Origin of the sequence: Streptomyces sp. NPDC006450 (genome assembly GCF_040612195.1) — a bacterium.
Lineage (GTDB): Bacteria > Actinomycetota > Actinomycetes > Streptomycetales > Streptomycetaceae > Streptomyces.
Genome location: NZ_JBEXPT010000009.1, coordinates 1 through 57671, shown reverse-complemented (window position 1 = coordinate 57671; position 57671 = coordinate 1). Strand labels below are relative to the sequence as shown.

The following is a 57671-nucleotide window of genomic DNA, read 5'->3' as shown; positions in this document are numbered from 1 at the left end:
CAGCCGAGTGCCGTGGCCGCCACGCGGAGCATCGCGATGAAGCAGCTCGACGAATGGGGCTTGTCGGAACTCGGCTTCGCCACCGAACTGATCCTCAGCGAACTGGTCACCAACGCCCTGCGGCACGGCAGCGCGCCGGTCCGGGTACGGCTGCTGCACTCCCGCACGCTGACCTGCGAGGTGTGGGACGGCAGCAGCACCGCCCCGCACCTGCGGTACGCCGCCACCACGGACGAGGGAGGGCGCGGCCTGTTCCTGGTGGCGCAGCTCAGCGAGCACTGGGGCACCCGCTACACGCCCGACGGCAAAGTCATCTGGGCGGAACAGGCCCTCCCCGACACCCCCGGCGTCGGCGAACCGTCCCTCGCGCCCTTCCTCGACCTGGAAGCCCTCTGATGTCAGACGGTGCGCCACCGGGCCATCGCCCAGGAGAACAGTCCGAAGAGCAGCAGCCCCACGGCGACCGCCACCAGCAGCCACGGACCCGCCGGGGTGGTGGTGAACGACCGCAGCGTGTCGTCCACCCCCTTCGCCTGTGCGGGGTCGTAGCGCAGCGCCGCGAACACGAGGAAGCCGCCGGCCGCGATGCCCACCGTTCCCCGGGCCAGGCCGCCGGTCACCCCGAGGAAGTCGACGGTCTTGCGCCACCGGGCGGAGACACCCCCCATCGACAGGTGCTTGCGGAAGGAACAGCGTGCGGCCTGCACCGCGATGACCACGCCCGCGATGGCGATCCCGATCCCGGCGGCGCTCACCAGCCATTGGCCGGCGGGCAGCTCCAGGGCCTTCGCCGTCGCATCGCGCGACTGTTCGTCCCCGGAGCGGCTGCTGCCCGCCGAGAAGGTCAGCACCGAGAAGGCGACCACGCTGTAGAACACGCACCGGCCTGCCGAGGCCAGCCGTTTCAACGGCTTGTCGCCGTCCGGTCCGGCTGCCCCGAACAGAGCCTCCGCCAGACGCCACAGCGCCATGCCCACGAGTCCGAGGCCCACGGCCCAGACCAGGACACCGCCGAAGGGCTTGCCCGAGAGCTCCTGAAGGGCTCCCTGCCGGTCGGCCTCCTCGCCTCCGCCGCCCAGGGCAATGCGTACGGCCAGCATCCCGACCAGCACGTACAGCACCCCGCGTGCCAGCAGCCCGCAGCGTGCCGTGACCTCTCGGCCCCGGCCGCCCCGCGAGGCGGTACGGGCCCCTCGGGAGGCGGCGCGAGCGCCCCCGTCCGCCGCCAGAATTCCCATCGCGGTCAGATCTCCCCGCGCCAGGAACCGGTCGCGACCCCGCGCGACTCGATGAACAGCTTGAACCGCTTGAGATCACCCGCGACCTGACGCTTGACGAAGCCGAGCTTGTCGGCGGCGGTCTCGGCCAGACCGTCGGGTGCCCAGTTCATGTGCAGGACGACCTTGGTGGTGCTCGCGTCGATCGGCTGGAAGGTGACGAGCCCGGCCTGGCGGGCCTCCCCGTCGACCGTCATCCACGCGACCCGCCGGTCCGGGAGCTGCTCGGTGATCTGCGCGTCGAACTCCCGCTGTACACCGTTCACGTTCGTCACCCAGTGGGTGAGCGTGTCCGTGCGCTGGACGATGCGTTCGACCCCCTCCATGAAGACGGGGAAGTCCTCGAACTGGGTCCACTGGTTGTAGGCCGTGCGTACGGGGACGTTGACCTCGACGTACTCCTCGACGTGCGACATGCGCACTCCTTTCGTGTCGTCAGCAGCCCGCACCCGTAGGTGCGGGGCGTCCGTCAGGACGTCTGGAGGCGCGGCTACCCGAGCTTGACCGGCCCATGCGCCTCCCGCGTGCCCCGGAGGCCGGCAGGCGCTCACCCGGACCGGCGGCGGGGCCCGCAGCCAACGGCGCGGGGTCATGCGGTGGCGGGGGCGGCGGTGGCCGTGTCCGCGTCCAGCTGCCGCAGTTCGCGCTCCAGCGCGGACACGGCCCGCCGGATCTGATCGGGCGTGTGGTCACAGGTGACGAAGAAGCGCAGCCGGGCCATTTCCTCCGGTACGGCGGGGTAGAGGATCGGGTTGACGCTGATGCCCTGCTGGAAGAGGGCCTCCGCGAGCTTCAGGGTCTTCAGCGAGTCCCCGACGATGCAGGGGACGACCGGCGTGTCCTGGCTGTCGCCGACGTCGATCCCCGCCTCCCGTGCGAGGCGGACGAACAGGGCTGCGTTCTGCGCGAGGCGCGTCACCCGCTGCGGCTCGGTGCGCAGGAGCCGCAGGGCCGTCAGGGACGCGGCGGTGTCGGCCGGGGTCATGCCGGCGCTGTAGACGAAGCCCGGGACGGTGTAGCGCAGGTACTCGACGACCGTGCTGCTCCCGGCGACGTAGCCGCCGCAGCTCGCCAGGGCCTTGGACAGCGTGCCCGACCAGAGGTCGACGTCGGACCGGTCGGTGCCGTGGTACTCGCCGATGCCGCGCCCCGTCGCGCCGATCGTGCCGATGCTGTGGGCCTCGTCGATCATCAGCAGTGCGCCGTGGCGGCGCTTGACCTCGATGAGGGCGGGTAGGTCAGCGATGTCGCCGTCCATGCTGTAGACGCCCTCGATGACGATGAGCACCCGCCGGTACTGGTGGCGGATCTGCGCGAGGAGGGTGTCGAGTGCGGCCGCGTCGTCGTGGGGGAACGGCCGCCGGGTCGCGCCGGAGAGTGTGCAGCCCTGCAGGATGCTGTCGTGGGCGAGGGAGTCGTGGACGACGAGGTCCCCGGGGCCGACGAGGTGCCCGATCACGGTGACGTTGGTGGCGTGTCCGTTGGCCAGGGTGATCGCGGATTCGCATCCGAGCAGGCCGGCGAGCTCCGTTTCGAGTTCGAGGTGGAGCGGACGGCTGCCGGACAGCAGCCGGCTGGCGGACACCGAGGTGCCGTAGCGCTCGACCGCGTCCTGGGCGGCCGCCTTCACCTTCGGGTCGGTCGCCATGCCCAGGTAGTTGTAGCTGGAGAAGGAGACGAGTTCCCGGCCGTCGACGACCGTCGTGTCCGTCATGCCGGCCTCGTGGACGAGGAAGTACGGATTGGCCAGTCCCAGCCCGGCGAGCGCGTCGATCCGCTCGCCGTGGGCGGCGACCTCCGGGAAGCGGTCGATCCGCGTGTGCTCCTGCGGCGCGGCCGGGTCGTTTGCCGGCTGGTCCGGGGGCATGGGGACCACGCGCAGGCGGGGGGAGTCCGCTGCGGCGGTCCGGTCGGGAGCCATCGCGACCGGCGGCAGGTCGCCGGACGTCGCCGGCGGGGTCCCGTCGCCGCGTCCGGCGCGTTGCCCGGGGACGGCCGTTTCCGCCGTGTCGTCCGGGCAGACGCCCGTGATCAGCGCGGCGAGCCGGGCGACGGTCGGCCGGTCGGCGGCCCGCTCGTCGAAGGTCCACTGCGGCCACTGCCGGTTGAGGGCGGTGAACAGGTCGGTCAGCATCAGCGAGTCGAATCCGAGGTCGTCGATCAGCAGCTGGTCCTGACTCAGCCGCTCCACCGGGAAGGCGCTGATCCGGGCCACCTGCGCGAGCACGGCCTCGGTGACCTCGCCGGTGACCTCGCCGGTGACCCCGTCGGCGGCCGCGTGCGGGGCGGCCGGGCCGTCGGGGGCGGCGGCGGACTCCCCGGACTCCTGGTCCGTCGCAGAGGGTACGGCCGGGGCGGTGGCCACCGGTGCGGGGAGCGTCCCCGTGAGGCGGGCGAGCAGCTCCGCCTGCTGCTGGACCAGCCGGAGCAGTTCGTCCATCGGAGTGTTCACCGGGTCGTGCGCCGGGGCGTTCATCGAGGTCTCCTCGGGCCGTGCGGGTTCTACGGGCTGTGCGGGTTCTACGGGCTGTGCGGGCTGTACGGGCGCGACGGACCGCACGGGCTGCGGCGGGACGGAGGCGGCGGCGGGGGCCTGCTTCGCGGCGCGCCTGGCCGGCACCCAGAAGGACTGGGTGGCGAGCCCGGCGACCGGCAGGTCCAGCAGCCGGCGGTCCTCCTCGGCGATCAGGGCCCGCGGGTCGACCGGCACGCCCAGGACCGCGAGCCGGGCGAGGGCCAGCACGAAGGCGTGCCCGCCGTCGGCCGTCCCCTCGACGGGGACGACGTGGACGTCGTCGTGGCCGGTGAGGTTGCGGCGGACCGAGGTGAGGAGCGAGTTGCCTCCCGTCACCTGGAGGAAGACGCGGGCGCCCTGGTCGTAAGCGGTGCGGACCGCGTCGCCGAAGAGGACCGGCGCGGACGCGTGCCGGGTCCACAGCTCGCGCAGGCGGCCGGGGTCGGTGCAGACCTCGGCGTTCACGGACGAGACGAACGGCACCACGGGGCTCGCGATCGGGCGGGCGGTGAGGCCCGAGCGGATGGTGTCCTCGACGGCGGCCAGGTGCGGCGCGTGGAAGGCGTTGGACACGTCGAGCGCCGCCGTGACGACCCCGGCTTCCGCGCAGGCCTCGCGCAGGGCGGCGAGACCTTCCGGCGTGCCGCTGACCACGATCTGTCGCGGCTGGTTGAAGCAGGCGAGCCAGACGCCGCCGATCCCGTTCGTCAGCCGGCGGCAGGTCTTCTCGTCGGTCTGCACGGCGAGCATCCCGCCCCGGAAGCGGGACTCGGCCTGCCGGAGGGTCGCACCCCGGTGGACCAGCAGCCGGACCGTGTCCACGTGGGTGAGCGCTCCCGCGGCCGCGGCCGCGGCGAACTCCCCGGCGCTGTGCCCGAGAGCGAGGTCGGGACGGACGCCGCAGTCGGAGAGGACGCGGGTGGCGGCGATCTGGACGGTGCCGAGCAGGGGCTGGCACACATCGGTGGCCGCGAGCCGCCTCCTCAGCTCCTCGGTGTCGGCATGGGACCGGGCCTCGTCGCCGTACAGCAGGTCGGAGAGGTCGAAGCCGACGTCCCCGCGGGCCACGGCGTCGAGGACGGCGACGGCCGACCGGAAGGCGGGGAACCGCTCGTGGACGTCACGCATCATGCCGGGCCGCTGGCTGCCCTGACCGGGGAAGAGGAAGGCCACGCGGCGCTGCGCGGCCGGCAGCGGGGCGTCGGCGGCGAACGCGCCCTCGCCGAGGTCGCCCCGGGCGCCGGCCAGGAGCTGCTCACGGGCGTGGCGCAGCCGCTCGACGAACGCGTCGGTGCTGGTGGCCACGATCGCGAGCCGGGCCGTCAGCGCTTCCCGGGAGCCGAGGGTGTGGGCCACGGCGGCCAGCGGCGTACGGTCCGCCGCGTCGAGTACGTCGAGTACCTCGCCGATGTGCTGGTCCAGCAGTTCGGCGCTGCCGGCCGAGAGGAGGACCAGGTGGGGTCCGGCGTCTTCGGCACGGTCAGGCAGTCGACCGGCGGCTCTGTCGGACGGCCGCTCCTCCAGCACCACGTGGACGTTCGTGCCGCCGAAGCCGAACGAGCTGACGGCGGCACGTCGCGGGGTTCCGGTGTCCGGAAAGGGCAGTGCGGCTGCGGCGAAGCGCAAGCCGGCGGCGGAGATGCCCAGGTCGGGGTGGGGGGTGGTGGCCGGCTGCGGCACGATCGTGCGGTGGTGGACGACCAGGGCCGTCTTGATCAGTCCCGCGATGCCCGCCGCGGCCAGGGAGTGCCCGATGAGGGCCTTGCCCGCGCCGAGGTAGCACAGGGCGGGGTCGTCGTCCGGGTACTCGGTGCGCAGTCGGCGCAGGGCCTCGGACTCGGCCCGGTCGCCGGCTGCGGTTCCGGTGCCGTGGGCCTCCAGGAAGCCCACGGAGGAGGGCGCCACGCCCGCGTCCTCGTACGCCCGGCGCATGGCGCGGAGCTGGCCTTCGGAGGTGGGGACCAGCGGTCCGGGGGAGGCGCCGTCGTTGGCCGAGCCGATGCCCTTGATCACCGCGTAGACGCGGTCGCCCGCGGCCAGCGCGTCGGCCAGCGGCCGCAGGACGACGACGCCGGCGCCTTCCCCGAGGACGAAGCCGTCGGCCTCGGCGTCGAACGGGCGGCACACCCCGGCGGCGGACAGGGCGCGGAGCCTGGAGAAGCCGACCAGGCTGTCGGGGGTCAGGTTGAGGTACACGCCGCCGACGAGGGCGATCCGGCAGCTGCCGGAGCGCACCTGGGCGATCGCCTGGTCGAGGGCGACCAGCGAGCCGGAACAGGCGGCGTCGACGGCGAAGCTGGGACCGCCGAGGTCGAAGTGGCGGCTGACGGTACCGGCCGCCATGTTGAGCAGGCTCCCCGGCAGGGTGAAGGCGTCGATGCTGCCGAGCTGCCGCGCCCGCTCCTTGGCGGCGTCGGCGCCCCCGGCCTCGGCGCCGTCGTCCGCCGCGTGCGCGTCCTCGGCCAGGGTGATGGCCCGGAGGGGGGCCGCCATGAGGTCCTTGTAGTCGGACACCGATATGCCGAAGAAGACCCCGGTGTTCTCGCGGTCGAAGTCGCCGCGGCCCATCCCCGCGTCGGCGAGCGCCTCGCGCGTGACGTCGAGCATCAGCCGGTGCTGCGGGTCCATGGCCCGGGCGCGGGCGGGCGGTACGCCGTAGTGCGCCGCGTCGAAGCGGTCCAGGTCCTCCAGGAAGGCGACCTGGTCGGTGTACGAGGCGTTGGGGGCCGACCGGTTGCCCGGCTCGTGGAAGGTCCCGTGGTTCCAGCGTTCCCCCGGGACGGCGGAGAACTGACGCTCCGCGCTCATCAGGAGCTTCCAGTAGGTGCGGATGTCGGGGGCGCCCGGGAAACGGCAGCCGAGTCCGACGATGGCGATGTCAGTCATGGGTCTTCCTTGTCGTAGCGCCCTGGACGGATCGCGGCCGGGGCTGAGCGGGGCGGGCGGGTCGGGACGAAGCGGGAGCCGGACCGGATGGGAGGAGGGGAAGTACCTGGTCAGCGGCGTGCGTGGGCGTGGGTACGGACGACGGTGCGGCTCGGGGAGCAGCGGCCCGGGGGGCACCGCCTCGCGACGGCCGGTGGCGGCCGGGGCGCCGGCTGCGGCACTTTGGGTCTCAGCGCCTTCGGTGCCCACCAGTTCAGGCCGCCCGCCAGGCGCATGAGCGCCGGTACGAGGACACCCCTCACGAGCGTGGCGTCGAGGAGGACGCCCAGAGCCGCGCCGATGCCGAAGAACTGCAGGAGGGAGACCTGGGAGGTACCGAAGCTCAAGAGGGTGAACGCGAGCAGGGCGCCGGCCGTGGTGACGATGCCTCCTGTCCGGGCGATGCCCGTCACGATCGAGCTGGCGTTGTCCTGCCCGGCGTCGTGCGCCTCCTTGATCCGGGCCAGGACGAACACCTCGTAGTCCACCGAGAGCCCGAAGAGGATGCAGAACAGCAGCACCGGCATGGTCGTGCTGAGCGGTCCGGGCGTGAAGCCGAGCAGGCCGCTCAGATGGCCCGTCTGGAAGATCCACACCATCGCTCCCAGGACGGCCGTCAGGCTCAGGGCGTTCAGGGCGATGGCCTTGAGCGGCAGGAGGAGGCTGCGCGTGAAGCCGAGGAGCAGTACGAACGTGGTGACGGTGATCAGCGCGAGCGCCAGCGGAATCCGGTCCCCCACCGTGTCCTTGGCGTCGACCAGTACCGCGCTCGGTCCGCCGACCAGGACCTCGGTGCCCGCCGGGGCCGGGGTCTCGCGGACGTCGTGCACGAGCTGCTGGGCCGCCCGCGAGCGGGGGTCGACCCGCGGCACCACGGAGAGCTGGGCCGGACCGTCGCCGTCGCGCCCGGCGGCCGGGGAAACCTGGGCGACATGGGAGACCTGGGGGAGCGCGGACAGCCTGCGCACGTACTCCTCCCGATCCGCCCGGGGCGCGGTGCCCGTCACGGAGACGGTGAGCGCGTCGGCGCCCTTCATGTCGAACGCCTCCCGCACCAGGTCACCGGTCTGCCGGCTGGCCGCGCTCGTCGGAAGCGCCCGGTCGTCGGGGGTGGCGAAACCGGCGTGCGCGAACGGTGCGGCGAGGACCACCAGCAGGCCGATCACCGGCAGCGCCGCGAGCAGCGGGCGGCGTACGACGATCCGCGCCAGTCCCTCCCAGAAGCGCGATCCGGAGCCCGTACGGGCCCGGCGGCGCCACGGTACGGGCCAGGCGTTCACGCGCCTGCCGAGCAGCGCGAGCAGAGCGGGCAGGACGGTCACGGCGCTCACGGCCGCGATGGCCACGACGGCGATGCCCGCGTAGGCGAAGGAGCGCAGGAAGTACGGCGGGAACACCAGCAGCGTCGCGAGCGCGGCGGAGACCGTCGCGGCACTGAAGGCGATCGTGTGGCCGGCGGTGCGCACGGTCCGGATGGCGGCCGTCCGCGGGAGGTACCCGGCGGCGAGCTCCTCGCGGAACCGCGAGACGATCAGCAGCCCGTAGTCGATGCCCAGTCCCAGACCGAGCGCCGTGGTGAGGTTCAGCGCGAACACGGACACGTCGGTGACGGAGCCGAGGACGCTCAGGACCAGCAGGGTCCCGGCGATGGCGAGGACTCCGATCAGCAGCGGCAGTGCGGCGGCCACGACGCTGCCGAACGCCAGGACCAGCAGGATCAGGGTGCCCGGCAGCACGACGGCCTCGGCCCGCTTCAGGTCGGACTCCGCGATGTCCTGGAGTTCGGCGTCGGTGAGCGCCGACCCTCCCACGTGCACGGTCAGGGCCGCGTCGGGCCCGCCCCGTGCGCCGGGGGCGGTCAGCTCCTCGCTCAGCCGCTCGGCCCGCGCACCGAGCTGCTCGCCCTCCCCGTCCACGTGCGCGACCAGCATGGCCGCGTGGCCGTCCCGGCTGCGCAGCTCCGCCGCACCGCCGGTCCAGTACGAGGTCACGGCGCTCACGTGCGGCCGGGCGGCGAGCCGGCGGGCCAGCTCCTCGCCCTCGCTCCGGGCCGCCGGACCGTCGACGGAACCGTCGCGGGCCTGCGCGACGACGACCAGGTTGGGGGAGGCCCCCAGGCGCTCGGCGGCCACGCGTGCGGCGCGGCTGGACTGGGACCGGGGATCGTCGTACCCCTGCGTCTTCAGCCGGCCGGTGGCCTCCGCGCCGAACACGACGGACAGCGCGAGGAACACCAGGGCGGCGAAGAGGACGAGTCCGGGACGGCGGGTCACGAAGACGCCTGCGCGACGGGACATCGGGGTCTCCGATTCGGGGGCGGTCCGCCCTGCTCTGGTGCAGGACGGTGGATTTCCACCGTGCCCCGGCCGGGAACGGGGCCGTAGCCCCGGCTATTCGTTACTTGACAGGAGTCCTCCGTGCGTCCTCGCCGTCGCCGTTCCCGCCTGTCAGGGAGTGGCCCCGCTGCCCCGGTCGAGATCCTTGAGGAACCGTCGTTGGCCGTCCAGGAATCCGTCGGCGAACAGCGAGCGGGGCGAGAAGAGCGCGGTGAGCGTGATCTTGAGGTCCGACTGCTCGATGGACCGCTTGAGCAATGAGTGGGTCGCGTCCGGATAGCGCTCGACCGTCAGCGCACCGCCCGCGTCCAGAACCTCCCGGTAGACGCGCTCCGTGTCCGCGGTGTCCACGTTGAGATCATGGCCCGCGAGGGTCAGCAGCACCGGTACGCCGCGCAGGGCGCGGAGGTCCTGCGTGGCATCGGCGGTGTAGTTCCTGGAGATGAAGCCCCAGCGATCGGAGGTCATCCCGTCCGCGTCGCCACCCATGGCCCGGACGTACTCCTCGAAGGACGCGTGGTGTCCGAGCAGCCGTCGGGTCGTGTCGCTCCTGGCGATCGCGGCGTCGGTCTGGGCCGGCGATGCGCCGTCGGCGCGCAGTTCGGCGAGCAGGTTGTACCGGCCCTGCTGAAGCCAGTTGATCGCAGGCGACACGGCGATGACGAAGCTCACGGGCGTCTTGGCTGCGACTTTCGGCAGGACCCAGCCCGCCTGGCTGGCGCCCCAGAGACCGATCCGGTCGCCGTCGATGTCGGGGCGGGCGCGCGCCCAGGCGATGGCGGCGGCCGCCTCGTCGGCCCGGTCGTCCATGGACTGGTCGAGCCAGTCGCCGGGCGCGCCCGCGATGCCGGGCTTGTCCCAGGACAGTGAGGCGTACCCGGCCTTGGCGTTCGCTTCCCACAGGGGCTTGTAGCCGTCCTCGTGGGTGGCGTCGACGGGGCCGTCGCCGTGGACGTACACGATCAGGCCGTGCCGCGTGCGGCCGTCCTTGGGGGTGGCCAGCACGGCCTTGAGGGTGTGGCCGCCGTGGCGGATCGATACCCGCCGCTCGTCCATGGCGTAGGAGTTCTGCCACAGCGCCGCGCCGACGAGGCCCGTGGCTGTGACCAGGACTGCGACGAGCGAGCAAACGGCTGTGCGGAGCCTGCGACGCCGTGTGGGCTGGATCTTCGGGTCCATGGAATCTGACCGCCTCGGTTCGGATGTCGGTTCGGGTGGGGTCGGGTGCGCGAAGTTGAGATCTATCAATCCAAGCACGACCGTCGTGAAAATGATAGTTTTGGGTTCTGCTCACAGGGAGAAGGAGGGGATCGGGATGGCACCAGACCCGACGGAGGCCGGTACCGGCTCGGTGAAGGTCCGGCGCGGCGTTCCCGCCGGCGCCGAGCGGCGGGCGGCCGAGCTGTACTGGGAGGCGTTCGGCCGAAAGCTCGGCCCCGCGCTGAACCCGCCGGACAAGGCGGTGCCCTTCATCGCCGCGCACCTGAACGCCGATCGCGCGGTGTGCGCGCTCCTCGACGGGCAGCTCGTCGGCCTCGCCGGCTACCAGCTCGGCGGTCGTGCCCTGACCGGGGGATCGGCCTCGGCCGTGCTGCGCGCGTACGGACACCTTCGGGGACTGCGCAGACTCCCGCTCCTCGCCCTGTTCGAACGCCACCCGGCCCCTGGACAGCTCGTCATGGACGGCATCGCCGTGGACACGGCCCTGCGCAGCCGTGGCATCGGGAGCCTGCTCATCGAGGAAGTGGCCGCCGTCGCGGCGGAGCAGCGCTGCCGGGAGATCAGACTGGATGTGATCGACATCAATCCGCGGGCCCGAGCCCTCTACGAGCAGCGCGGCTTCACCGCCGTCCGCACCGCGCGCACGCCCTACCTGCGCGGGCTGCTGGGGTTCGGAGCGGTGACCACCATGCGTCGGGCCGTCGCGATGACAGGGGAGAGGGAACTGTGAGCACCGAGGCCGACCACGTCGAGGTCCCCACCCGCATGCTCGTCCACGCACTGATCCGCGAGGACGGCACCGTCGGCGCGGACGAGCTGTACACCGTCGCCAACACGCTGGGCATGAGCGATCAGCAGGTGCGGCTGTGCGTCAAACGCCTCGTGGCCGAGGGCCGGTTCACGCACGAGGGCCGCGGCCGCAAGGCGCAGCTGCACGCGACCGCGGACACCATGCGCGTCCTCGCCCCGAACGCGGACTTCCTCCGGCACGCGTTCGCACAGGATGCCGGGCTCGCGCCCTGGGACGGTGTTTGGCACCTGGCCGCCTTCGCGGTGCCCGAATCGGCGCGCTCGGCCCGGGACGCCCTGCGTGAAACCCTCGTCCACCTCGGTGGCGCCCCGCTCCAGGGCGGACTGTACGTGTGCGCCAATGCCTGGGAACCGTACGTCGAGGAAGCGGCGCACAGCCTCGGCGCCCATGACGCGCTCACCCTCCTCACCACGACGGACCTGCGCAGGGGCGAGACCCGGGAGCCTGCCGAACTCGCCCGAGAGCTGTGGCCCCTGGAGGAGATCGCCGACCGCTACCACCGCCTCGGCCGCATCACCCGGCCCCGCCTCGCCCGCCTCACCGGCCCCGCGGAACTCTCCTCGTCCGCACTCCTCACCATCGCGGTCGAGCTGGCCGCCGAACTCACCCGCGCCATGGAACCCGATCCGCTGCTGCCGCCTCAGCTCCTGCCCCAGCCCTGGCCCGGCACCCGGGCCAGGGAGCACATCGCCCAGTGCTGGGCGGCCGTGTACGCACGCGACCAGGGCGAAGCCCGCCCGGCCCTCTTCCGCCGCTACGCCGACATCACCCGGGAAGCAGCGGACCGGGTCACGCGCTGACGACGGAACGGGACCCGGCCTCCGGCGTGAGGGAGGTCGAGGCAGTCGTCATGACGAAACCCGGAGGCGCATGCTTCCGGGTTCGTCTCGCCGTGCGGGGACCGGTCAGTCGGTCAGGTACGCGCGCAGGACCGTGACTTCGGACGTGTTGCCCGCGGTGTCGACCACCGTGCCGCGCAGGGAGGCGTGGCCGCCCGGCGGCGGGGTCTGCGTGGTGACCGCCCCGTCCTGGACCGGCAGGGTCTGCCAGGTGTAGCCGTCGTCGTAGGAGACGGACACCGTCAGGGACTTCAGTCCCTTGCCGGCTGCCGGGCCCTGGACGGTGACGGGCACGCGGAGCGGGTGGCCCGCGTTGACGGTCCCGTCCAGACGTACCGGAGGAGCGAACCGGACGACGGAGGCGGGCAGTTGCACCGGGGTGCCGGCCTCGGCGGTGTCGGAGCGGAACCACCAGGTCGCGGTCACCTTGGACGAGGTGCGGCTGACGGTCTCGGACTGGGTGGAAGAGGCCACCAGCTTGTAGGAGGCCTCACCGGACGCGACGGCGAAGGGCTTGGCGTCGCGGAGTTCGGCTGCCTGATTGCCGACGACGACGCCGTTGCGGTACAGCACGGTCCTGCCCTTGGCGTGGAAGCCGGTGCCGTCGTGCCCGGCGCCGTCCGCGAGCAGCGGCAGCGTGCCCCACACCTGGTCGCCCTTGCGGTAGAGGCCGAGCCCGGCCGCGGTGTCCACCCGTGGCCCGGCAGCGGCGGTGTTGAAGCGTTCCCGGTGGGTGCGACCGCCCGCGTAGGCGCGTTCCACGGCGTACGAGGTCTCCGCGACCTGGAAGCCGTCCCCGTCCAGGCCGAACTGGGAGGCGGACAGCGCCCACTTCACGCCGTCGACCGAGGAGAGGTGCATCGTCACCGTGGTCGGCAAGGGCCGCGGGTACCACATGGAGCTCGGGCCGCCGTTGCCCGGTAGCCGGCCGACCGCTCGTACGACGCCTTCCTTTCCGGGGGCCGAGGAGCCGTGATCGACGGTGACGGTGGCCAGGTCGGAGGCCTTCAGGTGGCGGGTGTAGCCGGTGGCCGGAGTGCGCACCGGGCCGCCGAGCGTGGTGTGGTACTCCTCGGTCTCGGACACCGCGTGCTTGTCCCACCGCTGGGTCAGACTGGTTCCGGCGGCCGGCTCGGGCCCCTGGCCGCGAGTGCGCAGGGGGATTGCGGAGTGCAGCCACCATCCGAAGGTGTAGCCGACCTTGCCGACGCGCAACTCGTAGCTGGGGGTGGTGAACCCGTCGACGGGCGTGTCCGAGGGCACCGTGATGTCCACCGGCCTGGTGGTGCGGGCGTCGACCGTGACCGTGGTGGCGCGGGTGACGTCGAGGCGGGGCTGGGAGATCCAGTCGAGGCCCTCCTCGCTGTTCTGCGGGTCGGCCCAGAGGTGCGAGTCGAGCATGTAGCTGCCCTTGGGGACGCGGATGGTCCGGGAGTCGGAGCCCTCGTGGTTGGTGAAGCTCCTGCCGGTGGCCAGGCCGCTCACGCCCTGGAGGCTGCTGAAGTAGGCGGCCGGCCGCTTGCCGTCCCGGCCGATGTGGCGGATGGTCAGCGCGTACGTCTCGACCTCGCGATCGGCGACGATCGCGGTACGGACGCTCTGCCCGGCCGCGGTCGCCACCGCGTGCGCGGTGTACCGGCCGTTGACGGAGCCGCCGAGCCGGGTGTCCAGGGTGAGGTCCACCGACGCGGTCCGGCCGGCGGGGACCGTGACCCGCGGTCGGGCGAAGGCGAGGAAGCCGGCCGGGGCGGGCCTGCCGTCGGGGCCGGTGGCGGTGACGGACAGGTTCAGGGTGACCGGTGCGGTGCCCAGGTTGCGGTAGGTGACCTTGCGGGTGACGGGGACGTCGTCCTCGTGCGGCCACTGCTGGTCGGCGAAGGCCAGCGCGAGGGGTTCGGCGACCACCGACTGGCCGAGCGCCCGGGCGACCGAGATCCGGCCGCTGCCCTGCTGGAAGGCGTTGTAGGGGCCGGCCTGGGTGGAGCCGGTGAGGATCCCCTTGATCTGGGCCCCGGTCCACGTCGGGTGCTGCTGCTTGAGCAGGGCGGCGGCGCCGGCCGCGTGCGGCGCGGCCATGGAGGTGCCGGAGAGGGTGAGGTAGCCCGCCGGGTTCTGGCCGACCTTGCGTTCGATGGCGCTGCCGACGGCGGCGGCCGCGGTGATGCCCACGCCCGGGGCCGTGACGTCGGGTTTGACGGCGCCGTCGCCGGCGCGGGGGCCGATGCCCGAGAAGTCGGCGAGGACGTCGGCCTTGTCGACGGCGCCCACGGTGAGGGCGGCGTCGGCGCTGCCGGGGGAGTCGATCGTGCCCGGCCCGGCCTTCCCGTCGTTGCCGGCGGCGACGGCGAAGAGGATCCCCTGGTCGGCGGAGAGCCGGTTCACGGCGGCTTCGACCGGGTCGATCCCGGGCGCGTCGGGGCCCCCGAGGCTGAGGTTGACGACCTGGGCGCCCTGCGTGACCGCCCACTCGATGCCGGCCAGGATCCCGGAGTCGCTGCCGTAGCCTTCGTCGCCGAGGACCTTGCCGTTGAGCAGCTTGGCTCCCGGCGCCACGCCCTTGTACTTCCCTCCCGACCTGGCCCCGGTACCGGCGGCGATGGAGGCGACGTGGGTGCCGTGGCCGTAGCGGTCCGCGGTGCTGCCGGATCCGGAGAAGTCCGCCGCGGCGACGACCCGGCCGGCCAGGTCGGGGTGGGCCGTGTCGATGCCGGTGTCGAGGATGGCGATCTTCACGCCGGTGCCGTCGTAGCCGGCGGCCCAGGCCTGGTCGGCGCCGATCTGCCGCGTGCTCCTGTCCAGGCCGGCGGCGCGGACACCGTCGAGCCACACGGAGGCGATGCCGGACGGGGCATCGAGACGGGCGGCGCCGCCCTCCTGGCCGGTGAGCCCCTTCCAGAGCGCGGCGGCACTTGCCGGGGTTGCGGTCACGGCCTCCGCGTCGAGCAGTCCGTACGTACGATCCACGCGCGGGCCGCCCGCGGAACGCAGGGCGGACTTGGCGGCCGGGGCGGCGCCGTCGTAGCGGACGATCAGCTTCAGCTGGTCGCCGCGTGCCGTGCGGTACTCGCGGCGGGAGAGTTCGGTGAGATCGAAGAGGCGGGGATCGAGCCGGCCGGACTCGATCAGGTGCCGGGCATCGAGCGGGACGAGCCTGCTGCCGCCTTCGTTACGGCGGACCGACACGGGTATCTTCTCCCGCCCCTTGGCCGGCGCGAAGCCGACCGGGCGGCCTTCGGAGTCCACGGTGACCTGGTCCCCCGTGACCAGGGTCAGTTGGGTGAACCCCTGCCCGGCGGCGGGCGGTTGACCCGCTCCGACGCCCGAGCCGCCGGTCATGGGCGCGGCGGCGACGGGTGTGGTGAGACCCGCCGTGAGTGCGATGGCGGCGACGGCCGCCGAGGCGGCCGCCGACGTTCTCCGAATACGAGGTGTGCGCACGTCAATTCCCCCTGGAAGACAAGCGATCACCGACGGGAAGAAGGCACCGCGGTGTGCTCGCAGTATTGCCCGGCGGCTGATGACCGATCCATGACCGTTTCGCAACGGTTGACGGCGGGTGGGACTCCGTCGGGCGAAACTCCGTGGGAACCGGCACGGACGGAGCCCCGCGGCCGGACGCGCCTCGACCCTGGCGCGGGTGGTCTTCGACCCACTCGGCAGCGGTTCACGAGCGCGCCGCCGGACCTTGATCGGACGACCCAACCGATGGTCACCAGCCGTGTGTTGCGGGGGTGTTGCACGTTTGTGGACATCCCGGGGGGAGACTCCCGCTGGTGGGGGCCGGGCTTCTACGGTCCGTCGGGAAACCACGACCGAGGAGTGTCACGCCATGAGCCCCACCCCTTCCCCCGACCCGTCGGACGAGAGCCAGTACGACCGCACGCGGTTGCGGCAGTGGGCGAGCGGGCACGCCCGTTCGGCGGGGGTGGACCGGCGCGACCTGCTCCGGCTCTTCGCGGCGGGGACCGCGGCCGGCGCCCTCGGCCTGGCCTCGGCGGGAACCGCCGCGGCCTCCGGGAACGCCGTCGCCGGGGCCGCCGGAGCCGCCGGCACGGCGACGGCCCTGCCGGGGATCCTGAAGCCGTTGCCGCCCGAGCTGTTCACCATCCGGGGCACCAACGCGGAGACGAACTTCGCCGCCCTGCGCGGTACGGGGCAGCTGACCCCCCTCGACCGGTTCTTCGTCCGCAACCACACCTCGACACCGCGCATCGACGCGGGGGAGTGGGAACTGAACGTGTGGGGCGACGCCCTGTCCCGGGGCCCGGTGCGGCTCTCGTACGACCGGTTGCGCTCCCTGCCCGCGGTCGAACGCACGCTGTTCATCGAATGCGCCGGCAACGGCCGGAGCTTCTACACCACGCAGCAGGGCCAGCAGGTGACCGGGACCGCCTGGACCCTCGGCGCGATCGGCACGGCCCGCTGGCGCGGGGCCCGGCTGTCCGACGTGCTGCGCCTGGCCGGAGTGACCCGGGACGCGGTGGACGTCCTGCCCAGGGGCCTGGACGACGAGGTGGTGACCAACGGGGTGAACTGGGGGCACGTGCGGCGCCCGCTGCCGGTGTCAAAGGCGCTGGACGACGTGATCCTCGCGTACGAGATGAACGGCGTGCCGCTGCCGCCCGACCACGGCGGTCCGGTCCGGGTGGTCGTACCGAACTGGATCGGGATCTCCTCGATCAAGTGGGTCGGGGACATCGAGGTGAGCGGGCAGCCGCTGTACACGCCGTGGAACACCGACCTGTACCGCTTGTTCGGGCCCGGCCAGCCGGCGGAGGGCAGCGTTCCGCTGACCCGGCAGACCCTCAAGAGCGCCTTCGAGCTGGAGCTGGGGGCGACCCTCCCGGTGCACCGCCCGCGGCTGCTGACCGGCCGCTCCTGGTCGGGCGCGGCTCCCGTGCACCGGGTGGAGGTCAGCACCGACGGAGGTGCGCGGTGGCACCGGGCGCGCCTGCACGACGTTCCGCAGCGGGGCGGCTGGGTGCGCTGGTCGCTGCCGTGGACACCGCGGACCACGGGGGCGACCGCCCTGCTGGCGCGCGCCACCGACACCACCGGGCGGACGCAGCCCGAGACGGCGGTCCACAACACTCAGGGCTACCTCTTCGACGCCGTCGTGCGCCACCCGGTGACGGTGGTCTGACGCCCTACGGCACCCAGGCCGGGGCGGGCCGGGCGGCAGGCCCGGGCCTGGCCCCGGCCCCCGAATGTGGCGCCACCTCCGACGTGAGCAACACGCCGGCCTGCAAGTCGGTGCTGATCCGCTTCGAACCGGACAGCGGACCGGAGGCCGTCGTCGTCATCCGACCGGCCGCCGGGCCGGGGACGCTCGTCCTGGCGGGCGCGGCCTGCAGGGGGTGGCGCGGGACCGGCGGTAGAGTCCGGCCCGTGTCCGGGCCTCAGCGTGATCTCGTCGGATACGGCGCCCTGCCGCCGCGTGCCGCCTGGCCCGGGGGCGCCCGGGTCGCCGTCAGCCTCGTCCTCAACTACGAGGAAGGCGGTGAGCGCAACGTCCTGGAGGGCGACCCGGAGTCGGAGGGCTACCTCCACGAGATCGTGGGCGCGCCGCCGGTGGTGGGCGGCCGCGACCTGAACGCCGAGTCGATGTTCGCCTACGGATCACGCGCCGGCTTCTGGCGCGTCCACCGCACGCTCGCGGCCCACGGCGCGCCGCTGACCGTGTTCGCGGTGGCGCAGGCGCTCGAACGCAACCCCGAGGCGGCGCGGGCGATGGGCGCGGCGGGCTGGGAGGTGGCGAGCCACGGCCGGCGCTGGATCGACTACCGGGACGTGCCCGAGGAGGTGGAGCGCGCCGACATCCAGCGGGCGACAGCGACCATCGAGCGACTCGTGGGCCGCCGTCCCGTGGGCTGGTACACCGGCCGCACCAGCGGGCACACGAGGACGCTGGTGGCACGGGAGGGCGGCTTCCTCTACGACTCCGACGACTACTCGGACGACCTGCCGTTCTACGTGGAGGCAGCCGGCCGCCCGCACCTCGTGGTGCCGTACGGCCTCGACGCGAACGACTTCAAGTTCCTGATCGTGCACGGGTTCACGACGGCCGACGACATGCTCACCTACCTCGTGGACACCTTCGACACGCTGCACGCCGAAGGGGCCGACCGGCCGCGGATGATGAGCGTCGGCCTGCACTGCCGGATCATCGGCCGCCCGGGCCGCATCCGTGCGCTGGACGGGTTCTTGAAGCACGTCGCGCAGCGCGGCGGAGCATGGGTCACCACGCGCGAGCACATCGCCCGCCACTGGCTCACCACCCACCCGCCGTCCTGACGGACCTATGAGTCCGCTGGAAGCCCACCCCCCCGACGGCACCCCACGCACAGTCCCTCGCCGCGGCGCCCGGCGGCATCCACCCCGCGGACTTCGCCGAGGACCACCGCTACGCGTTCTGGAAAACCCTGCGCTGACCGGGCCGCGCCGAACCGAGCGGTCAACGGTCCTGGGACCGGTACGCGCGCATCGCCAGTGGCATGAAGACAGCCGCGATGCCCGCCGCCCAGACCAGGGACCAGACGATCGGCTGGCCCGCGGGGGTGCCGAGCAGGAGTCCGCGGAACGCGTCCGACAGATGCGTGACGGGGTTGACCTCCACCCACGCCTGGAGCCAGCCGGGCATCGTGTCGACCTGGGCGAAGGCGCTACTGGTGAACGTGATCGGGAAGATGAACGTGAAGGCGTAGACCTGCACCTTCTCGACGTCCCCGGCCACCATCCCGATCAGTACCGCGGTCCACGAGACGGCGGCGGCGAAGGTCAGCAGCAACGCGGTCGCACCGAGGAAGCCCACGAGGCCCCCGGTGATCTCGAAGCCCAGCAGCAGGCCCAGCGCGATCATGAGGATCATGGCCCAGAGCTGCTTGGCCAGGTCGGCCGTGATGCGGCCGAAGAGCGGTGCCGACCGGGCGATGGGCAGACTGCGCAGCCGGTCGAAGACCCCCTTGGTGAGATCGGAGTTCAACGACATGGCGGTGTACATGCTCATGAAGAGCGTGTTCTGGACGATGATCCCCGCGAGTGCGTACTGGAGGTACTCCTGCGGCGAACCCGCCATCTGGCCACCGAAGACGTAGGTGAACAGGAACACGAACATGATCGGGGTGATGCTGTAGTCGACGAGTTCCAGAGGGTTGTGCTTCACCGAGACCAGACTGCGCCACGCCATGGTGGCGGTCTGCCGCATGGCCACGAGGGGCCGCACCCTGCCGCTGCGGCTCATGCCGTCGAGGCTCGTCGTGCTCGTCATGACGGGCTCCCCGCCGTCACGTGCTCGTCGTCGGACTCGGTCCCGGCGCCGGCTCCGTCCGGTGCCGCGCGGTGACCGGTCAGCACCATGAACACCTCGTCGAGGGACGAGCGCCGCAGGGTCAGTTCGCCGACTTCGATACCCGCCTGGTCCAGTCTGCGCACCACGCTCGGCATGAGCCCCGGATCGCTGACGGGCGCGGTGATCCCGTCACCCTCGATCTTGGTCTGTGGTCCGGCCGCCTCCGTGATCAGCGCGTGCGCCGCGCCGAGATCGGCCGCGCGGGCGGGGCGCAGCTGCAGTACCTGCCCGCCCACCTGCGACTTCAGCTCGTCCGGGGTGCCGTCGGCGATCACCGCGCCCTTGTCGATCACCACGATGTTGTCGGCGAGCCGATCGGCCTCGTCCAGGTACTGCGTGGTCAGCAGGGTGGTCATGCCCTCCGAGACCAGGGCGCGCAGCATGTCCCACACCTAGCCGCGGCTGTGGGGGTCGAGCCCGGTGGTCGGTTCGTCGAGGAAGAGGATCTCCGGCCGGCCGACCAGGCTGGCCGCGAGGTCGAGCCGCCGCCGCATGCCCCCCGAGTACGCCTTGGCGGCCCTCCCCGCGGCGTCGGTCAGATGAAACCGGTCGAGCAGGTCGGCCGCCCGGGCCCGGGCGTCGCCGCGCGGCATGCCGAGCAGCCGGCCGATCATCAGCAGGTTCTCCGTACCGGTCAGGTTCTCGTCCACGGCGGCGTACTGTCCCGTGAGCCCGATCAGGGAACGGACCCGTCCCGCGGCCCGGACGACGTCATGGCCGCCGACCTCCGCCCGCCCGCCGTCCGGGAGCAGGAGGGTGGCGAAGATGCGGACGGCGGTGGTCTTCCCCGCTCCGTTGGGGCCCAGCAAGCCACAGACGGTCCCTGGCGGTACCTGAAGATCCACCCCGGCCAGCGCACGCGTCTCCTTGAAGCGTTTGGCCAGCCCTTCGGCTCGGATCGCCTGCTTCATCAGGATCACCTCGTGTCCACGCGGGATGCACCGTCGCTCTTCTCAACTGTGACCCACGCCCCTGACAGTCCGCCTCCGCTGGGCACCGGCGGTGGTATCGAGTGCGTTCCTGGTCGTTCAGGTGCCCTTCTCACGCCCTGCGTCGCGCCGCGCGGCCGGGGCGGTCGCAGGGGTGGAGGCGGTGGTCGTGGGCGCCGGTGCCGGGCCGGAGAGGCCCAGCCAGGGCGATGCGGGCGGTGCCGGTCTTGAACAGCGGCTGTTTCGAGGCCGGATCCCAGGTGGCGGCGGTGAGTTCGTTGGCGGCCCGGTGGTGGCCGGCTCCGTCGGGGGCGTCCCGGTAGCCGTAGTGGAACGGCAGGAAGACGACGCCTTCCCGAATGCCGGTGATGCGCGCCCGGGCCCGGACGGTTCCTCGCCGGGTGGACACCTCGGCGAGGTCCCCCTCCGTGATCCCGGCCGCCGCAGCGTCGGCCGCGGACATCTCGATCCACATGTCGGGGGCGGCGGCCCGCAGTTCGGGCACACGCCCGGTCCGGGTCCGGGTGTGGAACTGGTACAGGGTGCGGCCGGTGGTGAGCCACAGGGGGTGGTCGGCGTCGGGCTGCTCGGGCGCAGGGACGTACGGGGCGGCGCGCAGGACCGCCTTGCCGTCGGGGTTCAGGGAGCGGTAGGCGTCTTCGTCGTGCGGGGTGCCCGTGAGGAGGAGATGGCCTGCCGGCCGTAGAGGTCCTTGACGTCGAGGCGGCCCCGGTTCACCCGGTCCCGGGCCACGCCGCGGACTCCGACGAGCCGGCCGTCCCTGATCCGAAAGAGGCGGCCTAGGGGCGCAGGATCAGCTCGAAGCCGCTGCGGGGCAGGGTCGGAATGTGTGACAGGGGGATGGACAGATCCTGCTCGGGGACGTCGAAGTCGAGCCGGGCCAGCTCCGTCGCCAGGACCGCGAGGACGGTCACGGTGATGTCCTCACCGGGGCACCGGTGGCCGTGGGCGGGGTCACCGCCGCCCTGGGCCACCAGGAGGTCGAGCGGGCCGTGCGGACCGGCGAAGCGGTGCGGATCGAACCGGTACGGGGTGGTCCACAGGGCGGGGTCGTGGTTCTGGCCGTACAGGTCGAGCAGCATCAGGGTGTCCTTCGCGATCTCCTCGCCCCGCCAGGTCAGGTCGCGCGCCGCGAGGCCTGCGACGAAGGGGGCGAACGGGTAGAAGCGCCGTACCTCGTGGGCGAAGGCCACGGCGTAGCCGTCGTCGGTGCCGGAGCGCAGCAGTTCGCGGTGGTGGGGCCAGCGGTGCAGGGCGTGGGCGGCGAAGGTGGCGAACCAGGCGATCGCGACCGTGGGCCGGATGATGTTCAGCAGTTCGACGGCGGCGATCCGGGGGTCCAGAAGATTGCCGTCGGCGTCACGGTGGCGGGCCACGACGCCGAGGGCGGAACCCGCGGTGACCGCGTCGGCCCGCGTCGCGCGGACGTCGGTGACCAGATTCGCGAGGGCATGCTCCTGCCGCGACCGGGCCCGGAGAGCACGGACGTGGCGCGGACCGGGCGTCGCGAAGCCGTCGACCATGGCCGTGCAGTCATGGGACAGGTCCGCGACCGTCGCGCCGGCCAGGGGGAGGCCCGCCCAGTCGCAGACGGCCAGTGCGAGGGACTCGGCGGCGGTGTCGAAGAGGACCTGGCGGTCCCACGGACGGCCGGTCACGGTGTCCAGGAAACGCCTCCGGACGAGCGCGCCCAGTGTCGCGACAACGTTCGCATCCGTGAGGAGCGAGAGGAACATGGCCTTGCGGACGCGGTGTGCCCGGCCGTCGAGGCTATGGACGGCGCCGTACCCGAACAGGGTGGCCAGCACGGGATCCGGCAGGGCGGCGGCCCGTACGACGTGGTCCTCGTCGTAGAAGAACCGGACCGCCTCCGGACCGCGCAGCGCGATCGTCGGCCGGCCCAGCAGGTGGGTTCTGACCGGGCCGTCCTCGGCGGCCCGCATCCGGTCGGGAAGCCACGCGTAGCCCTGCGTGAGGAGGGAGAGCGTGCTGTCGGTCCATGGAGCGACGGAATGCTTCAAAAGGGACATACAGTGCGCCTGCCCCATGGGCGGTGCCGCACACCCGATGCCGGATCCTGCCGTCCCGGGGTATCCGGTCGCCCGGCGGCGCGGAAGGCGGTCGTGGGCGGTCACTGTCACTTCATGCGCGAGACACTGCCCTGAAAGGATCAATCAAAGGGGTCCGAACGGGCGAAAAGGGCACCGTGCACGTTTGGGGATCCGTACGATCCGCAGGGCCGACGGTGGACGGGCCTGGTCCGTTCGGCGGCGCGCCCTGTCCCGTACGGCGTGCCGGTCGCGGGCAGGATTGGGGTCCCTCGGGCGGCGAAGGCGCCGCCCGACAAGGCCAACTGGCAGCAGGAAGGGCACCACCATGACGGCCTCTTTCGCCACGGCGATCCAGTACGCCGGCACCTCGGCCCTGGTCAGCGCCGTGGGCGAGCTGGACGCGGCAGCCGGACCGGCGCTCCACCAGGTGATCGACGCCGTGCTGTCCCGGGTCTCCGTCGCCTTGATCGACGTCCACGAGGTGTCGTTCATGGACTCGGCCGGCTTCCTGTACTTCCTCGACCTCCACAGGCGCCTGGAGAGCGGCGGCCTCGGGGTCGTCGTCGCGGGATGGCAACCTCAGCCGCAGCGCCTCATGGACTCCATCGCCAGACTGCCCGGGGACGGGCCCGATTCCGCCGAGCACTGCGCGCTCATCGGCTTTCGACGCATGATCCGGGAGGGGGCAGAACGGGAACGGCACGACGCCGCCCGTGGGATGCGGACGGCGAGGGAGATCCTGCCCCACTGGTAGGACGAGATACCCGGACGTCACGACTGACCCGCGCCGAGGCCCCGGCAGGGCCCAGCAGCCGACACCCCGCGCGAGAAGGTCACAGGGGGCGGACCCGGCGGTCTCACGCAGCCGAGGAGCGGAACGCGCCTGGTCTGCGGCTGAGCCCCGCGATGGCACCGGACCGGACGGAGCCGGAGTCGGGCGTCCGTACGCCGTGATCGTGGCCTTCGTGCGCGCGGTGGTCGAGAACGCTCCGTAGGGCTGCCGCGGCGGCCAGGCGTTCCCGGACTTTGGCGTCGGGCAGGTCGCTCAGGTCGTCGACGAGCCCGAGGAGGCGCCGGGGCTGCGGCTGCCAGGCGTAGACGATCAGCCGGGTGCCGCGGGTTTCGAGGCGGTGGGCCAGGGCGAGGAGGCAGTGCAAGCCGTTGAGGTCCATGAAGGGGACGCGCTCCATGCTGCAGGCCACGACCGTGGTCCCCTGGTCGGCCATCTGCTCCACCTGGTCGAAGGCCGGGCAGCTGTCCAGGTCGAGGTCTCCGGCAGGGACCAGGGCAAGCGTGCTGCCCTTGCGTGTGGTCCCGATGTGGAAAGCCGGTTTCATGGCGTTTCACCTCGCCATCCCCGGGGCCCGTGGAATGGCGCCCCAACGACACGGTCTCTCGGAACGATATTCGACCCGACTGCCACCCCAGGGCAAGCCCGTCCTGGCTGCCGGCGAACGCGGGCGCGGCCGGCGACGGACGAGGAGTCCGGCGCCGATCGGCAGCGCTCGTCTCGCGCATCCCCTGGACGGGCCTGGTGCAGATCGTTGCGGAACGCCACATACCTTTCCAGTCGGTCCCCCAGCTTCCGCCCCGACCCGCCGGCCATCCCGTCTCCAGGTGCTCTGAACTGCGGCGGAGCCCACGTCCCGTCCCCGTCCGCACTCTGGTGGAGGGGTACTGTCCCTCTGTGCCGGCACCCGTATGTCCGGCAGCGGGAAAGTGGCACGATGGGCCCGCCGTGCGGCTTCTCCTGCCCGGGACCGGGCGTCCGCCGCCAAGGCACCACGTACGAGCGAACACGAGGGGGGACAGCTGTGCCTGCTCCACGGATGAGCACCACACCACTGCCCGGCATCGGGGTCCAGTACGACCTCACCACCCGCGAGCGCCGCCACCTGTCCGTGGTCGCGCACCGCGACGGAACCCGGACAGTGAACCTCTACCGGGCTGACGACCCCGACGCCTGTGCCCAGTCGCTGCACCTGACGGGTGCGGAAACGGCCTCCCTGATCGACGCGCTGATGCCCGCTCACCACAGTCCGAACGTGCTGCACACCACCGATCTCGGGCTGGTGGCCGAGCGGATCGAGCTGTCCGTCCATTCGTACTGGAACGGCCGCCTGCTGGGCGAGACGCGGATGCGGACCGAGACCGGCGCGTCGATCGTGGCCGTACTGCGCCGCGCGGAAGCCCGCCCGTCCCCCGCACCCGATTTCCGGCTCGCCGGCGGGGACACGCTCATCGTGATCGGCACCCGCGAGGGCGTCGGCGCGGCAGCCTCCCTGCTCGGACGGGAGTGATCGCCTGTGCACTCCGCGGTGTTCCTGATCGAGTTCGGTGCGATCATCCTCGGCCTGGGCCTGCTGGGCAGACTCGCCGGCCGCTTCCAGTTCTCCCCGATACCCCTGTACCTGCTGGCCGGACTCGCCTTCGGCACCGGCGGACTCCTGCCCATGGGGGCGAGCGAGGAGTTCGTCGCGATCGGCGCCGAGATCGGCGTCATCCTGCTCCTGCTGATGCTGGGCCTGGAGTACACGGCCAGCGACCTGGTCTCCAACCTCAGAACCCAGTACCCGGCCGGGCTGGTCGACTTCGCCCTCAACGCCGTACCGGGCGCGGTCGCAGCCCTGCTGATGGGCTGGGGTCCGGTCGCCGCCGTGGTCCTGGCAGGGGTCACCTGGATCTCGTCCTCCGGTGTCATCGCCAAGGTCATGGGGGACCTCGGCCGCGTCGGCAACCGGGAGACCCCGGTCATCCTGTCCATCCTGGTCCTCGAAGACCTCGCCATGGCGGTCTACCTGCCGATCATCACCGCCCTCCTGGCCGGCGTGAGCCTCGCCGCCGGGAGCGCGACGCTCGCCATCGCCCTCTGCGTCGCCGGAGCGGTCCTCTTCGTCGCGGTCCGCTTCGGACGTCACATCTCCCGGTTCGTCTCCAGCGACGACCCCGAGAAGCTCCTCCTCGTGGTCCTCGGTCTGACCCTGCTGGTGGCGGGCGTCGCGCAGCACCTCCAGGTGTCCGCCGCGGTCGGTGCCTTCCTCGTCGGCATCGCCCTCTCGGGAGAGGTGGCCGAGGGCGCACACACCCTGCTGAGTCCCCTGCGGGACCTGTTCGCAGCCGTGTTCTTCGTGTTCTTCGGCCTGCACACCGATCCCGCGAGCATCCCGCCCGTGTTGCTGCCCGCGCTCGCGCTCGCAGTGGTCACGGCCGGTACGAAAATCGCGACCGGATACTGGGCGGCCCAGCGGGCCGGGGTCGGCGTCAAGGGTCGCTGGCGGGCCGGGGGCACCCTGGTGGCCCGCGGCGAATTCTCCATCGTCATCGCGGGCCTCGCCGTCACGGCGGGCATCGAGCCAGCGCTGGGCCCGCTCGCGACCGCGTACGTGCTGATCCTCGTGGTGACGGGCCCGCTCACCGCCCGCTACACCGAACCCGTGGCCGCCTGGGCCGGCCGGCGACGCAGGTCGTCGGGTGCCGTCCTGGCCGCAGTGCCCGCGCAGCCGGGATCCGCGGAGGACCTCAGGGACCAGGCCCAGGACCCGGCCGGCCGCCCATGAGACACCGGACGTGACCCGTGGCCGCTCGGCGTCCCGACGTCAGCCGTTGTACGGGGAGGCGACGTCCAGGACCCAGGTGATGCCGAGCCGGTCGGTGAGCATGCCGTACAGCGGTGCCCACTGCGCGGGCTCCAGCGGACGGATCACGGTCGAGCCCACGGCGAGCTTGCCCCACAGGGCGCTGATCTCCCGGGTGTCGTCACCGCGCACGGAGACGAAGAACGGATTCCGCCCCTGGCTCCAGGGCAGCTGCGAAGGCACGTCGTAGGCCATGACGCGGAAGCCGTTGCCGCCCGCGACCTCGCCCCACATCACCCAGCCGGGACCGGCCGAACCCCCACGTGATCGAACGTGGGGGAGAGGGCACCGGGGCCCGCACCTCCTGCTTCACCACCCCGGCCCGCTACCGCTGCGCAGCGGTCAGCTCTGAGGACGGATCACGCGCTGACATCGGCAGTCCGTGGGAAGCTCTCAAGATCCGCAACCTTCCGCACGCCTACGCTCCGGAGCGCGCCGCCTGTCCTACCGTGAGGCCCACCGTCCTGCCGATGACCGGCGGGGAACTTGCACGGGGGATTCATGCGTGGATTCATTCACACAGCGGCACGAACCGGCGCCGTAGTCGGAATCGTGGTGGCGTCCGTCACGGCGGGTACCCACGCCCAGGCGGCCGGCGGAGGCGGCTGCGGCACCTACTACGCCGGGTCCGGCGGTCAGTGGGTCAAGATCAAGCCCTGTATCAGCTCGCCCCGGTGGGGAGTGGGGCGACCCGACGCGTACATCAGTCTGGCTGCGGGGCACCCGGCCTGCAACATCGCCATTCGGACAGTCCGGACGGGCAATTCGCAGGTCGTGTCGAACAAGGTGTACCCCTGCCCCTCGGGAGCAGTCGACGACAAGCACTTCACGGCTCCTGACTTCGGCGACACCACGGCCGAGACCGGTGAGGCGTATGCCAACTACACGCAGATCAACTGGACCGCTTCCGGGACGTGGACGCTGCCGTTCCGCAGCCCGTGGCTGAAGCTCCCGTAGACCCGCACGACGAATGGGGTGGGTGCGCCGTGCGGTGTACCCACCCCATGTCAACGGGGGCACGGTGACGGACCGCCCCGGACACTGCAATTCCCTGGCGTGGGACGCGAGAACGCCATCGCGTCGGTCAAGAGAAGAACCGCCGCGCCACGCGATCACGGCTGGTGGTGCCCGGCTCCCGGGCGGGCGACCGCGCCGGTCCCTGCTGCTTGGGGCCCCGGCTGTGGTGTCAGTGGGGCGGGCTATTCTTCCGGGCACCGCACACCGATCGTGAGGACCACCAGAAGTGACCGGCCTGTCCGCCTTCCCGCTGCCTTTTCAGACCTCCCGTTCCCGGGCGTTCGCGACGCCCCGGACGCTGCGGGAGTTGCAGATGATGCAGTGCAGCTCGCACCTGCGGGCCAAACCCGCGTGGTTCGACAAGATGAAGAACGCCGACGTCGTCGCCCGATGGACGCAGGAAGCGGTGGCGCAGGGTCTGACCCAAGCGCAGGTGGGCTACGTCCTCGCCGAGTTGGGGCACTACGCCGCGTTGCGGGACGCAGGGACCGGCATCGAGGTGTCCGCGGTCGACGGCGTCTGGCAGTCGGACACCCTCGTCGACGAGCAGCTCAGGTCCCGGTTGCGTGAGGCGGCCCGGGTCCTGGAAGAGGTCCCCGAAGCGGATCGGGACTGGCATCCGGGATCCGGCGGCCAGGTGTTGGACCTCGTGCACCCCTCACTGTTCTGCCTGGTGAGCGACGTGAGCGGCGGACCCGAGCGGGCCTGGCAGAACCCGACGAACCAGTACTCGAAGTACGAGTTCTCGGAGAGGTTCCAGTGGCTGCCCACGGACGTCGACGTCAGTGACGACGGGGCCGTCGCCTTCCGCTCGTACGTCAACAACGTCCACCCCGAGGCGCATCGCGCCCTGGCGTGCGTCCTGCCCGACGTGTTCGCGCGCCTGCGCCCGCTGTTCGAGAACGTGCTCACCGATCTTCTCCACCCGCGGGCCCTGCGGATCGAGGCCGATCCCTACGGCTGGTACGACTCGGAACCGGAGTATCCGCGTCGGTCGTCCTACAGTGACGACGCGACGTACATGGATGCCCGCGCTGTCTGGGAAGAGGCCTATGAGGCATGGCGGGAGAACCGCAGCCCGAACGTCCCGGACGCTCCGGCCTTCAGCCCGCCCGCACTGCCCGACGCCGACGCCCGGGTCGACCTGCGCGGCCGCCGGCTCCAGGTCATCGTCAAGCTCGCCACCGTCCACCTCACCCCGGACGCGCCCGAGTACGCCGGAGGCTCCTGGCATGTCGAGGGAATGCTGAACGAGCGGATCGTCTCGACCGGCATCTACTACTGGGACAGCGAGAACATCACCGAGAGCCGCCTGGGGTTCCGGGCCGCACTCGACGACCCGCACTACGAACAGAACGACGACGACGGGCTGCGCGAGGTCTATGGCCTCCAGGACGAAGACGCGCTGAACCAGGTGCTGGGCTCGGTACCGACCCCCGCGGGCCGCTGCCTGGCGTTCCCCAACGTCCTGCAGCACCGCGTGGACGCGTTCCGCCTCGCGGACCCCGCCCGCCCGGGACACCGCAAGATCCTCGCGTTCTTCCTGGTCGACCCTGCGGATCGGATCGTGTCGACTTCCGACGTACCGCCGCAGCAGCCCTGGTCCGACACGTCGACCATGACGCTCGAGCAGGCCAAGGCCTACCGCGAGGAACTCATGCGGGAAAGGAAGTTCTTCGTCGACGAACACAACGAGCAGCTCTACGAAAGGGAGTTCTCCCTCTGCGAGCACTGAACCGCGGGTGCGAGGACCAGTACGGACGGGCCAGTGGGACGCCAGGACCAGGCGACGGTCGCTTCAGTCGCCGCACGCGAAGCCGCCGGGCGGACTCGGCGGCTGGGTGCCATGACACGACGTCAGTCGTACGCGGACGCACTGCATCGAGGTTGCCGCACGCCTATCCCGGGCGTAGCCCGTCACTGCCCGGTCCGGTGGGTGAGGGGCTGCCGAGAGGCGCTCGGTGGTGCGAAGAGTGCTCGGACGGTTTCGGCGGCCAGGTCTCGCAGCCAGGTGTGGGCGCGGTCGTTGTCGTAGCGCTGGTGCCACAGCAGGTACAGGGGTACGTCGGGCAGTGGGAGCGGCGGCGGCAGCGTCACCAGGCCGAGGTGGTCCCGGGCCGCGCGGGTGACCGCGTCGGGGAGGGTGACGATCAGGTCGGTCTCGAGGGCGAGTCGCAGTGCGAAGGCTGCGGTGGGCCCGGCGGCGACGACGCGTCGTTCGAGGCCGCGTGCGGTCAGGGCGTCGTCGATGGGGTCGCGCAGACTTCCGCGCCGCGAGACGGTGAGGTGTTCGGCGGCCGCGTAGCGCTCGAGGCTCAGCGGGCCTTCGATGAGCGGGTGGCCCGGACGGAGGGCGACGACCAGCCGGTCACTGCCGATGAGGCGGTGGTGGATGTCGGGGAGCGTCGGAGCGCTGGAGCTCGATTCGAGGTCGACCTCGCCCCGGCGCAGCTCGGCGTCGTCCGTCCCGGGCTCGGCGGACAGGCGCAGCCGGACGCCGGGGGCCTGCTGGTGGACGGCCTTGGTCAGGGCGGCGCCGCAAGCCGCGGTCAGGGCGTCGTGCCAGCGCACGGTGAACACCCGGTCAAGGGCCGGCAGGTCGAGTTCCTGCTGAGCGGACAGGAGGTGGTGGGCCTGCTGTACGAGGGCGTGGACCTCGGCGCGCATGGCCAGCGCCCGGGTGGTGGGGACCATGCTGCGGCCGGTCCGGACGAGGATCTCATCACCGGTGGCCTTGCGGATGCGGCCCAGGGAGCGGCTCATCGCCGGTGAAGTGACATGGAGGCGTGCTGCCGCGCCGGCAACGCTCCCCTCTTCCAGCAGGGCGTCCAGCGCCGTGAGCAGGTTCAAATCCAGTTGCATGGCAGTAACTCTACAAGTGACAAGCATGCACTTGTTGTTAACGATCGGGTCTCCTACCTTCGAAGTGCGGGGCGAGCCAGCCACCCCGCCTCTACCGAATCCAGGGAGTCCGCCATGAGCACAGCCATGCCTTTCGACGCCGACGCGACGCTCCTCTCCGACGTGACCGCCGCGGTCAAGGCCGCAGGCGTCACGCTGCGCGACCGCTACACCTCGCACGCCCGGGGCGTGAGTCTGGACGAGGTCGTCGGCGAGATCCACGCCAACGACGACGCGGTGCTGGAGGTGCTGCGGGAACCGCTGCTGCGGGCCCGCCAAGGTTCCCGGTGGGCCGAGGACGAGCTGGCCGGCGGCGCGCTCCCGCCCGGCGAGTGGTGGGTCGTCGACCCCGCCGAGGGCAACATCAACCACGTCCACGGCCTGGACGACTGGGCCGTCACCGCCACCCTGGTCCGCGACAACCAGCCGGTACTCACCGTCGTCCACCTGCCGCTGAACGGCGACACCTACACCGCCGTCGCCGGCGCCGGTGCCCGACTCGACGACCGACCCCTGAAGGTGTCCGCCAAGACCGACCTGAGCGCCGCGCTCGTCGGCACCGGCCAGGCGAAGCCCGGCGAGGACGAACGCACCCTCCGGCGGATGGGTGACTCCGTCACCGCCATGCTCATCGACGGCCTGGTCGTACGCGTGTCCGTCCCCGCCACGATGCAGCTCATCCACGTCGCCGCCGGACGCATGGACGCGTTCTGGCAGTTCTCCGACGTCCGCTCCGGCCTGGTCGCAGGCGCCCTGCTGGTCTCCGAAGCCGGAGGCACCGTCACGGACCTGGCAGGCGAACCCTGGAACACCGGCAGCCGCGACTTCCTGGCCGCCGCCCCCGGCATCCACACCGCCGCCCTCAAGGCCCTCTCGCCGATCGCCTGACCGGCCGTCCCCCGCACACCCGCGCCCGTCCCACCCACAACCGCAAGGAGCGTCACCGCATGACCACCATCGGCATCCTGGGAGCCGGCCGCGTCGGCACCCACCTCGCCGGCAAGCTCGCCGCAGCCGGACACCACGTCACCCTCGGAGCCCGCAGCCCCGAAGACGCTGCGGCCCGCACTGTCGCGCCCGCCGCGCGGATCGCTTTCGCCGACCAGCGCACCACCGCCCGCACCACGGACATCGTGATCAACGCGACGCCCGGCGACAGCTCCCTGGAGCGCCTCGCCGACCTGCGCACCGAGCTCTCCGGAAAGATCCTCGTCGACGTCTCCAACGCAACCCGCCACGCCGCCGACGGCCTGCCCGGTGACCTGTGCTATCCCGGCAGCAGCCTCGCCGAGAAGCTCCAGGCCGCGCTCCCCGACACCCGTGTGGTCAAGACCCTCAACACCATGCTGTTCATGGTCATGACCGCCCCCGACACCCTGGCCGTCCCACCGACGGCCTATCTCTCGGGCGACGACGAACACGCGAAGAGGACCGTCACCGGTCTGCTCGGCGACCTGGGCTGGCAGCCCGAAGGCATCGAGGACCTCGGCGACATCACCACAGCCCGCGCCACCGAGGCCATGATCCTGCTCGTGCCCCACATCCTGCGCCGGCACGGCTTCCAGCCCTTCGCCGTCTCCCTCGCCCGCTGACCCACAACGCCCGCTGGGCTCCGGCGCTGCCCGGTGCCGCCTACGCGGCATCGCCCGCTTTCTGCTGCGAGAGCTCGGTAGATTCCGGTCATGAGCGATGACGAGGACTACCTGGACAAGAGCCCGGCTGCCGGACGCATGGGGAAGGCCGCCGAGTATTTGGTCGCAGCCTCGTGCATCCTTGCCACGGGCGGTGAGTTGAACGTCTCGACCTCGCTCGTGGACGACGAGGGAGTGGACCTCGTCTTTCACCGGCGCGGGAGTTCCGCGACGCTGGCGGTCCAGGTGAAGGCGCGGATGTCGACTGGAACGCAAGTTCAGCAGGGTCGGCTGATGGCCTTCGTGCGGTCGCAGACGTTCCAGCCGCGGAGCAACTTGGACATGCTGTTCGTCGCCGTGGATGTCGAGCTGGGGGCGATCATGATGGCCTGGCTGATACCGAGCGGCACGTTCGGCGAGATGGTGACCGAGCCCAACAGCAAGGGGCGCTTCCGGTTCTCGGCGTCGATGAAGCCGGACTCCAAGGATCGCTGGAGCCAGTTCCGGCTGACGGCCGCGGAACTCTCCCAGCGCATCCTTGCCCGGTTGACCGACTTGGAGAAGGTGGGAGTCGAGTAGGTCGGAGTTGACCGGCCGGGGTGTCCGTCGAGGCGGGTCAGACCCGCTGTGCTTCGTGGCGGGGGGTTCCGGTCGTGCCCGGCTTCCGTGCGAACACGGCGAGGAGCTCGGCGATGTCGCGGTCGGCCTCGGCCGGGTGGCGGAACTTGGCTCCGGGGGTGATCCGGTAGCGGTTGCGGCGCCCTTCGCGTGCCCGGGTGAGGTACCCCGCCGCTTCGAGATCGGCGACGATCGACTGGACGGTCCGCTCGGTGAGCCTGCAGGTCGCGGCGACATCCCGGAGGCGTACGGCGGGATCCCGCGCCAGGGCCAGGAGAACCCGTGCGTGGCTGGTCAGGAACGTCCACGGTGCTCTGGGGGGAGCCTTGTCACCCATACCCACAGCATGCCCATATTTTGTATATACGTCCAGATTTTCAGGTGATTCTTGACGTATGCCGGATGAGTGCCGACGATGCTGCTGAAGGGGCAGCCCCAGGACACGTTTCGGGGAGGCGGCGGCCATGACCGGGATCATGTATGAAGAGCGCCTCGACGTCACCTTCGTCGCCGGCCTGAACATCGAGGTCGCTCCCGGGGCCGCCCGGGACGTCCGCGTCCGCGTGAGCGGGGAGATCGACCTTTCCAACGCCTCCGCGCTGAGAAGAACCCTCCTGATTGCCCTTGCCGCGCACCGCGGAGATCTCTTCCTCGACCTGCAGCGGGTCTCCTTCTGCGACTGCTCCGCTCTCAATGCCCTGCTGGCCGTCCGCCGCACCGCGCTACAGGCCGGCCGCCGCCTGCACATCACCGCTGCCGGCCGCCCCGTCGAGCGGCTCCTCCAGCTCACCGGCACCCGGACCCTCTTCGCCTGACCGTGCTCGTCCCGAAAGCCCCTTGACCCCGCTTCTTCGACGCCCGCCTACGCCTGGCCGCCGTCCCCACCGACGAGACCGCCCGCCGGGCTTTCGACGACACCCTGCTCACCCTGGGCGTCCTCATGGGCCGGCCCTGCGCTCCCGCCGCGGTACGAGAAGCCCTGCAGTACACCCAAGGCTGAGGCGCGGGAGGTATCGCGCTCTCCGCCCGGCGGTGGGCTTCGGGAACGGGCGGGTCCGGACAGCGGCCGAAGAGGTGAGTGAGCCCGGTTGCGGGCATGTAGGACACCAGGTGTCCGCATTGGTTCCTAGGGTTGCCGGTGAGCGCCGACACCACCCTTAAGGATCTTGTCTGTGAAGCTGACGTGGAGCGAGGTGTGCGGGCGGCGCCTGAGCCGTCACGGGCTGGTCCCGCCGCTTGCGCAGGGCGGTCCGGCCGACGCCGCGGCCGCGATGTGCGGCACGCACGCACAGGTCCTCTCCGCCGCCGAGGTGTCGATCGGCCTGCGGCTGCGCGGCGCGACGCACACGGACGTACAGGACGCGTTGTGGGCGGACCACAGCCTGGTCAAGACCTTCGGCCCCCGCGGCACGGTCCATCTCCTGCCCGCCGCCGACCTGCCCCTGTGGTGCGGCGCCCTCGGCGCGCTCCCCGCCGCCGGCCGATTCGCGGCCGACGTCCGCATCACCGAGGAGCAGACCGAGGAGCTCGTCGAGGCGATCGGAACGATCCTCACCGACAGGGAGCTGACCGTCGACGAGCTGACCGAGGCACTGGCCGACCAGGTCGGCTCCTGGGCCGCAGACCCGGTCATGCCGGCCTTCCAGACCAAGTGGCCGCGCTGGCGGCAGATGACCGAGACCGCAGCGCACCGCGGAATGCTGTGCTTCGGGCCGAACAAGGGCCGCAAGGTCACCTACACCAGCCCGGCCCGATGGCTGCCCGGCTTCACGCCCGCCCCGCACTCCGACGCGATCGGCTGGCTCCTGGGCCGATACCTGCACGCGTACGGACCCGCCACACCCGAGCACTTCGCCCGATGGCTGGCCACCACCCCCGCCTGGGCGCGCGGCATCTTCGGCAACAGCGATCTCACCGAGGTCTCACTGGAAGGTATCCGCGCCTGGGCCGCCGAGGGAGACACCGAACCCGGAGGGCCTGCCCGGGGCGTCCTGCTGCTGCCGCACTTCGACGCCTTCGCCGTCGGCGCGCAGCCCAGGGAACTGCTCTACCGCGGCCCGGCGCGGGACCGTGCGCTCGCCCGAGGCCAGGCCGGCAACTACCCGGTGCTCGTGGTCGACGGCGTCGTCGCGGGAGTCTGGCACCAGAAGAAGACCGGCCAGGCAGTCGCCATCACCGTCGAGCCGTTCGGCGAACTGACCGCCCGACAGCACAAGCAGCTCGACGAACAAGTCGAGCGCATCGGCGCCTTCCTCGAGGCCCGGCCGCGCCTGACCGTCGGCACGGTCACCGTCGGAGCTCATGCCTGAAGGGTGTTCAGCAGGTCCGGCCCGGCCAGGCCGTGGTGTCGCCGTGGCATGACCCGGTGATGAGCGACGTACGAGCTGCCGTGGTTGGCGACAGGGCCGAGCCCGCCGACCCCGCCGAGCCGACGACCGCGCTGCCGGGACCATGTGCGCGGGCGAGGAACCGACGGGGCCCTAACCGGCGCGGTTCTTCCCGTACGGTCCGCCCGCGGCGTCGGGCATGATCTGCTGGAGGGGGCGGCGTGTTGGGCGCGCCTGTCCGCAACACGGGCGGGGGACCCCTGGCCCCGACCGACTTCGGCTGGTCTGCATGGGACGGCCGCGAACGCTGCCCGCGCTGCGTGGAGTGCGGGGCGGACACGGTAGCCAGGCAGCTCTGAGGTCGCCTTCGGCGTCTTTGCGGGCCGGCCGGTGGGGAAGGTGTCCGGGGCACCAGCCCCTCGCGCAGTTCGGCGAGGGCGTCCAGGACCGGTACGCCGAGCCGGTAGCTGCTGGTCAGGTCCCACCGAGGTGCTTGGCTCGATCAGGGTCCGTTCGTGCAGGAACTCCTGCTCGACCCCGCTGAGCGCCGGGGCCGGAAACCCCCACTCGAACCACCGTGCCCGCCAACACCAGGCGCTTACGTCACCACCATGTCCCGGTGCTGTAAGGGAACTGGCCTCGGGGCACAGGCCCGCCCAGCCGGCCACTAGCCTGCGGCCATTGGGCCAGCAGCCCAGGACCACCACACCCCGGGAGATTCAGCCATGCCCATCCTTGGTCCCCGCACCCTCCTCGCCACGATCGCCCTCGCGGCCACGCTGACGCTGACCGCCTGCGACCCCGCAGCCGAAATCCCTCCCGCCGCCTCCTCCCCTGAAGCCGCGCCCGAAAGGTCCTCCCTCTCCACCTCTCCTACCGGTTCCGGCAAGCGCACGCTGGCCGAGACCGCCACCGCCGGCGGTCTCACCAAGGCCACCGGTGCCGGCGCGGTCTCCGACGTCCCGGTCGACCCGGGGGAGATGCGTGACGGCATGCACCTGGTGGTCGACGACTACAACCGGGCCGGGCAGACCTCCGGCCGCCGCATCCTCTTCGTCGGCGTCGACAGCGTCCCCGAGGACCCGAACAAGCGACGCGAGCACCTTTGGCGCGGCCTCATCGACTACGCGCTGCAGAACGGCTCCACCGGTACTCCCACTACCGCCAAGCCGTACGAGCCCGGTCCGTTCGGCGGCTCCCTCGAGTGCCTCAGCCTGCCGGAATCCACCAACGCCACCGATGTCATCTGCGGCTGGTCCGACACGACCACAGCCGCCGTCGCACTCTTCCCCCACACCACCCCGGCCGACGCCGCCCGGCTCTTCGCCGCCATGCGCGCCGACATCGAACACTGACCGCCCCGTCCACCCCACTCCGCCCGTCCGCGGAACTGCTCCGCGCGGGGCGGCGACGCGCGGTGTCCTGCAGGGTGCCCGCCGCTCGGGTGGGGCGGGCGGGACACTTCCGGTCATGGACGTGGAGTCGGTGGTGTGGGAATTGTCCGAGCTGAAGCCGTCGGAGTTCACCGCGGCCCGGGACGCGTACGTGGCCGAGGCCCGCGAGGCCGGCGACAAGCAGCTCGCCGCCGGCATCGCCGGGTTGCGGAAGCCGACGGTCGCGGCGTGGACGGCCGGCCTGCTGGCACGTCGCCGCCCGGACGAGGCTCAGGGTCTGATCCAGCTCGGCGAGGCGCTGCGCACCGCGCACCGGACGCTGGACGCCGGGCAGCTAAGGAAGCTGTCGCATGATCAGCATGTGGTGATCGGCGAGCTCGCGCGTACGGCGAGTGCTCTGGCCGTCGAGGCCGGTCAGGCGGTGAGCGAGCCGGTGCTGCACGAGGTCGAGCAGATCCTCCACGCGGTCCTCGCCGACGCTGAGGTCGCCGAGCGGTGGAAGGCGGGTCGGCTGGCGAAGGCCCCGGAGGCGGTGTCGGGGTTCACGGGCCTGGAACCCCTGCCCGGCGCGGCCCCACCGCAGCGGGAACGGCCGGCCGCTCCCGCCGGTGACCGGGCGGATCCCGTTCCGCCCCCTGAGCCGGCACCGGCACCGGACGCGGGCGCCGCTGCCGCAGCGCGGGCCCGCCACGAACGGGTGGAGGCGGCCCGCGCGGAGTTGGCCGAGGCCGAGGGGGAGGCGGAGCGCCTGGAAGCGGCGCAGGCGACCGCGCAGGATCTGGTCGACCGTGCGGCCGCTGCCGTGGCGGAGGCCGAGAAGGAGGTGCGGGACGCGAGGGAGCGGCTGGAGACGGCACGCGCGGCGAGGACGGACGCGGCTGCCCGCTACCGGGAGGCCGGGGGAGAGGCGGTGAAGGCGCGGGCGCGGGCGGAGCGGGCGACACGGAAGGTCGAGAAGCTCACCGGCGCCGACGGGTGAGGCGCATCGGGCCATGGGTGGTCGCCGAGGTGATCAACCAGTCGACCGGACCTTGCCCGGACATCACCTGCAGCCGGCTGAACGTCGTTCAGGGTGTGGTTCTGGTCTTGTCGAGCCGTGCGAGGCGCGCCATGTTCTCCCGGTCCTCGGCGTCCGCGCTCGCCTCGGCGGCGAACCATGCGTCGAGGATCTCCTTGAGCAGCGGTTCCGATGTCAGGCGCAGGCTGAGCGCGAGAACGTTGGCGTCGTTCCAGCGGCGCGCACCGTCCGCCGTGTAGGCGTCCGTGCACAGTGCCGCGCGTACGCCGGGAACCTTGTTCGCGGCGATCGACGCGCCCGTGCCGGTCCAGCAGCACACGACGCCCTGGTCGGCGTTCCCCTCGGCGACCTCGCGGGCGGCCGCCTCCGAGCAGGCTGCCCACTGCGGATCGCCGCCGGGGCTCAGTGCCCCGTACGCCACCACGTCGTGTCCGCGGTCGCGCAGTTGCCCGAGGAGGGCGCGAGCCACGGGTTCGTCCATGTCCGAGGAAACGGAGATCCGCATGCCCCGAGATTAACCGGCCGTAGAGCGGACGGTCGCCGCGAGTCGCGGAATGGGCGTCGGGGCGGCGGGCGATTCTCTCTTCCGCCTCGTGGTGGCATGAGCGATGATCCCTGCAGGTTCGGCGAGAGGGGGCGGTCGTCGTCAATCGGGGACCAAGGCTGGTGCTCCTGTGCGGTTTGCCAGGTGCTGGTAAGACCACGCTGGCCAAGAGGCTCGTGCAGGAGTTGTCGGCTGTGCGTCTGTGTCCGGACGAATGGCTTGCCGGGATGGGCCTCGATCTCTTCGACAACGAAGCTCGGGAGCGGGTCGAGCGGTGTCTCTGGCAGCACGCCCAGGCTCTGTTGGCCGCAGGGGCCGTCGTGATCTTGGAGAACGGCTTCTGGGAGCGGACGGAGCGTGACGAGAAGCGGCTCCTGGCCCGCGCGGCGGGCGCTGCCGTCGAACTGCACCACCTCCAGGTGCCGATCGAGGAACTGGAGCGGCGCATCGCCCTGCGGAACGACGAGCCGGGCTCCGCCGTGCTGACGGCCGAACTCCTGAGGAGTTGCCACGACCAGTTCGAGCCACCTACGCAGGGCGAGCTCGACTTGTTCGACGCGCCCCTGTTCGATGACCGCTCGTGATCGGTCGCAGCCGCTCATTTCTGATGACCGCGTCCCCATGGGGTGACCAGCGGCTGGGCCTAGCTGCCGCTCAACGGCGATCCCCAGGTGGGATCGTGGCGCGATCTTCTCGTCAGGTGGGCGAGCAGATGCTCCGCCGTATTGAAGGCGGTGTCGTGCGGCGCTCCAACCGAAGTCAGGGCCGTGCTGAGCCTTGCCGCCGCTGACTCCGGCACGTCCGAGTCGGTCACGAGGGGAAGGAGCAGCAGGAGGCGGGCGTCCGTGTGTTCGACACCTTCGACCGCCGCGGGCGACGGACCGTCGGCGATCTGGAACAGTTCCTCCCACGTCAGCCCGGTCCCCGAGAGGTCTCCTTCCCAACTGGCGATCCGCTGGGCGTGGCTCCGGCCCGGATGAGTGCGGAGGTAGTCGATGCCGTACTCGCCGACCATGTTGCGGAAGATCACCACAGCTCCGGGACCGTCGTCAGCCGGTACCCGGAACACCGGCCAGCGGTCGGGATCGAAGAGGATTTCGGACAGGGCATCGGTATCGGCGCCGTCATCGCCGAACCACTCCGGAAGAGGACGCGTAGTGCCCGACCCATCGCCGCACATCGCCATCAGGTAGTTCGACCAGAAGCCCGGGCGGGCCAGCAGTGACTCGCCCGCAATCAACGGGCCGTCGTCGTATCCCCTCATCAGCACACTCCGATCCTGCCACCAGCCACCGACAGGCTTCGATCCGATAGGGGCGTGGAGGCGCTGCGTGCGGATCAAACCCGGCTGGTCCTGACGTCGCCCGGACGCCGGGGCGGGCCGGGTTCGGCAGGCAGCCACGCAGCAGTCGGAGCGGCACCCAGACGGCGGGAACCCGAGCCGACGCGCCGGGTCCCGGATCGCGGCAAGGCCCTCTCTTCCGGATCTCGGCCCTGGTCACGTCGGCCGGGCCGGACGGACGGGAGACCCGGGCATTTAATTGACTGGCACGCGGTGCGCGGGCCTGCCTAATGTGACGGCGCGACCGCGTCCCCCGATGCGCTCGGCTGCGGCTACTTCCTTCCGAAACCAAGTGACGCCGCGGCCACTTCTGATCTCGGGGTGGCGCGGCCGCCTGTGCCCCGCCCTGCGCTCCGCCCCGTCGGACGCCTCGGACGGGGCTCCCCATTGCCCTTGGATCCGGGGGGATTCCCTGCCTCGCCACACCCCGCGCACGTCGAAGATATGGTCCGAGATGCTCGTGGCCCCGCACATCTCCGCCGCGGCGGCCCGTACCGTGCCAAGTCAACGGGCCCACCATCAACCCACCCTGGCGGACCCGCTCACCTACGAAGGCGGCCCCGGCTTCGTCCGGGAGCCGCGCGAGGAGCTCTTCCTCCTCGCCGTGGGGAACTTCGTCTCCCAGCAGACCGCCTACGAGAACGGCCCCGAACGCGACGAGCGGTACACCCGCCTCGTGGGTGAACTCGCCCTCCAGGACCCCACATGGACGGCCGGCCTACTGCGGTGGCTCCGGGGCGAAGGAAACATGCGTACCGCCTCCCTGGTCGGTGCGGCCGCGTACGTCAGGGCGCGGCTCGCCGCCGGGTCCTGCGCGGGGCCGTCCAACCGGTCCGTCATCGACTCCGTGCTCCAGCGCGCCGACGAACCCGGCGAGTTGCTCGCCCACTGGACCTCGGCCTACGGGCGGAGCGTCCCACAGCCCGTGAAGCGGGGCATCGCCGACGCGGTACGGCGGCTGTACTCCTCCCGCTCCCTGCTGAAGTACGACACCGCGTCCAAGGCCTTCCGCTTCGGCGACGTCCTCAACCTCGTCCACGCCACACCCCACCCGGCCAAACCCTGGCAGGGGGAGCTGTTCCGGTACGCCCTGGACCGCCGGCACCACCCGGAGGACGCGGCGCCGCCGCCCGGCGACCGGCTGCTCACCGCACACCGGACCCTGATGGAACTGCCCGCGGACGAGCGGCGGGCCCTGGTCACCGGGCCGGAGGGTGCCGAGCGGCTGGCGGCGGCGGGCATGACCTGGGAGGCCCTGGCGGGCTGGCTCCAGGGACCGATGGACGCGGCCGTCTGGGAAGCCGTGATCCCCTCGATGGGACCGATGGCGCTGCTGCGCAACCTGCGCAACTTCGACGGGGCCGGGATCTCCGACGAGGCGGCGGCAGCGGTCGCCGCACGGATCTCGGACGCCGAGGAGGTCGCCCGGTCCCGGCAGTTCCCCTTCCGCTACCTGGCCGCCCACCGCCACGCACCCGCGGCGCGCTGGTCGGCGCGGCTGGAGGTGGCGCTGAGCCACTCGCTGGCCAACGTACCGGCCCTGACCGGCCGGACGCTGATCCTGGTGGACCGGTCGGGGTCCATGTTCTACGACACCGTCTCGGAGCGGTCCACCCTGACCCGGGCGGACGCCGCGGCCGTTTTCGGCACGGCGCTGGCGATGCGCGCCGAGGAGGCGGACCTGGTGGAGTTCGGATGGTCGAGCGCGCAGGTGCCGTTCCGGTTCGGGGAGCCGGTGCTCGACGTACTCAAACGGTTCAACAACCTCGGTGGCACCGACACCGCCAAGGCGGTACGCGCCCACTACCGCGGCCACGAGCGGGTCCTGATCGTCACCGACGAGCAGACGGGCCCGCACCTGGGGCGCCGCGGTCCGGCGGAACCGGTCCCGGAGGACGTCCCGGTCTACACCTGGAACCTGGCGGGGTACCAGCCCGCCCACGGCCCCGGTGGCCCCAACCGGCACACCTTCGGCGGCCTGACGGACGCCGGGTTCCGGATGATCGGCCTCGTCGAGGCCGGCCGCGAGGCCCGATGGCCATGGACGTCACAGGCCTAGGCCGCGACGCCTCGACCCGTACGCGCCGGTGCTGGGCGGTCACGGTGCTCCCGCGCCGATTGCACGGCCCGGCGCGCAAGCGGGCGTGGGGCCCAGGCGTGTCGACGGGCCGTGTGGCCGTCAACGGCTGCATCAGCGCCCAGCGGGGATCCGTCGGTAGATTCCCGACGCGCGACATCACGGCGTACATCAAGGACGCAACACGGGAACGAAGGGCCTGAACGTGTCCTACGAGGCGTTCTTCCGCGTCGTGGAGGGTGGTCACTGGGAGAAAGTGGGCAGCGGTCGCACCTACGTCCCGGCCGGTGTGTACGGCCTGCTGCCCTGCCAGATGGTGTCCGGGCAGAGCTAGTGGTGCGGCTCGGGGCATCACTGCGAGGGTCCGACCAGTCGGTCGCGGAAGCGCTGAAGGGCGTGCCAGCCCGACGGTTGCCCCGGAGTTGTCCAGCAGGCACACCATCACGCACGCGACGGGCAGGCGCAAGACACCCCGGTCCAGGCGACCATCGCCGTGATGCCGGCGGTCGGCCTCCTCCCGTGCCGCGCCCTCGTGAGGTCAGGAGGCGTGCTTCACGTGGCGGACCAGCCACATCAGCAGGGCGTCCAGGTCGGCGGCGGCCGCGAGGACCCGGTCGACCGCCTCGGGGGTGTGCAGCCAGTCTTCGCAGCCGAGGGGGCGGGCGGCGATCAGGGAACGGTGGCGCAGCAGGTCCGTACGGGAGTGGTTCGTCGGATAGCCGCGCGGGGGACGCTTCATCACGTCCCCGGAGATCTCGTAGCCCTTCTTCCGCACGTCCTCGACGATGGCGGCCAGTTCGCGCCCGCTCCCCTCGGAGGCCACGGCCCTGCGGAACCTGTCCACCTGGCCGGGATCGGGATACCACCAGGCGCCCTGGATCCGCAGGCCGTCCACGGAGAACCGGAGACCGATCTCGACCTTGCGGTCGAGCCGGATCACGGCGCTCTGGTGCTGCCACCACCAGGAGTTGGTGCGGTAGTGCCAGACGGAGAAGTCCTCGTACCGGGGGTCCGTGTCCGCGACCTCGTTGAGCAGGGCGATCATCGGCTGCCGGACCAGTCGTTCGCGGTCCGCGCGACAGCGCTCGCGGGTCGCGTGGGTCGGTTCGCCCTGGAGCTGCCACAACACGTCCATGGCCTGCTCGGGCCAGCCGGTGAACTCTCCGCGCATCCGGTCAGGTTAGCTCACCGCCGATCCCGATCCCGATCCCGTTGCCGTTGCCGTTGCCGTTGCCGTTCCCGCCCTGTGCTCAGGCCCAGGGCCGGGCCCGTTCCTGAAGCCTTGTTCTGTTCGGCTACCTGCTCCAGAGTGCCGGCCCGCGCGACCGCCTCGAACTCGCCCGCTACGCCGACCCGTCGGCCCCGATCGAGCCGTGGCCGCAGCCACAGCCCTGGAGACGGTCCGCAAGGCTGCACACGGAACCCTCACAGTTTGATCACAACCTGAACCAATCAACCCGCTCTGTCCGAACGATCACGGTTGGTCGTGCCGACGAGACATTAGGTTCTCCTGGTTCATCGCTTTATTACCGAGGAGTTTTGAACCAGATGAGAGAACGGTCGCCTGTCCCCGCAGGCCGACACCACGCGGCCCCGCCCGCGTGGATACGACGGACCGCGATAGCGGCCTCCGTCATCACCGCCGCGTCGATGCTGAGCGGCCCGGCCGCCGCCGTCCCCGTAACGGCGCCTGCGGCCGCACCCGCCGCCCCCGCCGCACAGGGTCCCGCGGAGGCCGCGGACGCCGCATCCGCCTTCCTGATGGCGCGGCTGCAGAACCGGCGGATCGAGATCACCGGCGAGCGCACCGACTCCAGCACCACGTACGCCGAGCCCGGTGGCCTGACCAGCGTGGAGTCCTTCACCGGTCCGGTGCGCGTCAAGGACCCCCAGGGCCGCTGGCAGAAGGTCGACACCACCCTGGTCGACACCGGTGACGCCATCCGCCCGAAGGCCGCCGCCGCCGATGTCGCGCTCTCCGACGGCGGTACGGGCGAGCCGCTGGTCAAGGCGGGGCGCGGGCAGCACTCGCTCGGCATCGGCTGGCAGGGCAAGCTCCCGCAGCCGGAGCTGAAGGGCTCGACCGCGACGTACAGGAACGCCGTCGAGGGCGGTGGCGACCTGGTCGTCACCGCTCTGAAGGAAGGTTTCTCCCACTCGGTCGTGCTGCACGAGGCTCCCAAGGGTCCGGTGGAGTACCGGATTCCGGTCGAGGCGAGCGGGCTGAAGCTCACCGAGACGGCCGACAAGCGGCTGCGCTGGAACGACAGGTCCGAGCAGGCCAAGGCGACCGCGCCGGCCCCGGTCATGTGGGACTCCTCCTACGACCGGGCCTCGGGCGACGCCGAGCACATGGCGCCCGTCGAGGTCGAGGTCGAACCCGGCAAGAACGGCAAGGGGCAGGTACTGGTCCTCAAGCCGAGCCAGGAGTTCCTGAACGACCCGAAGCTCACGTACCCGGTGACGATCGATCCCACCGACTCGCTCATGGGCCCGGTCACCGACACCTGGATCCAGTACGACGACTACCTGACCAGCCAGCGCGGTTCGACCGAGCTCAAGTCCGGTACGTACGACGGCGCCGAGAAGGCCCGGTCGTTCCTGCAGTTCAGCGTCGACAAGTACAAGGGGAAGCAGATCCTCGACACGGATCTGCGCCTGTACTCGAAGTACTCCTCGACCTGTTCGACGGCCAGCGCCGGCAACGAGGTGCGGCGGGTCACCGCGGCCTGGGACCCCTCCGCGATCACCTGGGCCAACCAGCCCGCGACGACCGCCACCGGCGCCGTCGCCTCCACCGCCGCCAAGGGGTACAACGCCACCACGTGCCCGGCCGGGCACGTCTCCTGGGACATCGACGCCATCGTCCAGGCCTGGGCGGACGGCCAGCCGAACCACGGTGTGCGCATCGCCGCCGTGGACGAGAAGGACCCCCTCACCTGGCGCCGTTACCACTCGGCGAACCAGACCGACGGATCGCACAACGCCGCTCTCGAACCGTCGCTGACCGTCAGCTACAACACCAAGCCGGGTGCGGCCGCCCCCGTCTCCCCGCTGTCCGGCACGGCCACGGCCGACACGACGCCGACGCTGACGGGCAAGGCCACCGACGCCGACGGCAACACCGTCCAGCTCAGCTACGAGATCTGGACCGCCGCCGGCACGGCCGCACTGCAGACGGGGAAGTCCACCTTCGCCGCCTCGGGCGCGGCCGCTCCCTGGACCACCGGCACCCCGCTCGCCCCGGGCGCCTACAAGTGGCGCGCGGCCGTGTACGACGGCTCCGCCTGGAACGGCACCTGGTCGGCCTGGCAGAACTTCACCGTCGACACGGCGAAGCCGGGCGTCACCGCGGTCGGTTCGAGCGCCTTCCCGGCCGGCGCGTGGTCCGGCACCCCTGACGGGAACGGGAACTTCTCCGGCACCTTCACCTTCACCCCGCCCGCCTCGGACGTGAAGGACATCCAGTACAAGCTGGACGGCGGCGCATGGGTCACCGCGGCCACCGCAGGCACCCCCGTCAGCGCCGTGCTCGCCTTCAAGGCCGGCGCGCACGCCGTCACCGCCCACACCCGCGACGCGGCCGGCAACGTGTCCGGCGACACGGTGTACTCCTTCAACGCCGGCAAGGGAGCGGCCATCACCGCCCCGTCCGACGGCGAGCGTCCGGCCCGCCGTGCCGGCCTGATGGCCCAGGGCGACACCTCGTACACCGGTGTCCGCTACCAGTACCGCCGCGGCGAGACCGACGCGTGGAAGGACGTGCCCGTCGCCGACGTGCGCGTCAACTCCACGGGCGCCGCGCCGGGCTCCTGGCCGGTGTCCGTCAGCGGCGGCAAGCCCGCTCCGCTGACCTGGGACATCACCAAGACGCTCGCCGAGGACGGACCCGTCGACGTACGGGCCGTGTTCACCGCCGGCTCGGCCACCGAGGCCTCGCCCGGGGTCTCCGTGACCGTCGACCGCGCCGCAGGAGCCTCCCCGGAGCTCCCCGTGGGGCCGGGCTCCGTCAACAGCCTCACCGGTGACTTCACTCTGGACGCCACCGACGCGTCCGGCGCGGGCACCTCGGTGACCCGTACCGCCTTCTCCCGGGGTGACCACCCCGAGGACGACGGACAGGTGAAGATCTTCGGCCCCGAGTGGGTGTCCGGCGTCTACGCCGAGATCACCCAGTCCTCGTACACCGGTCTGCGCAAGACCTCGCCGACCTCGGTCGAGGTCGTCCTCGCCGACGGGGCCGTCGGCTTCACCGCCACCTCCGGCGGTGGCTGGAAGCCCGAGGAGGGCTCGGAGCACCTGACCCTCACCGGTTCGCTCACCGGCTCCTTCACCCTGAAGGACGACGAGGGCGTCGTCACCGCCTTCGCCAAGGTCGACCCGGCGGCGGAAAGCTGGCAGGTCGCCTCGACCGCCCTGCCCACCGACAACTCCACGACCCGTGTGGTGTCGGAGAAGGTCACCGTCGACGGCAAGGTCCTGGCCCGCCCGAAGTACCTGATCGCACCCAGCACCGCCGCTACGGCCGCGGCCTGCGAGGCGAACCCCGCCACCGCCGGCTGCGAACGTCTGGAGTTCGTCTACGCGACGGCCACCACGGCCACCGGCTACAGCACGGCCGCCGATTTCGGAGACTTCGCGGGCCAGGTCCGGGAGATCAAGCACTGGTCCACCGCCCCCGGGGCGACCGCGGCCACGGCGCGCTCCGTGTCCGTGTACCGCTACGACAAGGACGGCCGGCTGCGCCAGCAGTGGGACCCGAGCCTGTCGCAGGCCACGCAGGTGCAGTACTCGTACGACTCGGCCAACCGGGTGTTCTGGATGATGCCGGGTACCGAGCTGCCGTGGACCTTCACCTACGGCAAGGCCGGCGACGCCGCCACCGCGGGCGAGGGCATGCTGCTGAAGGCCTCCCGCCCTTCCCTCAAGCAAGGGTCGAAGACGGAGACCAGCGGCGGTTCGATCGCCACCTCGATGGTGTACGACGTCCCGCTGACCGGTACCAATGCGCCCTACAAGCTGGGCCCGGCGGACGTGGCGGTGTGGGGCCAGAGCGACGCCCCGACGGACGCGACCGCCGTCTTCCCGCCGGACGCCGTGCCCGCCGGGCACGACGGCGACGCGCTGACCGCGGCCGGCTACAAGCGTGCGACGGTCAGCTACGTCAACGCGTCCGGCCGCGAGGTCAACACCGCGACCCCCGGCGGCCGCATCTCCACCACCGGCTACAACGCCGATGGCGCCGTCGTGTACGCCCTCTCCTCAGCCAACCGCGACCTGGCACTGGCCACCAGCGGTGCGGGCCTGGAGCAGCTGGCCCGTCTGGGCATCGAGGACGTGGGCACGGCGGAGCGTGCCGCGCTCCTGGCGGAGACGGCCGAGTACAGCGCGGACGGTCTGCGCGAGCTGCACTCCTACGGGCCGCTGCACGTCGTGGAGCTCCAGCAGGGCGCGGCCGATCTGCCCGCCGGCACCGAGGTTCCGGCGCGGCTGCACTCCGCGAGCCTGTACGACGAGGGCCGTCCGTCCGATGCCGCGGTGAGCGGCCGGGCCACGACGGTCACGGTCGGCGCCGCGGTGCCGGGACGCTCCGGCGACCTCGACACGCGCGTCACCAAGTCCACGTACGACTGGGCCAAGGGTCTGCCCCTGACCACGGCCGAGGACCCCGCCGGCCTGAACCTCGTCACCAGCACCGCCTACGACGCGCAGGGCCGGGTCACCTCGACCGTCCTGCCCAGGGGCGGGGCCGCCGGCACCCGGGTCACGTCGTACTACACCGCGGGCGGCACGGGCCAGTGTGCGGGCCGTCCCGAGTGGGCCGACCTGGTCTGCTCCGTGGGCCCGGCCGACGCCTCCTCGGGCACCACGTCGGTGTACGAGTACGACGCGTTCGGCCAGGTCGCGAAGACCACGGAGAAGGCGGGATCCACGACCCGCACCACCGCGGTCACCCGTGACAACGTCGGCCGCGTCACCCGCACGTCGGTCACCGGCGGCCTCGGCACCGCGGTCCCCGAGACGGTCCGCACGTACGACCCGGTCAGCGGCAAGCCGGCCACCGTCGCCGCGGGCGGCAAGACGGTCGCGTACTCCTACGACGACCTCGGCCGGCTCGTGAGCTACGACGACGGCGCGGGCAACGTCACCACGACCGAGTTCGACACGCTGGGCCGGGCGGTGAAGGTGTCCGACTCCGCGCCCTCGACCGTGACCTACGCGTACGACACGGACAAGGAGCCGCGCGGGCTGCCCACATCGATGACGGACTCGGCCGCCGGTACCTTCGGGGCCTCGTACGACGCCTCGGGCGAGGTGTCCGGCGAGACGCTGCCGGGCGGATACACGCTCGCCACCGTCAAGGACGAGACCGGCTTCACCACCTCCCGCGTCTACACCCGTGACGCGGACGGTGCCGCCGTCCTCACCGACGTCGCCGTGCCCACGGTGCACGGCCAGGCGAGCTCCGGCACCCGCGTCGCCGGCGCGGGCAACGGCCAGCGGTTCGGCTACGACCGTACGGGCCGCCTCACCGACGTCGAGGAGTCCGGGGCGTACGGGCAGCAGCACCGCACGTACACCTTCGACGCCAACGCCAACCGCACGAAGCTCGTCTCCACGCGGGACGGGGACGGGGGCGGTGGCCCGGTCCAGAGCACGACGGACTACACGTACGACGCGGCGGACCGGATGACCGGTGCGGGCATCACGTACGACGTGTTCGGCCGCACGCTCACGAAGCCGGGCAGCACGTTCGGCTACTACGCGAACGACCTGGTCCGCTCGCAGACGGCCGGTGAGCGCCGCCAGACCTGGGAGCTGGACGCCCAGGGCCGGCTCGCGTCGTGGACGGCCGACACCCTCGACGCGCAGGGCGCGGTCCTGACCTCGGTGGGCTCGGTGAACCACTACCGGGACGCGTCGGACAGCCCGTCGTGGACGGTGGAGGACACCGCCGCGAACCTGCGGACGCGCAACGTCCCCTCGCTGTCGGGCGAGCTGGCCGCGGTGACCGGAACCGCCGGGGACGTCGTCCTCCAGTTCACCGACCTGCACGGCGACGCCGGTGTCGCGATGCCGCTGGATCCGCAGAAGCCCCTCTCGGTGGCGGACACCGACGAGTTCGGCAACGTCCGCGCCGGTACCGCGACCGCGCGCTACAACTGGCTGGCCGCCTACCAGCGCGCCTCCGACACGCCGGCCGGCGTCATCCTGATGGGCGTACGCCAGTACGACCCCGCGACCGGCCGGTTCCTGTCCGTCGACCCGGTGTACGGCGGCAACGCCAACTCGTACGAGTACTGCACGGCGGACAGCGTCAACTGCACCGACCTGAGCGGCGAGTACGGTGCCAACCGCTGGGGCTGCGGTGCCTTCGTGGACCGTCCGCACAAATCGCACACGAACAACAACCGGGTCAACGTGCACGCGGACCTGAAGTGCAAGAGGAAGGTTCCCAGCTTCTCGATCCGGGCGACGCTCTACCGGTCCCGCTGGTACGGATGGGAGAAGATCGGAACCACCGGTTACGAATCCGGCAACAACAAGTACAAGGCGCGTGCCGTGGCCAACTGGGGTCCGAAGGGCGCCTGCCACTACTACGTGGGTGTGGGTGAATTCATGATCGCCAGCGGTCCCAACGGTTCGGGCACCAAGATCCGCTCGACCGTGCGCAACTACGACACCCGCTATCTCGAGGGGCGTACGGAGATGTGCGTCGGATGATCCGCCCTCAGGTCGTGTGCGTGCTCGACTGGCACGGTGAGCCGCCCTTCGGTCTCACCGCGGTCGGGTTCGCGCCGGACCGGCTGGCCGAGGCGGAGGCCCTGGCCTCCGCCGCCCTGGGCGGTCTCGTCCACCCGGCATCGTGGGAGGGGGCGGATCCCGGACTGCGCAGACGCGTGGTGCGGGCCTGCCGGCCGATTCCCACCGAAGGCCTCTGGCACGTGTCGGACGATCGTCCCGGCACGGCGGAGGACCGGGCGCGGCGCGCCTGCCTGCGGCAGCTGGCGGACGAGTGGCCTCAGGCCCGGCCGTTGGCCGGCGATGCGGCCGTCCCGGGGCTGACCGCCCTGGTGCGGCTCACGGCGCTGGTGTGCCGGATGCCGCCGGAGATCCTGCTGGACGCCGAGGAGGACCTCCTCGACGTCTACGACACCTACACCGTCGGTGCTCTGGACGCCGGCCCGCAGGACCCGTAGGCGCCGCGACCGCGCCCTCAGCGGATGCGCACGCACGACCCGCTGCCCCCGGCCGAGAGGATTCGGCCGGGGGCAGCGTCGTCGGGTACCGCGGCGGCCGCTACCGGAGCAGCTCCCACAGTTGCTGGACGCACAGCACCACGAACAACAGACCGGCGGCCCCCAGCATCACGTTGCTCAGCAGACCGTTGCGCCAGTGGGAGGGTGTGCGCGAGGAGTTGAGCAGCCAGAGCAGCGTCAGGGCCAGGAAGGGCATGAAGAGCGCGCCGATCACTCCGTACACGATGACGAGCCCGAAGGGCTGGTCCAGGAAGAGCAGGCTGATGGGCGGGAAGGTGAGCCAGAGCAGATAGATCCGGAAGGGCAGGGATTTCGCCGGGTCCGTTCCGGCAGGGACGAGGGACGGCCGGAACTTCGTGGCGAAGTCGGCGAACATCAGGCTCACTCCGTGCCACACGCCGATCAGCGAGGTGAAGGACGTGGCGAAGAACCCGACCAGGAAGAGCTGGGCGGTCGCCCTTCCGTAGTGTTCCTCGAGAACGGCACTCAGATCGAGCAGGCCTTTGTCGCCCTTGGTCAGCGCCACGCCGGACGAGTGCAGCAGCTCGGCCCCGACGATGAGCATGGCCACCACGAAGATGCCGGTGGTGAGGTAGGCGACGCGGTTGTCGAGCCGCATCACCTTGATCCAACTCGTGTTCGTCCAGCCCTTCGCGTTGACCCAGTAGCCGTACGCGGCGAGCGTGATCGTGCCGCCCACCCCGCCGATCAGGCCGAGCGTGTAGACCAGCGATCCGTCCGGCAGTACGGGCACCAGGCCGGCGAGGGCGGCGTCGAGGCGGGGCGTGACGCGGACCGCGAGATACACGGTGATCAGGAACATCACGCCGACCAGGACCGTCATGACCTTCTCGAAGACGGCGTACCGGTTGAACCAGACGAAGACCAGCCCGGCCAGACCGCACAGCACGGCCCAGAGCTTCAGGTCCATCGTGTCCGGGAAGAGCGCGGCCAGCGGGAGCGCGCTGGAGGACATCGCGGCGGCCCCGTAGACGAAGCCCCAGACGACGACGTACCCCGCGAAGTAGACGGTGGTCCAGGAGCCGAGGCTGCGCCAGCCGTCGAAGAGGGTGCGGCCGGTGGCGAGGTGCCAGCGGCCGGCCGCCTCGGCGAGCGAGATCTTCACAAGGCAACCGATGACCGCGGCCCACAGCAGCGTGTAGCCGAACTTGCTGCCCGCGATGAGCGTGGCCACGAGGTCGCCGGCCCCGACACCGGTCGCCGCCACGACGATTCCGGGGCCGATGGATCGCCAACTCGCTTTGCGCGGAGCGAGGTTCTCGCTCCCCGTCGCGCTGGCCTGACTGGTGTCCGCCATCGTGGCCGCCTTCCCGTTCGCCCCGTGAGTGACGGAAGTCACCAAAACGGTTCGGTGGCGGTCGCGCAAGAGGCCCTCTACGCAGAGGGCTCCACACGGCCCGAACGGGCTAGCCGCTGGGGACGCGGTCAGGGCCCGGTACTCGAAGGGTGTGGTCACGTGGGTTCTGTTGTCGGGGAGGGGCGGGTGAGGGGGAAGAGGGGGAGGTGTGCGTAAGGTCGGCACGGGCCGCCGGCACGATGGCCGCGGTGGTGACCTGTTGGAGGAACGTGTGGGACATGCCGAGCCCCGGCAGCGGCCGCGACCTGATGCGGGCGGTCATGGCACAGGAGTGGCCGGTCTGCGCGAGCGGGGGTTCGCCCGCTACGGCGCCGAGCAGCTCGGTATCGTCCCGGGTGACTCCACGGCGAGGGACCTGACCCGGATCCGGGAGGTCTTCGCGGCTCTGCCGCCCGACCCGTACGCTCCGGGAACGAACCGGTTCCGCCGCTATTCCCATGCCGTGTACCTGCCGTGGAAGGACGAACTGTCCTGGATCCCCGGAACCCCCGACCCCGTACACGGTACGGTCACCAACTTTTCCCAGGGCGAAGACGACCCCGAACACCCGCGAAAGCGCCGCGTGCTGCCCGCCATCCCCGAGGCGCTGCGCGGCAATGCCCTGCTGCTGCGGCTCCTGCACTGGGACATCGAACAGGTCCTGTCCCTGAAGGACCTGAGCCGACGGCCCTTGTGGGTCGGGGTCCACCTGATCAAGCTCGGCGTCGACCGCTCGGGCCAGGACGCCGTCTCCTCCCCGGACTGCTTGCACCAGGACGGCGGTTCGAGCAGCACGTTCACTTTCGCCCACCTGATCAGCCGTACCAACGTCACGGGTGGGCAGAACGTCATCGCCACACCGGGCAGCGCCGGCCTGCAGCCCGAGGACCCCTGGGCGGACATCCACGCCAGTTTCACCCTCACCGACCCGCTGGTCGGCTACGCCGTCCACGACCACCGGGTGAGCCACTACGTGGGCCCGGTTCGCACAGGCCCCGAGCCGGGGCCGGGTGAACGGTCCGTCCTCATCGTCGGCCTCGCCCCGTACATCCCCCAGCTGTGACACCGGCACCACCCGGCCGCGGGTTCAGGTGGTGTGGCTCGAGCGGCTGAGCCGGAATCTCAAGGGAGCGTCCCCCCTCCGCTATTCGAGATAGCTCTTCGCGGGTGATTCGCCTCAGGAGCAGGGCGATTGGTGCGTGGGCATGGTCGATCACGAGTCCTCGTCGAGCGGCAGGGCACGGAACCGGATCAAGAGATTCCGGACGCTACGTGACCCTGCGGATACTCAGAAGCAGCCGAAGGAACCGGGCGGGAACGGATATGACGCCCCCTGCGGGACACAGTGCACGGTTGTCCCGCTCGCGGGCGGCGCTCGACGCAGCCGGCCCGGGGTGATGGCGCGGCGGCGGCCGGTGGCCCGATCGGCCATCATCGCCATCACGGGAGCGCCGTGACGAACGTGGCGATCGACTGGACGAACGCCTTTCGACTGGCGAGCTGTTGAAGCGCTGCGACGGGACAGGCCCCGGACCTCGAGCATCCCTGGTCGCCGATCGTCGCAATCGAAGCCAGTGCCGTCCTCCACCGGCTCCCGTGCCGTTTCGGTGCTGGGGCCTTCGGTCCGTTCCGTACGGGACGTTCGGCTTCGAGGGACAGGCCCAAGGTCGCTGGGCGCGCTTCCTCCCCTCCGCTTGACTGGAGAGTCTTGCCGTCGACACGGAGGGGACCGCGCGAGATGCACCTTCGGTCAGCAGTACCAGCTCCCCCCACTCACGCCGGGGGCGGCGCCGCGCACATCCTGGTGGACCTCTCGGACGGTTCCCGGGGGACCGGGCCGATCCTCGACGCGGATGCCCGTGCGGCTTCCCTGCTCGGCAGGGAGCCGGTCGAGTTGGTGGGGCTCCCCCTCTCCGCACTCGCCCCCTCCGGCCACGCCGGGTCCGTCACCCGACTCCTCCTCGACGTCGCCCTGTCGCGCCCGGCGGACCGGCTGGACCCGCTGGATCCACCGGTGACCCGGAGCCCGCTGCTGATGGGGGGCGGGAGCGAGGCGGTGCTGTGCCTGGTGTCCGCCTGGCCGGCCGACGGCCCCGACGGCCGGCCGGCCGCCGTGCTGCAACTCGAAGGCTCCTCCTGCGCCGACGAGTGGGAGAGCTGGGCGACGCTGCATGCCATGGCAGCGCTGCGGGGCGAGTCGGTCTGGGCGTACGACGAGGAGCACGACCGGTTCTGGTGGGTCGAGAACGCACTGGAATACAACGGACACCACAGTCCCGGGGACCTTCCCCTGCGCAAGGTGCTGGACCAGCTGCACCCGGATGACGCGCCTCACGTCGAGGACGCCTTCTGGGCGCTGCGCCGGGGCGAGTGCGAAGTGGTGAACATCTGCTTCCGCCACCCCGACGGGAAGGGCGGATACCGCTCGCTGCGTTCGGTTGCCCGCATCATGCGTATCGGCTTCGGCGGTACGCGCCGGATCGTCGGATCCACCTCCGACCGCACGTCAGCCGTCGAGCACGAAGCCGCCGTCGCCCGCGAGCACACCCGGCAGAGCCGGCTGGTACGGGACCTCGCCGCGGCATTCGTCGCGGCCAAGACGGAGGAGGAACTCACCGACGCCATCCTCCACAAGGTGGCACCGGCCTTCGCCGGAACGGGCACGCTGCTCGCCTTCGTCGAGAACGAGCGGCTGCGGGTCACGTTCGGCGAGCGCATCGACCCCGCCATGGCACGTTCCCTGCACGGCATGAGGCTGGACGCCCCGAAGCCCCTGGCCCGTGCCATCCGCACAGGCTGCACCGAAGTCATCAGTTCGCGGGAGGCCTACCGCGCCGCATGGCCGGAGGCCCACGGCCTGCTGGACGCGACGACCGCGCAATCCTTCCTGATGGTGCCCTTCGCCGCCGAACGCGGCAGGCCCCTCGGCGGCTGGGTCATCACCTACGACGCCCCCCACCGCTCCTCGGAACAGGAGAGCACCCTCCTCGGAGTGATCGCCGAGCTGGCAGGGCAGGCCTGGGAGCGCATCCGCCTGAGCACGGCCCGCCTGGAGCTGGCCGGGGCGCTCCAGCGGGACATGCTCCCCGCCGTGCTGCCTCCCGTCGAAGGCTTCGAGATCGCGGCCCGCTACCTGCCGGCCAACGAGGGGTTGGAGGTGGGCGGTGACTGGTACGACGTGATCGCCCTGCCGGACGGCGGCGTCGCCTGCATCATCGGTGACGTCCAGGGCCACAACATCCAGGCGGCCGCGCTGATGGGACAGGTCCGCACCGCCATGCACGCGTACGCCTGGGAGGATCCCTCGCCGGACCGCGTCCTGGAACGGACGAACGAGCTCATGCTCCAGATGGGCGCCGCCGGCTTCGCGACCTGCCTCTACGCAGTCCTCGATCCGCTCGGCCGGGTGGTTTCGGCCCGGGCGGGCCACGTACCGCCGGCTCTCTGTGGAAGCAGGGGAACCTCGGCGCCGGAAACCCCCGGCGGGCTTCCACTGGGCGTGCAGCACGGTACGAGGTACCCGCTGACGCACAGTCGCCTGGGGGAGGGCGACGTGCTGGCCCTGTTCACCGATGGGCTGGTGGAAGGGCCACGGCTCAGTCTCGACGACGGCATGGCCCTGGTCTGCCGGACCCTGGACGAATCCCGCGGCGCGCCGGTGCAGGAGGTCGCGGACGCCTTGATGAACTGCGCCCGTGCCACACGGCACGACGACGACCGGGCCGTCCTGGTCGTGCGCCGGTCGCCGGCGGCTTGAGGCCCCCGGAGGACGCCACCCCGATGGCGGCGGGCATCCCGCCGATGCCGTAGGGGTCAGGTGTTGCGCTGGTCGTGGGTGTTGCGGCGGAGCTGGTCGGTGTGGCGGGTCACGGCGTCGATGCGGGCGGCGAGCTCGGAGTCCTCGGGCCGCAGGTGGGCGCGGGTGTCGGCCAGGGGGCGTACGAGGCGTGCGACGTCGCTGTCGGCGAGGGCCACGTTGAGGTCTCCGACGGCGGCCTCGGCGCCGGCGGGCAGGCCGGTGAGGGAGGTGACCTGGCCGGCGAGCCGTCGCAGATCGGCCGCGTTGTCGCGGGCCCAGGCGGTCACCGTGCGGTCGGCCGCGCGGGTGGCACGCGTGGCCTCGACGCGTTGCTCGCCGGTGCTTCCCTCGGTGCCGGGGCGCAGGCGCAGGTAGCGGCGTTCCGCGGCCTGACGGCTCGCGACTCCCAGGGGACCGGCAAGGTCGGCCCAGCTCGCCCCGGCATCGCGGGCGGCCTCGATGAGCCCGCTCTCCCAGCCCGCGAGCTGCTCACGGACCTCGCGCAGCATCACCAGCGCGGCCAGAGCCGGGTGTGGCCCCCCGTCCGGATCGGACGTCGGAGCGGTAGCAGTCTGCTGCGCAGGTGGTCGCTGCGCGGCGCTCACGGCTCGGCTGATGGTCTCCAGGGCCGCGGCCGCGGCGAGGAAGGAAACCTGGTCGGTCGGTGGGGCGGCCTCGTCCATGACACTCTCCGTTGGGTTGTCATCCTCCAGATGACGCCTTGCTTGTCATCGTTTCGATGACATGTTACAACGGAAGCACGTTGAAGCGCATTGGCAGCTTTCTGCCCGAACCAACTGGAGGTGTTTCGCGATGTTGATGCGCACTGACCCGTTCCGCGAGATGGACCGGATCGTCCAGCAGCTGTCCGGTACGTCGGGTACCTGGTCGAAGCCGTCCGTGATGCCGATGGACGCCTACCGCCAGGGCGAGGAGTACGTGATCGCTTTCGATCTCCCCGGCGTGAGCACGGACGCGATCGACATCGACGTCGAGCGGAACATGCTGACCGTGAAGGCCGAGCGCCGGCCCACGGGCAAGGGCGACGGCGTCCAGATGGAGCTCTCCGAGCGGCCCCTCGGCGTGTTCTCCCGCCAGGTCATGCTGGCCGACACCCTCGACACCGAGCGCATCGAAGCCGACTACGACGCGGGTGTCCTGACCCTGCGGATCCCCATCGCCGAGCGCGCCAAGCCCCGCAAGATCAGCATCGGCCGCACCGACGGGCACAAGCAGATCTCCAGCTGAACGAGCCGGCACCAGCTGCGGAGGACGGGGGACGACCACCTCCGGCACCCGTCCTCCGCGCCCGCCTTTCCCTTTACTCCTCCCTTGGAGGCGACGTGATGCCGATGCGCCCGGAGGCATTCCTGGCCCACGTCCAGGAACGCGGCGAATACCGTACGCGCGAGGAAGCCGAGCGGGTATCCCGCGTCGTCCTGGCTCTGCTGGGCGCCCACCTCGTCGGCACGGTGCGAGCCGAGCTCGCCGCCCGTCTCCCCGAGACCTACGCGCTCATCCTCCTCAACCCCCTGCAGGCCGCCGAACCGCTCTCACCCGAACGCTTCGTCCGGGCCACCGCGGCCTGGATCGACGGCGCCACCGAGAAGACGGCCCTCTGGGACATCGGAGCCGTCCTGTCCACCGCGGCCGGCGCGGCCGGCGACGACCTCACACGAGAGATCCTGCTCCAACTCCCGCCCGGCTACGACCTCTTCTTCGGCCACCCCCCACCCACCTGACCACCCGCCCGCCACCACCGTCCGCACCGTCCTCGATGCCCTCGGACGCCGGGTCACCGGCGACGAGCGCGCCGCCCCGACTGTTCACATGGGAACAGTCGGGGCGGCGTGGGGGTCTCGGGCAACCGAGTGGATGCTCGTCGCGTCCCCGTTCGGGGGTGGGGTGCTCATGGAGGAGACGCAGATTCGCGCGGGCTCGCGCTATGCCGGGGTCGTGCTCGTGGTGGTCGCCGGGTTCGTGATGTACGGCTGGGCGCGCTGGTCCCTGGAAGGGGCGTCCGCCCCCTCGATGGCAGTGGCCGTTGCCGTCGGCGCGGCCGTGCTCGTGGCAGTGGGGCTCGGGCATCTCAGGCCCGTCGGGGGCAGCGCCGGCATCTTCGCGGCGCTCTTCGTGGCGCCGCTGCTGCTCGCGCTGGGCTTGCAGGGCGGTTCCGCAGCTCTTGCCAGCCGTCGCCCGGCCTCGCGGGAGGGCGCGCCCAGGCGCTGACCGTAAGGACGTCGAGCAGCAGGCCCACGAGGTGTCGTCGTGCCGCACCCGGCGTACGTGGTGCAGCCCAGCCTAGGTCTACTGCGTGTTCTGCCGGGGGTCAGTCTTCGCCGCGGATGATGTTCCACTCGCCGTCGGTGGACTGCTGGGTGCCTGACCGGCTCCGGATGGGTTGTGTCAGCCGTGCGGGTCGTGCGGTGCGAATGGTTTCGTCGGTCGGCTGGTGTCCTTTGTCTGACGGAACAACGCCCTGCGGTTGCATTGCTGCCTCCTTGGGTGGAATGCGTTCGTATACGCGTTTGCCCCTGCTGTGCTCGTGCACGCACTTACGCGACATGGCCCGGCAACGTCGTCACGCTCCCGGGGGCAGATACCACCCCTGGGTCTGGGCGGGCTCCGTACGTAAACCACGTCCGAGCCCCACCAAGGGGCCGAGGCCCTGGTGGTACCCAAGCTCCAGGACCAGTCGGAGTGTCAGCCGCTTCCGCTGCCGCAGCCCGAGCCCGATGTGCCGGCGGTTCTCCTACCTGAGGGCGGGGGCAAATCCGCTGCACACCGCGTCCGACGTCCCGGCTGCTGGCCTGGTGCAGGAAACCGCCCGCGAAGCGGAGGCCACAGCCCTGTGAGGTGGGGGAGTCGGGTCTGATCACGTGATGGCGTGTCGGTGTCGTGCCACACGGCAAGCCGGTTCCATCAGTTGGACGCCCCACCCAGGCGATGGTGCACGTCAGTCTTGGAGTTGGGGCGGGGTGAGGCGGTGTTGTGCGTGACTGTATGGGGCTGGGGGCGTTGGCAGGGCATGAACACAATGAAGCGTGTCGTTGCCGCGGTGGCCCTCGCTGGTGCTGCCCTGTCCGTTACCGGTGTGGCGCAGGCGGCTGACAGCCCGCTGGGCGCTGTGCCCAGCGTTGAGGACCTGGGGGCGGGCCTGCCCACTGATGCTCTCGCAACAGGCGAACTCGGCGACGTGACGTCGCAGGGCGGCCTCGTCTCCACCCTCGCGGGTGGTCTCGAAAAGTAGCCCTCCACCCCGACCCCTCACCTTCGGCGGGAAGGCCGCCCCGACCCCGAGCGGGCATCCCGGTGCCACTACGCCGGCTCGCAAACGGGCGGTCCCATGGCCGCTGTCGAAGTGGGTCGGGCCGACACCGTGCGGACGCGTGGGGGGGGGGGGGGCGGGCCGAGGGGGGCCCGGCCCGCCCCCCCCCCGGGGGGGGGGGGGGGGAGGGCCGACGGGCCCGCGCGCGG

At 71.6% G+C, this 57671-nt stretch carries 45 protein-coding genes and 3 pseudogenes (1 of these 48 running past the window's edge); 29 read left to right on the top strand and 19 right to left on the bottom strand.

Annotated elements, in window-relative coordinates:
- A protein-coding gene (locus ABZY57_RS06050) for a SpoIIE family protein phosphatase (protein WP_356508592.1) crosses the window boundary here: on the top strand, positions 1-396 show its 3' portion. The gene continues 2232 nt to the left of window position 1, outside the view; the window shows 396 of its 2628 coding nt (coding positions 2233-2628); its start codon lies off the left edge, out of view; it ends in the stop codon at positions 394-396.
- Positions 397-398: 2 nt separating this feature from the next.
- Here the strand turns inward: ABZY57_RS06050 and ABZY57_RS06045 are convergent, their stop codons facing one another.
- The 5 genes from ABZY57_RS06045 to ABZY57_RS06025 form a co-directional block, all read right to left on the bottom strand.
- Entirely contained in the window at positions 399-1238 is an 840-nt protein-coding gene (locus ABZY57_RS06045; RefSeq protein WP_356508590.1) for a DUF1206 domain-containing protein, read from the bottom strand.
- Positions 1239-1243: 5 nt separating this feature from the next.
- Entirely contained in the window at positions 1244-1693 is a 450-nt protein-coding gene (locus ABZY57_RS06040; protein ID WP_356508588.1) for an SRPBCC family protein, read from the bottom strand.
- Positions 1694-1866: 173 nt separating this feature from the next.
- Positions 1867-6678, bottom strand: a complete 4812-nt coding sequence (locus ABZY57_RS06035) for an aminotransferase class I/II-fold pyridoxal phosphate-dependent enzyme (RefSeq protein ID WP_356508586.1) — start codon at positions 6676-6678, stop codon at positions 1867-1869.
- Between the two features lie 110 nt (positions 6679-6788).
- Positions 6789-9014: an MMPL family transporter gene (locus ABZY57_RS06030; RefSeq protein WP_356508584.1), complete on the bottom strand. Its 2226-nt coding sequence runs from the start codon at positions 9012-9014 to the stop codon at positions 6789-6791.
- Positions 9015-9164: 150 nt separating this feature from the next.
- On the bottom strand, positions 9165-10232 hold the full coding sequence (locus tag ABZY57_RS06025) for an alpha/beta hydrolase (RefSeq protein WP_356508582.1): 1068 nt from the start codon (positions 10230-10232) through the stop codon (positions 9165-9167).
- 136 nt (positions 10233-10368) lie between these two features.
- On the opposite strand from ABZY57_RS06025, the gene ABZY57_RS06020 reads away from it, so the two are divergent.
- Together ABZY57_RS06020 and ABZY57_RS06015 are read left to right on the top strand one after the other, a co-directional pair.
- Entirely contained in the window at positions 10369-11004 is a 636-nt protein-coding gene (locus tag ABZY57_RS06020) for a GNAT family N-acetyltransferase (RefSeq protein ID WP_356508580.1), read from the top strand.
- Positions 11005-11039: 35 nt separating this feature from the next.
- Positions 11040-11885 (top strand): PaaX family transcriptional regulator C-terminal domain-containing protein, encoded by an 846-nt coding sequence (locus tag ABZY57_RS06015; RefSeq protein WP_356508675.1) that lies wholly within the window; start codon positions 11040-11042, stop codon positions 11883-11885.
- A gap of 105 nt (positions 11886-11990) precedes the next feature.
- Here ABZY57_RS06015 and ABZY57_RS06010 read toward each other — a convergent pair whose 3' ends face one another.
- A complete protein-coding gene (locus ABZY57_RS06010; protein WP_356508578.1) occupies positions 11991-15362 on the bottom strand; it encodes a S8 family serine peptidase in 3372 nt (1123 codons plus the stop codon).
- Between the two features lie 391 nt (positions 15363-15753).
- Between ABZY57_RS06010 and ABZY57_RS06005 the strand changes: the two genes are divergently transcribed.
- Complete coding sequence (locus ABZY57_RS06005) at positions 15754-17067, top strand: sulfite oxidase (protein WP_356508576.1); 1314 nt, start codon at positions 15754-15756, stop codon at positions 17065-17067.
- A gap of 245 nt (positions 17068-17312) precedes the next feature.
- Positions 17313-18218 carry an allantoinase PuuE gene (gene puuE, locus ABZY57_RS06000; RefSeq protein ID WP_356508673.1) on the top strand — a complete coding sequence of 302 codons (906 nt, stop codon included), beginning with the start codon at positions 17313-17315 and terminating at the stop codon, positions 18216-18218.
- Between the two features lie 160 nt (positions 18219-18378).
- Here the strand turns inward: puuE and ABZY57_RS05995 are convergent, their stop codons facing one another.
- From ABZY57_RS05995 to ABZY57_RS05980, 4 genes and pseudogenes are all read right to left on the bottom strand, one after another.
- Positions 18379-19191 (bottom strand): ABC transporter permease, encoded by an 813-nt coding sequence (locus tag ABZY57_RS05995; RefSeq protein ID WP_356508574.1) that lies wholly within the window; start codon positions 19189-19191, stop codon positions 18379-18381.
- Positions 19188-20183: pseudogene (locus ABZY57_RS05990) on the bottom strand (ATP-binding cassette domain-containing protein). The gene ABZY57_RS05995 and the pseudogene ABZY57_RS05990 overlap by 4 nt, the downstream one beginning before the upstream one ends.
- Before the next feature lie 130 nt (positions 20184-20313).
- On the bottom strand, positions 20314-20706 hold the full coding sequence (locus ABZY57_RS05985; RefSeq protein WP_356508572.1) for a molybdopterin dinucleotide binding domain-containing protein: 393 nt from the start codon (positions 20704-20706) through the stop codon (positions 20314-20316).
- A gap of 295 nt (positions 20707-21001) precedes the next feature.
- Positions 21002-22252 carry a cytochrome P450 gene (locus tag ABZY57_RS05980; protein ID WP_356508570.1) on the bottom strand — a complete coding sequence of 417 codons (1251 nt, stop codon included), beginning with the start codon at positions 22250-22252 and terminating at the stop codon, positions 21002-21004.
- A 346-nt stretch (positions 22253-22598) separates the two neighbouring features.
- Between ABZY57_RS05980 and ABZY57_RS05975 the strand changes: the two genes are divergently transcribed.
- Positions 22599-23027, top strand: coding sequence for an STAS domain-containing protein (locus ABZY57_RS05975; protein WP_356508568.1), 429 nt, complete (start codon positions 22599-22601; stop codon positions 23025-23027).
- Between the two features lie 103 nt (positions 23028-23130).
- On the opposite strand, the gene ABZY57_RS05970 is transcribed toward ABZY57_RS05975, so the two are convergent.
- Positions 23131-23610 (bottom strand): STAS domain-containing protein, encoded by a 480-nt coding sequence (locus ABZY57_RS05970; RefSeq protein ID WP_356508566.1) that lies wholly within the window; start codon positions 23608-23610, stop codon positions 23131-23133.
- A 492-nt stretch (positions 23611-24102) separates the two neighbouring features.
- Between ABZY57_RS05970 and ABZY57_RS05965 the strand changes: the two genes are divergently transcribed.
- Both ABZY57_RS05965 and ABZY57_RS05960 read left to right on the top strand, forming a co-directional pair.
- Positions 24103-24573, top strand: coding sequence for a TrkA C-terminal domain-containing protein (locus ABZY57_RS05965; RefSeq protein WP_356508564.1), 471 nt, complete (start codon positions 24103-24105; stop codon positions 24571-24573).
- A 6-nt stretch (positions 24574-24579) separates the two neighbouring features.
- Entirely contained in the window at positions 24580-25830 is a 1251-nt protein-coding gene (locus ABZY57_RS05960; RefSeq protein WP_356508563.1) for a cation:proton antiporter, read from the top strand.
- 39 nt (positions 25831-25869) lie between these two features.
- On the opposite strand, the pseudogene ABZY57_RS05955 reads toward ABZY57_RS05960, so the two are convergent.
- Positions 25870-26148: pseudogene (locus tag ABZY57_RS05955) on the bottom strand (VOC family protein); the annotation flags it as partial.
- 534 nt (positions 26149-26682) lie between these two features.
- Between ABZY57_RS05955 and ABZY57_RS05950 the strand changes: the two are divergent.
- Positions 26683-26865, top strand: a complete 183-nt coding sequence (locus ABZY57_RS05950) for a hypothetical protein (protein WP_356508561.1) — start codon at positions 26683-26685, stop codon at positions 26863-26865.
- A gap of 286 nt (positions 26866-27151) precedes the next feature.
- The gene (locus tag ABZY57_RS05945) at positions 27152-28660 is read left to right on the top strand and encodes a DUF4246 domain-containing protein (RefSeq protein WP_356508559.1); all 1509 of its coding nucleotides are present in this window, start codon (positions 27152-27154) and stop codon (positions 28658-28660) included.
- 182 nt (positions 28661-28842) lie between these two features.
- Here ABZY57_RS05945 and ABZY57_RS05940 read toward each other — a convergent pair whose 3' ends face one another.
- The gene (locus tag ABZY57_RS05940; RefSeq protein WP_356508557.1) at positions 28843-29787 is read right to left on the bottom strand and encodes a LysR family transcriptional regulator; all 945 of its coding nucleotides are present in this window, start codon (positions 29785-29787) and stop codon (positions 28843-28845) included.
- A 114-nt stretch (positions 29788-29901) separates the two neighbouring features.
- On the opposite strand from ABZY57_RS05940, the gene ABZY57_RS05935 reads away from it, so the two are divergent.
- From ABZY57_RS05935 to ABZY57_RS05925, 3 genes are all read left to right on the top strand, one after another.
- Positions 29902-30714 (top strand): inositol monophosphatase, encoded by an 813-nt coding sequence (locus ABZY57_RS05935; protein ID WP_356508555.1) that lies wholly within the window; start codon positions 29902-29904, stop codon positions 30712-30714.
- Positions 30630-31418 (top strand): NAD(P)-binding domain-containing protein, encoded by a 789-nt coding sequence (locus ABZY57_RS05930; protein ID WP_356508671.1) that lies wholly within the window; start codon positions 30630-30632, stop codon positions 31416-31418. Before ABZY57_RS05935 ends, ABZY57_RS05930 begins: the two co-directional genes overlap by 85 nt.
- A gap of 90 nt (positions 31419-31508) precedes the next feature.
- Positions 31509-32036: a hypothetical protein gene (locus ABZY57_RS05925; protein WP_356508553.1), complete on the top strand. Its 528-nt coding sequence runs from the start codon at positions 31509-31511 to the stop codon at positions 32034-32036.
- 37 nt (positions 32037-32073) lie between these two features.
- Here ABZY57_RS05925 and ABZY57_RS05920 read toward each other — a convergent pair whose 3' ends face one another.
- The gene (locus tag ABZY57_RS05920) at positions 32074-32412 is read right to left on the bottom strand and encodes a winged helix-turn-helix domain-containing protein (protein WP_356508551.1); all 339 of its coding nucleotides are present in this window, start codon (positions 32410-32412) and stop codon (positions 32074-32076) included.
- A 127-nt stretch (positions 32413-32539) separates the two neighbouring features.
- Here ABZY57_RS05920 and ABZY57_RS05915 point away from each other — a divergent pair, with 127 nt between their 5' ends.
- From ABZY57_RS05915 to ABZY57_RS05895, 5 genes and pseudogenes are all read left to right on the top strand, one after another.
- The gene (locus ABZY57_RS05915; RefSeq protein ID WP_356508549.1) at positions 32540-32890 is read left to right on the top strand and encodes an STAS domain-containing protein; all 351 of its coding nucleotides are present in this window, start codon (positions 32540-32542) and stop codon (positions 32888-32890) included.
- Positions 32891-32940: 50 nt separating this feature from the next.
- A pseudogene (locus ABZY57_RS05910) lies at positions 32941-33075 on the top strand (DUF5133 domain-containing protein); the annotation flags it as partial.
- A 163-nt stretch (positions 33076-33238) separates the two neighbouring features.
- Entirely contained in the window at positions 33239-34384 is a 1146-nt protein-coding gene (locus ABZY57_RS05905; protein WP_356508669.1) for a winged helix DNA-binding domain-containing protein, read from the top strand.
- Between the two features lie 743 nt (positions 34385-35127).
- Entirely contained in the window at positions 35128-35757 is a 630-nt protein-coding gene (locus ABZY57_RS05900; protein WP_356508548.1) for a hypothetical protein, read from the top strand.
- 115 nt (positions 35758-35872) lie between these two features.
- Positions 35873-36775, top strand: a complete 903-nt coding sequence (locus ABZY57_RS05895; protein WP_356508546.1) for a hypothetical protein — start codon at positions 35873-35875, stop codon at positions 36773-36775.
- A gap of 88 nt (positions 36776-36863) precedes the next feature.
- On the opposite strand, the gene ABZY57_RS05890 is transcribed toward ABZY57_RS05895, so the two are convergent.
- Entirely contained in the window at positions 36864-37319 is a 456-nt protein-coding gene (locus tag ABZY57_RS05890) for an RpiB/LacA/LacB family sugar-phosphate isomerase (protein WP_356508545.1), read from the bottom strand.
- A gap of 161 nt (positions 37320-37480) precedes the next feature.
- On the opposite strand from ABZY57_RS05890, the gene ABZY57_RS05885 reads away from it, so the two are divergent.
- The gene (locus ABZY57_RS05885; protein WP_356508543.1) at positions 37481-37942 is read left to right on the top strand and encodes an ATP-binding protein; all 462 of its coding nucleotides are present in this window, start codon (positions 37481-37483) and stop codon (positions 37940-37942) included.
- Between the two features lie 59 nt (positions 37943-38001).
- Here ABZY57_RS05885 and ABZY57_RS05880 read toward each other — a convergent pair whose 3' ends face one another.
- Positions 38002-38622 (bottom strand): hypothetical protein, encoded by a 621-nt coding sequence (locus tag ABZY57_RS05880; protein WP_356508541.1) that lies wholly within the window; start codon positions 38620-38622, stop codon positions 38002-38004.
- Positions 38623-39154: 532 nt separating this feature from the next.
- Between ABZY57_RS05880 and ABZY57_RS05875 the strand changes: the two genes are divergently transcribed.
- Entirely contained in the window at positions 39155-40759 is a 1605-nt protein-coding gene (locus ABZY57_RS05875) for a TROVE domain-containing protein (protein ID WP_356508539.1), read from the top strand.
- 223 nt (positions 40760-40982) lie between these two features.
- Entirely contained in the window at positions 40983-41111 is a 129-nt protein-coding gene (locus ABZY57_RS05870; RefSeq protein ID WP_356508537.1) for a hypothetical protein, read from the top strand.
- A 204-nt stretch (positions 41112-41315) separates the two neighbouring features.
- Here ABZY57_RS05870 and ABZY57_RS05865 read toward each other — a convergent pair whose 3' ends face one another.
- Positions 41316-41948, bottom strand: coding sequence for a DUF2461 family protein (locus ABZY57_RS05865; RefSeq protein ID WP_356508535.1), 633 nt, complete (start codon positions 41946-41948; stop codon positions 41316-41318).
- 377 nt (positions 41949-42325) lie between these two features.
- Here ABZY57_RS05865 and ABZY57_RS05860 point away from each other — a divergent pair, with 377 nt between their 5' ends.
- Both ABZY57_RS05860 and ABZY57_RS05855 read left to right on the top strand, forming a co-directional pair.
- Positions 42326-48502 (top strand): DNRLRE domain-containing protein, encoded by a 6177-nt coding sequence (locus tag ABZY57_RS05860; protein WP_356508533.1) that lies wholly within the window; start codon positions 42326-42328, stop codon positions 48500-48502.
- Positions 48499-48978: a hypothetical protein gene (locus ABZY57_RS05855; RefSeq protein ID WP_356508531.1), complete on the top strand. Its 480-nt coding sequence runs from the start codon at positions 48499-48501 to the stop codon at positions 48976-48978. The genes ABZY57_RS05860 and ABZY57_RS05855 overlap by 4 nt, the downstream gene beginning before the upstream one ends.
- A 100-nt stretch (positions 48979-49078) precedes the next feature.
- Here the strand turns inward: ABZY57_RS05855 and ABZY57_RS05850 are convergent, their stop codons facing one another.
- Entirely contained in the window at positions 49079-50356 is a 1278-nt protein-coding gene (locus tag ABZY57_RS05850) for an Nramp family divalent metal transporter (RefSeq protein WP_356508529.1), read from the bottom strand.
- Between the two features lie 331 nt (positions 50357-50687).
- Between ABZY57_RS05850 and ABZY57_RS05845 the strand changes: the two genes are divergently transcribed.
- Positions 50688-51458 (top strand): 2OG-Fe dioxygenase family protein, encoded by a 771-nt coding sequence (locus ABZY57_RS05845; protein ID WP_356508527.1) that lies wholly within the window; start codon positions 50688-50690, stop codon positions 51456-51458.
- Between the two features lie 741 nt (positions 51459-52199).
- Complete coding sequence (locus ABZY57_RS05840; protein WP_356508525.1) at positions 52200-54152, top strand: SpoIIE family protein phosphatase; 1953 nt, start codon at positions 52200-52202, stop codon at positions 54150-54152.
- 56 nt (positions 54153-54208) lie between these two features.
- Here ABZY57_RS05840 and ABZY57_RS05835 read toward each other — a convergent pair whose 3' ends face one another.
- Entirely contained in the window at positions 54209-54877 is a 669-nt protein-coding gene (locus ABZY57_RS05835) for an HSP18 transcriptional regulator (protein WP_356508523.1), read from the bottom strand.
- 130 nt (positions 54878-55007) lie between these two features.
- On the opposite strand from ABZY57_RS05835, the gene ABZY57_RS05830 reads away from it, so the two are divergent.
- The 4 genes from ABZY57_RS05830 (at position 55008) to ABZY57_RS05815 (ending at position 57444) form a co-directional block, all read left to right on the top strand.
- Positions 55008-55442, top strand: a complete 435-nt coding sequence (locus tag ABZY57_RS05830) for an Hsp20/alpha crystallin family protein (protein WP_356508521.1) — start codon at positions 55008-55010, stop codon at positions 55440-55442.
- A gap of 98 nt (positions 55443-55540) precedes the next feature.
- The gene (locus ABZY57_RS05825; RefSeq protein ID WP_356508519.1) at positions 55541-55936 is read left to right on the top strand and encodes a DUF2267 domain-containing protein; all 396 of its coding nucleotides are present in this window, start codon (positions 55541-55543) and stop codon (positions 55934-55936) included.
- A 169-nt stretch (positions 55937-56105) separates the two neighbouring features.
- Positions 56106-56423 carry a hypothetical protein gene (locus tag ABZY57_RS05820; protein ID WP_356508517.1) on the top strand — a complete coding sequence of 106 codons (318 nt, stop codon included), beginning with the start codon at positions 56106-56108 and terminating at the stop codon, positions 56421-56423.
- Between the two features lie 799 nt (positions 56424-57222).
- Positions 57223-57444, top strand: a complete 222-nt coding sequence (locus tag ABZY57_RS05815; RefSeq protein WP_356508515.1) for a hypothetical protein — start codon at positions 57223-57225, stop codon at positions 57442-57444.
- Positions 57445-57671: the final 227 nt, after the last annotated feature.

What these genes read in the sequence shown, in the direction of transcription:
- ABZY57_RS05895 (WP_356508546.1), top strand. Translation starts at nt 35,873, where the DNA reads ATGGACGTGGAGTCGGTGGTGTGGGAATTGTCCGAGCTGAAGCCGTCG.
- ABZY57_RS06015 (WP_356508675.1), top strand. Translation starts at nt 11,040, where the DNA reads ATGCTCGTCCACGCACTGATCCGCGAGGACGGCACCGTCGGCGCGGAC.
- ABZY57_RS05850 (WP_356508529.1), bottom strand. Translation starts at nt 50,356, where the DNA reads ATGGCGGACACCAGTCAGGCCAGCGCGACGGGGAGCGAGAACCTCGCT.
- ABZY57_RS05875 (WP_356508539.1), top strand. Translation starts at nt 39,155, where the DNA reads ATGCTCGTGGCCCCGCACATCTCCGCCGCGGCGGCCCGTACCGTGCCA.
- ABZY57_RS05860 (WP_356508533.1), top strand. Translation starts at nt 42,326, where the DNA reads ATGAGAGAACGGTCGCCTGTCCCCGCAGGCCGACACCACGCGGCCCCG.
- ABZY57_RS06040 (WP_356508588.1), bottom strand. Translation starts at nt 1,693, where the DNA reads ATGTCGCACGTCGAGGAGTACGTCGAGGTCAACGTCCCCGTACGCACG.
- ABZY57_RS05815 (WP_356508515.1), top strand. Translation starts at nt 57,223, where the DNA reads ATGAACACAATGAAGCGTGTCGTTGCCGCGGTGGCCCTCGCTGGTGCT.
- ABZY57_RS06030 (WP_356508584.1), bottom strand. Translation starts at nt 9,014, where the DNA reads ATGTCCCGTCGCGCAGGCGTCTTCGTGACCCGCCGTCCCGGACTCGTC.
- ABZY57_RS05835 (WP_356508523.1), bottom strand. Translation starts at nt 54,877, where the DNA reads ATGGACGAGGCCGCCCCACCGACCGACCAGGTTTCCTTCCTCGCCGCG.
- ABZY57_RS05980 (WP_356508570.1), bottom strand. Translation starts at nt 22,252, where the DNA reads ATGTCCCTTTTGAAGCATTCCGTCGCTCCATGGACCGACAGCACGCTC.
- ABZY57_RS06020 (WP_356508580.1), top strand. Translation starts at nt 10,369, where the DNA reads ATGGCACCAGACCCGACGGAGGCCGGTACCGGCTCGGTGAAGGTCCGG.
- ABZY57_RS05975 (WP_356508568.1), top strand. Translation starts at nt 22,599, where the DNA reads ATGACGGCCTCTTTCGCCACGGCGATCCAGTACGCCGGCACCTCGGCC.
- ABZY57_RS06035 (WP_356508586.1), bottom strand. Translation starts at nt 6,678, where the DNA reads ATGACTGACATCGCCATCGTCGGACTCGGCTGCCGTTTCCCGGGCGCC.
- ABZY57_RS05935 (WP_356508555.1), top strand. Translation starts at nt 29,902, where the DNA reads ATGAGCACAGCCATGCCTTTCGACGCCGACGCGACGCTCCTCTCCGAC.
- ABZY57_RS05915 (WP_356508549.1), top strand. Translation starts at nt 32,540, where the DNA reads ATGACCGGGATCATGTATGAAGAGCGCCTCGACGTCACCTTCGTCGCC.
- ABZY57_RS05890 (WP_356508545.1), bottom strand. Translation starts at nt 37,319, where the DNA reads ATGCGGATCTCCGTTTCCTCGGACATGGACGAACCCGTGGCTCGCGCC.
- ABZY57_RS05880 (WP_356508541.1), bottom strand. Translation starts at nt 38,622, where the DNA reads ATGAGGGGATACGACGACGGCCCGTTGATTGCGGGCGAGTCACTGCTG.
- ABZY57_RS06005 (WP_356508576.1), top strand. Translation starts at nt 15,754, where the DNA reads ATGAGCCCCACCCCTTCCCCCGACCCGTCGGACGAGAGCCAGTACGAC.
- ABZY57_RS05900 (WP_356508548.1), top strand. Translation starts at nt 35,128, where the DNA reads ATGCCCATCCTTGGTCCCCGCACCCTCCTCGCCACGATCGCCCTCGCG.
- ABZY57_RS05825 (WP_356508519.1), top strand. Translation starts at nt 55,541, where the DNA reads ATGCCGATGCGCCCGGAGGCATTCCTGGCCCACGTCCAGGAACGCGGC.
- ABZY57_RS05925 (WP_356508553.1), top strand. Translation starts at nt 31,509, where the DNA reads ATGAGCGATGACGAGGACTACCTGGACAAGAGCCCGGCTGCCGGACGC.
- ABZY57_RS05920 (WP_356508551.1), bottom strand. Translation starts at nt 32,412, where the DNA reads ATGGGTGACAAGGCTCCCCCCAGAGCACCGTGGACGTTCCTGACCAGC.
- ABZY57_RS05970 (WP_356508566.1), bottom strand. Translation starts at nt 23,610, where the DNA reads ATGAAACCGGCTTTCCACATCGGGACCACACGCAAGGGCAGCACGCTT.
- ABZY57_RS06025 (WP_356508582.1), bottom strand. Translation starts at nt 10,232, where the DNA reads ATGGACCCGAAGATCCAGCCCACACGGCGTCGCAGGCTCCGCACAGCC.
- ABZY57_RS05865 (WP_356508535.1), bottom strand. Translation starts at nt 41,948, where the DNA reads ATGCGCGGAGAGTTCACCGGCTGGCCCGAGCAGGCCATGGACGTGTTG.
- ABZY57_RS05940 (WP_356508557.1), bottom strand. Translation starts at nt 29,787, where the DNA reads ATGCAACTGGATTTGAACCTGCTCACGGCGCTGGACGCCCTGCTGGAA.
- ABZY57_RS05995 (WP_356508574.1), bottom strand. Translation starts at nt 19,191, where the DNA reads ATGACGAGCACGACGAGCCTCGACGGCATGAGCCGCAGCGGCAGGGTG.
- ABZY57_RS05820 (WP_356508517.1), top strand. Translation starts at nt 56,106, where the DNA reads ATGGAGGAGACGCAGATTCGCGCGGGCTCGCGCTATGCCGGGGTCGTG.
- ABZY57_RS05855 (WP_356508531.1), top strand. Translation starts at nt 48,499, where the DNA reads ATGATCCGCCCTCAGGTCGTGTGCGTGCTCGACTGGCACGGTGAGCCG.
- ABZY57_RS05830 (WP_356508521.1), top strand. Translation starts at nt 55,008, where the DNA reads ATGTTGATGCGCACTGACCCGTTCCGCGAGATGGACCGGATCGTCCAG.
- ABZY57_RS05965 (WP_356508564.1), top strand. Translation starts at nt 24,103, where the DNA reads ATGAGCACCACACCACTGCCCGGCATCGGGGTCCAGTACGACCTCACC.
- ABZY57_RS06045 (WP_356508590.1), bottom strand. Translation starts at nt 1,238, where the DNA reads ATGGGAATTCTGGCGGCGGACGGGGGCGCTCGCGCCGCCTCCCGAGGG.